The organism is Xanthomonas arboricola pv. juglandis (assembly GCF_001013475.1).
Lineage (GTDB): Bacteria > Pseudomonadota > Gammaproteobacteria > Xanthomonadales > Xanthomonadaceae > Xanthomonas > Xanthomonas arboricola.
The window spans coordinates 57672-114705 of sequence record NZ_JZEF01000004.1 but is presented as its reverse complement, the minus strand read 5'-3'; the positions used below and the strand labels follow the sequence as shown (position 1 = coordinate 114705).

Annotated in this window: 49 protein-coding genes, 1 tRNA gene and 1 pseudogene (2 of these 51 only partly in view); 21 read left to right on the top strand and 30 right to left on the bottom strand. The window is 67.0% G+C overall.

All coding sequences use genetic code 11. The features are described from left to right. On the top strand, window positions 1-162 hold the end of the coding sequence (locus XARJCFBP2528_RS15440) for a sulfite exporter TauE/SafE family protein (protein ID WP_026064322.1). The gene continues 600 nt to the left of window position 1, outside the view; 162 of the gene's 762 nt are visible here — the last part of the coding sequence; its start codon lies beyond the left edge, outside the window; the stop codon is at window positions 160-162. A gap of 221 nt (window positions 163-383) precedes the next feature. Here the strand turns inward: XARJCFBP2528_RS15440 and XARJCFBP2528_RS15435 are convergent, their stop codons facing one another. From XARJCFBP2528_RS15435 to dtd, 5 genes are all read right to left on the bottom strand, one after another. Beyond that, a complete protein-coding gene (locus XARJCFBP2528_RS15435; protein WP_026064323.1) occupies window positions 384-1574 on the bottom strand; it encodes a tyrosine-type recombinase/integrase in 1191 nt (396 codons plus the stop codon). Between the two features lie 177 nt (window positions 1575-1751). After that, window positions 1752-1827 (bottom strand) — tRNA-Ile (locus tag XARJCFBP2528_RS15430). 240 nt (window positions 1828-2067) lie between these two features. Further along, window positions 2068-2343: a hypothetical protein gene (locus XARJCFBP2528_RS15425; protein ID WP_016902492.1), complete on the bottom strand. Its 276-nt coding sequence runs from the start codon at window positions 2341-2343 to the stop codon at window positions 2068-2070. 260 nt (window positions 2344-2603) lie between these two features. Next, entirely contained in the window at window positions 2604-4478 is a 1875-nt protein-coding gene (rpoD, locus tag XARJCFBP2528_RS15420) for an RNA polymerase sigma factor RpoD (protein WP_016902493.1), read from the bottom strand. Between the two features lie 108 nt (window positions 4479-4586). Further along, window positions 4587-5027, bottom strand: coding sequence for a D-aminoacyl-tRNA deacylase (gene dtd / locus XARJCFBP2528_RS15415; RefSeq protein WP_016902494.1), 441 nt, complete (start codon window positions 5025-5027; stop codon window positions 4587-4589). Between dtd and XARJCFBP2528_RS15410 the strand changes: the two genes are divergently transcribed. After that, window positions 5026-6042 (top strand): lauroyl acyltransferase, encoded by a 1017-nt coding sequence (locus XARJCFBP2528_RS15410; protein ID WP_024938516.1) that lies wholly within the window; start codon window positions 5026-5028, stop codon window positions 6040-6042. The two genes, dtd and XARJCFBP2528_RS15410, sit on opposite strands and share 2 nt — an antisense overlap. A gap of 54 nt (window positions 6043-6096) precedes the next feature. On the opposite strand, the gene XARJCFBP2528_RS15405 is transcribed toward XARJCFBP2528_RS15410, so the two are convergent. Then, window positions 6097-6618: a GNAT family N-acetyltransferase gene (locus tag XARJCFBP2528_RS15405; RefSeq protein ID WP_016902496.1), complete on the bottom strand. Its 522-nt coding sequence runs from the start codon at window positions 6616-6618 to the stop codon at window positions 6097-6099. 244 nt (window positions 6619-6862) lie between these two features. On the opposite strand from XARJCFBP2528_RS15405, the gene ribA reads away from it, so the two are divergent. The 3 genes from ribA to XARJCFBP2528_RS15390 all read left to right on the top strand — a co-directional run bounded on the left by ribA (window position 6863) and on the right by XARJCFBP2528_RS15390 (window position 10113). After that, window positions 6863-7996 (top strand): GTP cyclohydrolase II RibA, encoded by a 1134-nt coding sequence (ribA, locus tag XARJCFBP2528_RS15400; protein WP_039525017.1) that lies wholly within the window; start codon window positions 6863-6865, stop codon window positions 7994-7996. A 138-nt stretch (window positions 7997-8134) separates the two neighbouring features. After that, entirely contained in the window at window positions 8135-8611 is a 477-nt protein-coding gene (locus tag XARJCFBP2528_RS15395) for a PH domain-containing protein (RefSeq protein ID WP_039529659.1), read from the top strand. Then, a complete protein-coding gene (locus XARJCFBP2528_RS15390) occupies window positions 8608-10113 on the top strand; it encodes a PH domain-containing protein (protein ID WP_016902499.1) in 1506 nt (501 codons plus the stop codon). The genes XARJCFBP2528_RS15395 and XARJCFBP2528_RS15390 overlap by 4 nt, the downstream gene beginning before the upstream one ends. A gap of 68 nt (window positions 10114-10181) precedes the next feature. Here XARJCFBP2528_RS15390 and XARJCFBP2528_RS15385 read toward each other — a convergent pair whose 3' ends face one another. Beyond that, window positions 10182-11240 carry a CDP-glycerol glycerophosphotransferase family protein gene (locus XARJCFBP2528_RS15385; protein WP_016902500.1) on the bottom strand — a complete coding sequence of 353 codons (1059 nt, stop codon included), beginning with the start codon at window positions 11238-11240 and terminating at the stop codon, window positions 10182-10184. Between XARJCFBP2528_RS15385 and XARJCFBP2528_RS15380 the strand changes: the two genes are divergently transcribed. Then, window positions 11241-12065, top strand: coding sequence for a glycosyltransferase family 2 protein (locus XARJCFBP2528_RS15380; RefSeq protein WP_016902501.1), 825 nt, complete (start codon window positions 11241-11243; stop codon window positions 12063-12065). Window positions 12066-12135: 70 nt separating this feature from the next. On the opposite strand, the gene XARJCFBP2528_RS15375 is transcribed toward XARJCFBP2528_RS15380, so the two are convergent. The 5 genes from XARJCFBP2528_RS15375 to def form a co-directional block, all read right to left on the bottom strand. Beyond that, window positions 12136-13413 (bottom strand): O-antigen ligase family protein, encoded by a 1278-nt coding sequence (locus tag XARJCFBP2528_RS15375; RefSeq protein WP_026064325.1) that lies wholly within the window; start codon window positions 13411-13413, stop codon window positions 12136-12138. Between the two features lie 153 nt (window positions 13414-13566). Then, complete coding sequence (locus XARJCFBP2528_RS15370) at window positions 13567-15288, bottom strand: ArnT family glycosyltransferase (protein ID WP_047124867.1); 1722 nt, start codon at window positions 15286-15288, stop codon at window positions 13567-13569. A 48-nt stretch (window positions 15289-15336) separates the two neighbouring features. Continuing rightward, window positions 15337-16647 (bottom strand): 16S rRNA (cytosine(967)-C(5))-methyltransferase RsmB, encoded by a 1311-nt coding sequence (gene rsmB, locus XARJCFBP2528_RS15365; protein ID WP_047124866.1) that lies wholly within the window; start codon window positions 16645-16647, stop codon window positions 15337-15339. After that, window positions 16647-17570 carry a methionyl-tRNA formyltransferase gene (gene fmt, locus XARJCFBP2528_RS15360; protein ID WP_047124865.1) on the bottom strand — a complete coding sequence of 308 codons (924 nt, stop codon included), beginning with the start codon at window positions 17568-17570 and terminating at the stop codon, window positions 16647-16649. The genes rsmB and fmt overlap by 1 nt, the downstream gene beginning before the upstream one ends. A 305-nt stretch (window positions 17571-17875) precedes the next feature. Continuing rightward, complete coding sequence (def, locus tag XARJCFBP2528_RS15355) at window positions 17876-18388, bottom strand: peptide deformylase (RefSeq protein WP_024938525.1); 513 nt, start codon at window positions 18386-18388, stop codon at window positions 17876-17878. Window positions 18389-18519: 131 nt separating this feature from the next. Between def and XARJCFBP2528_RS15350 the strand changes: the two genes are divergently transcribed. From XARJCFBP2528_RS15350 to XARJCFBP2528_RS15310, 9 genes are all read left to right on the top strand, one after another. Then, window positions 18520-19656 carry a LysM peptidoglycan-binding domain-containing protein gene (locus tag XARJCFBP2528_RS15350; protein WP_026064326.1) on the top strand — a complete coding sequence of 379 codons (1137 nt, stop codon included), beginning with the start codon at window positions 18520-18522 and terminating at the stop codon, window positions 19654-19656. 71 nt (window positions 19657-19727) lie between these two features. Next, window positions 19728-20864: a DNA-processing protein DprA gene (gene dprA, locus XARJCFBP2528_RS15345; protein WP_047124864.1), complete on the top strand. Its 1137-nt coding sequence runs from the start codon at window positions 19728-19730 to the stop codon at window positions 20862-20864. Window positions 20865-20907: 43 nt separating this feature from the next. Continuing rightward, window positions 20908-21381: a DUF494 family protein gene (locus XARJCFBP2528_RS15340; protein ID WP_003484452.1), complete on the top strand. Its 474-nt coding sequence runs from the start codon at window positions 20908-20910 to the stop codon at window positions 21379-21381. Window positions 21382-21418: 37 nt separating this feature from the next. Next, window positions 21419-22153 carry a pilin gene (locus XARJCFBP2528_RS15335; protein ID WP_047124863.1) on the top strand — a complete coding sequence of 245 codons (735 nt, stop codon included), beginning with the start codon at window positions 21419-21421 and terminating at the stop codon, window positions 22151-22153. Window positions 22154-22180: 27 nt separating this feature from the next. Next, complete coding sequence (locus XARJCFBP2528_RS15330) at window positions 22181-23413, top strand: RDD family protein (protein ID WP_047124862.1); 1233 nt, start codon at window positions 22181-22183, stop codon at window positions 23411-23413. A gap of 182 nt (window positions 23414-23595) precedes the next feature. Further along, complete coding sequence (locus XARJCFBP2528_RS15325) at window positions 23596-26079, top strand: DNA topoisomerase I (RefSeq protein WP_016902511.1); 2484 nt, start codon at window positions 23596-23598, stop codon at window positions 26077-26079. A gap of 9 nt (window positions 26080-26088) precedes the next feature. Beyond that, a complete protein-coding gene (gene tsaC, locus XARJCFBP2528_RS15320) occupies window positions 26089-26652 on the top strand; it encodes an L-threonylcarbamoyladenylate synthase type 1 TsaC (protein ID WP_016902512.1) in 564 nt (187 codons plus the stop codon). An 89-nt stretch (window positions 26653-26741) separates the two neighbouring features. Further along, window positions 26742-27533, top strand: coding sequence for a hypothetical protein (locus XARJCFBP2528_RS15315; protein ID WP_047124861.1), 792 nt, complete (start codon window positions 26742-26744; stop codon window positions 27531-27533). Next, a complete protein-coding gene (locus XARJCFBP2528_RS15310) occupies window positions 27530-28222 on the top strand; it encodes a hypothetical protein (RefSeq protein ID WP_047124860.1) in 693 nt (230 codons plus the stop codon). Before XARJCFBP2528_RS15315 ends, XARJCFBP2528_RS15310 begins: the two co-directional genes overlap by 4 nt. A 277-nt stretch (window positions 28223-28499) precedes the next feature. Here XARJCFBP2528_RS15310 and XARJCFBP2528_RS15305 read toward each other — a convergent pair whose 3' ends face one another. Further along, window positions 28500-29276 (bottom strand): SDR family oxidoreductase, encoded by a 777-nt coding sequence (locus XARJCFBP2528_RS15305; protein WP_016903673.1) that lies wholly within the window; start codon window positions 29274-29276, stop codon window positions 28500-28502. 106 nt (window positions 29277-29382) lie between these two features. On the opposite strand from XARJCFBP2528_RS15305, the gene XARJCFBP2528_RS15300 reads away from it, so the two are divergent. Further along, entirely contained in the window at window positions 29383-29598 is a 216-nt protein-coding gene (locus XARJCFBP2528_RS15300; RefSeq protein ID WP_039518557.1) for a hypothetical protein, read from the top strand. 277 nt (window positions 29599-29875) lie between these two features. Here XARJCFBP2528_RS15300 and sppA read toward each other — a convergent pair whose 3' ends face one another. From sppA to XARJCFBP2528_RS15280, 4 genes are all read right to left on the bottom strand, one after another. After that, entirely contained in the window at window positions 29876-31777 is a 1902-nt protein-coding gene (sppA, locus tag XARJCFBP2528_RS15295) for a signal peptide peptidase SppA (RefSeq protein WP_039518555.1), read from the bottom strand. Window positions 31778-31861: 84 nt separating this feature from the next. Further along, window positions 31862-33238, bottom strand: a complete 1377-nt coding sequence (locus XARJCFBP2528_RS15290; protein WP_047124859.1) for an MATE family efflux transporter — start codon at window positions 33236-33238, stop codon at window positions 31862-31864. Window positions 33239-33602: 364 nt separating this feature from the next. After that, window positions 33603-34205, bottom strand: a complete 603-nt coding sequence (locus XARJCFBP2528_RS15285) for a DUF3106 domain-containing protein (protein WP_016903677.1) — start codon at window positions 34203-34205, stop codon at window positions 33603-33605. Continuing rightward, window positions 34192-35226 carry a hypothetical protein gene (locus XARJCFBP2528_RS15280; protein ID WP_047124858.1) on the bottom strand — a complete coding sequence of 345 codons (1035 nt, stop codon included), beginning with the start codon at window positions 35224-35226 and terminating at the stop codon, window positions 34192-34194. Before XARJCFBP2528_RS15280 ends, XARJCFBP2528_RS15285 begins: the two co-directional genes overlap by 14 nt. 470 nt (window positions 35227-35696) lie before the next feature. On the opposite strand from XARJCFBP2528_RS15280, the gene XARJCFBP2528_RS15275 reads away from it, so the two are divergent. Then, window positions 35697-37919 carry a primosomal protein N' gene (locus tag XARJCFBP2528_RS15275; RefSeq protein WP_047124857.1) on the top strand — a complete coding sequence of 741 codons (2223 nt, stop codon included), beginning with the start codon at window positions 35697-35699 and terminating at the stop codon, window positions 37917-37919. Window positions 37920-38308: 389 nt separating this feature from the next. Here the strand turns inward: XARJCFBP2528_RS15275 and XARJCFBP2528_RS15270 are convergent. The 3 genes and pseudogenes from XARJCFBP2528_RS15270 to XARJCFBP2528_RS15260 all read right to left on the bottom strand — a co-directional run. Continuing rightward, window positions 38309-38947: pseudogene (locus XARJCFBP2528_RS15270) on the bottom strand (glutathione S-transferase family protein); the annotation flags it as partial. Window positions 38948-38964: 17 nt separating this feature from the next. Further along, a complete protein-coding gene (locus tag XARJCFBP2528_RS15265) occupies window positions 38965-39795 on the bottom strand; it encodes an NYN domain-containing protein (protein ID WP_016903680.1) in 831 nt (276 codons plus the stop codon). Further along, on the bottom strand, window positions 39792-40319 hold the full coding sequence (locus XARJCFBP2528_RS15260) for a hypothetical protein (protein WP_026064620.1): 528 nt from the start codon (window positions 40317-40319) through the stop codon (window positions 39792-39794). The genes XARJCFBP2528_RS15265 and XARJCFBP2528_RS15260 overlap by 4 nt, the downstream gene beginning before the upstream one ends. A gap of 118 nt (window positions 40320-40437) precedes the next feature. Here XARJCFBP2528_RS15260 and XARJCFBP2528_RS15255 point away from each other — a divergent pair, with 118 nt between their 5' ends. Together XARJCFBP2528_RS15255 and XARJCFBP2528_RS15250 are read left to right on the top strand one after the other, a co-directional pair. Next, on the top strand, window positions 40438-41730 hold the full coding sequence (locus XARJCFBP2528_RS15255; protein ID WP_026064621.1) for an NAD(P)/FAD-dependent oxidoreductase: 1293 nt from the start codon (window positions 40438-40440) through the stop codon (window positions 41728-41730). Between the two features lie 52 nt (window positions 41731-41782). Beyond that, the gene (locus tag XARJCFBP2528_RS15250) at window positions 41783-42397 is read left to right on the top strand and encodes a trimeric intracellular cation channel family protein (protein WP_016903683.1); all 615 of its coding nucleotides are present in this window, start codon (window positions 41783-41785) and stop codon (window positions 42395-42397) included. A 148-nt stretch (window positions 42398-42545) separates the two neighbouring features. Here XARJCFBP2528_RS15250 and rpoH read toward each other — a convergent pair whose 3' ends face one another. The 6 genes from rpoH to rhlB form a co-directional block, all read right to left on the bottom strand. Next, window positions 42546-43421 carry an RNA polymerase sigma factor RpoH gene (gene rpoH, locus XARJCFBP2528_RS15245; RefSeq protein ID WP_016903684.1) on the bottom strand — a complete coding sequence of 292 codons (876 nt, stop codon included), beginning with the start codon at window positions 43419-43421 and terminating at the stop codon, window positions 42546-42548. 200 nt (window positions 43422-43621) lie between these two features. Then, window positions 43622-44347, bottom strand: a complete 726-nt coding sequence (gene ung / locus XARJCFBP2528_RS15240) for a uracil-DNA glycosylase (RefSeq protein ID WP_026064622.1) — start codon at window positions 44345-44347, stop codon at window positions 43622-43624. Window positions 44348-44352: 5 nt separating this feature from the next. Next, window positions 44353-45195, bottom strand: a complete 843-nt coding sequence (locus tag XARJCFBP2528_RS15235) for a response regulator (protein WP_016903686.1) — start codon at window positions 45193-45195, stop codon at window positions 44353-44355. Between the two features lie 8 nt (window positions 45196-45203). Next, on the bottom strand, window positions 45204-46154 hold the full coding sequence (gene ftsX, locus XARJCFBP2528_RS15230; protein ID WP_016903687.1) for a permease-like cell division protein FtsX: 951 nt from the start codon (window positions 46152-46154) through the stop codon (window positions 45204-45206). Next, complete coding sequence (gene ftsE / locus XARJCFBP2528_RS15225; RefSeq protein WP_016903688.1) at window positions 46151-46837, bottom strand: cell division ATP-binding protein FtsE; 687 nt, start codon at window positions 46835-46837, stop codon at window positions 46151-46153. The genes ftsX and ftsE overlap by 4 nt, the downstream gene beginning before the upstream one ends. Window positions 46838-46912: 75 nt before the next feature. Next, complete coding sequence (gene rhlB / locus XARJCFBP2528_RS15220; protein WP_043087986.1) at window positions 46913-48631, bottom strand: ATP-dependent RNA helicase RhlB; 1719 nt, start codon at window positions 48629-48631, stop codon at window positions 46913-46915. 198 nt (window positions 48632-48829) lie between these two features. Between rhlB and trxA the strand changes: the two genes are divergently transcribed. After that, the gene (trxA, locus tag XARJCFBP2528_RS15215) at window positions 48830-49171 is read left to right on the top strand and encodes a thioredoxin TrxA (protein WP_016904960.1); all 342 of its coding nucleotides are present in this window, start codon (window positions 48830-48832) and stop codon (window positions 49169-49171) included. A 217-nt stretch (window positions 49172-49388) separates the two neighbouring features. Next, complete coding sequence (rho, locus tag XARJCFBP2528_RS15210; RefSeq protein ID WP_080959846.1) at window positions 49389-51302, top strand: transcription termination factor Rho; 1914 nt, start codon at window positions 49389-49391, stop codon at window positions 51300-51302. Window positions 51303-51352: 50 nt separating this feature from the next. Here the strand turns inward: rho and XARJCFBP2528_RS15205 are convergent, their stop codons facing one another. From XARJCFBP2528_RS15205 to XARJCFBP2528_RS15190, 4 genes are all read right to left on the bottom strand, one after another. Beyond that, entirely contained in the window at window positions 51353-52684 is a 1332-nt protein-coding gene (locus XARJCFBP2528_RS15205; protein ID WP_016905121.1) for an IS4 family transposase, read from the bottom strand. 257 nt (window positions 52685-52941) lie between these two features. Beyond that, on the bottom strand, window positions 52942-53814 hold the full coding sequence (locus XARJCFBP2528_RS15200) for an energy transducer TonB (RefSeq protein WP_039512557.1): 873 nt from the start codon (window positions 53812-53814) through the stop codon (window positions 52942-52944). A 60-nt stretch (window positions 53815-53874) separates the two neighbouring features. Beyond that, complete coding sequence (aceK, locus tag XARJCFBP2528_RS15195; protein WP_039512559.1) at window positions 53875-55614, bottom strand: bifunctional isocitrate dehydrogenase kinase/phosphatase; 1740 nt, start codon at window positions 55612-55614, stop codon at window positions 53875-53877. A 267-nt stretch (window positions 55615-55881) separates the two neighbouring features. Continuing rightward, window positions 55882-57034: the 3' portion of an NADP-dependent isocitrate dehydrogenase gene (locus XARJCFBP2528_RS15190; protein ID WP_016903146.1), read on the bottom strand. 1079 nt of this gene lie beyond the right edge of the window; the window shows 1153 of its 2232 coding nt (coding positions 1080-2232); the start codon falls outside the window, past its right edge; the stop codon is at window positions 55882-55884.

Genomic DNA, 57034 nt, shown 5'->3' with positions numbered 1-57034 from the left:
AACTGGTCACTCGCTGCAGCATTGATCGTCGCCGGCAGCGTAGGAGGCGTTGCGGGAGCGCGTGCAGCGACTGCGTTAGCCGCACATCGGGGATTACTCAACAAGGCGTTTGCACTACTCATCTTTATCACTGCGGGCTATGTGCTCTGGCGGGTGCTCTAAGACTTGCAGCGGCCCTTACCACGACAGGTCCACGCAGTAGCACAACCAACAGCCGGCAGCAGGCCTGTCCTCATCCGATGAAGCTTATTGACCGCGCAGATTACCCGTATGCCGTCGTGAAGCGCGAGCAGCCTATCGGCTGGCTCGGTGACTCCGATGAAATCGCGCAGGCAGTAATCTGGCTCTGTAACCCCGGCGCGAAGTGCCCTTGCAGAATACTCTCAGCCTACCTGCCGATGTGCCCGCAAACCTTCTAAATAATCAGCCCACGCCTGCATCATCTTCTTGCGCTCTGGCAGGTGCGCCGTGCGGTTGTAGGCTCGCCCCAATGGATCACGCACGGCATGCGCAAGCTGGTGCTCGATGTAGTCGGGGCGAAACCCCAAAACTTCATCCAGCACGGTGCGCGCCATTGCACGAAAGCCGTGACCTACAATGGTTTCGCCGTCGAAACCCAAATTGCGGAGCGCGGCATTGACCGTGTTCTCGCTCATGGGGCGATCGGCGCTACGCACCCCGGGAAACACGTAGTCGCTGCGCTTGGTCAGTGGCCACAGTTCCTCAAGCACTGCCACTGCTTGTGCGGACAAAGGAACGATATGCGCGGTCTTGGTCTTGCTGGTGACGTAGCGCCACTCGCCGGCTTCCAAGTCGATATCCGTCCACTTGGCCTGCCGCAGTTCGCCAGGGCGTACAAAAAGCATGGGAGCCAGCTTGAGGGCCGCGCAGGTCACAGGCGAGCCCCGGTAAGCCCACAGCGCGCGTAGAAGCTCGCCAATTCGCCCAGGCTCGGTCAGGCTTGCGAAGTGCTTGGTTTGCGGCTGCTCCAATGCACCCACAAGGTCTTCAGCAGGATTTCGCTGAGCCCTGCCCGTCACAATCGCGTACCGGAAAACTCGTCCTGCATGAGACCTCGCGCGGTGGGCAGTCTCCACCACGCCCCTCTGCTCCAGCTTCCTCAGAGCAGCCAGAAGAATGGGAGCACTGACATCAGTGATCGGCATGTCAGCAATAAAAGCCAAATCCTTCTCGATAAGACGGCGCTCTCGCTTTACCGAACCTGGACCTAGCCCCTCCTTAGCTCGCTTAGCCAGCAGCTCAAGCGCAATGGTTCCGAATGTAGTGTTCGCGCGCTCGGCTTGGACCGCTCGCTCATTCCGAGCGACATGGGCCGGGTTAGCTCCACCCTTCAGCAGCATGCGTAGCTTGTCGCGCTCTGCACGAGCCTGCATCAGTGAAAGCGCCGGGTACTCGTCGATGGTCACAATGCTTGGCTTGCCTGCATACCGGTAGCGATACCGCCAAACCTTTGCACCAGTGGCACGCACCTCAATGCACAAACCGTTTGAGTCAGCTACCCGAAAGGCAGCATCCCTAGGTTTAAGGGCACGAAGCTTGGCGTCTGTAAGCATGTGAGTCAGGAACCTGTGAGTCAGGCCAGTGAGATGCGACGAGGTGACTCACAGCCTGACTCACTTCATACCTGGATGCAACTGGATACAGCTGGATCTCACAAGACCTGGTAATGGCGCTTTTTAGCGGATTTCCTGCAGTTCCCGGACTACATCAGACGTTCTTGAACTGAAATTTGGTGGGCCCACCAGGATTCGAACCTGGAACCAAAGGATTATGAGTCCTCTGCTCTAACCGTTGAGCTATAGGCCCGGCAGGGTGGGTGGCGAGATGCGGGGCATGTCGGACCGTCCAGCTGAGGCGAAAGTTTACCTGCCCGCGCGCGTCGCTGTCTGCTGACATCAGGCATCGATGAGAAGAAGCGCCCGCACCCACCCGTGCCCGCACATGCCCACACAAAAAAGCCCGGCGCGAGCCGGGGCCTCTAAATTTGTATGCGATCAGTGTGCTTTGCGCACCATTCTCGGTAGACAACCCGGATCGACAAGCACCTCAGCAATCCCGAATCTCCACTCCCCAATCCCGGCTACTAAGCACCTCAAGCTGCGCATCGACCAACTGCCGGCCTGCACGGAATCCCTGCGCGATGGCTTCCTGGTAGGTCTCCCATCCCTGTTCCCGGCCACCGATGCGTGGCTGGCGTTTGCCGCCCAGTGCATACACGTCGACCCACAGCGTCCACCTGGCGCCCGGGGACGCCTGCTCGGTGCGTACGCGAATCTCGTGCTCGCGGTATGTGGTGGTTTCAAAGCGGCTTTGCCTGCTCATACGACGGCCTCGTTCCATTCGTCCATCAACTTAGAAGCCACGGCTAGAACGTCACGTGAGTCAGGCAGAAACATCGGCTTCATGTTGCGCCGCTGTCTGGCTTCGTCGCCGGGGCGTGAATGTCGCCTGCGCCATCCCCGGCGCGTTGGTGCTTCGGCGACGTCCACCCGGCCAAGCATAGCTCGCGGTATGCCCCACAACGCAACAGCCCCGCATGTGCGGGGCTGTTGTGTGATCACTGCACCGATACGGCTACCGGATCAGTCGATGTCCAGGAACGAGCGCAGCTGTTCCGAACGGCTCGGGTGACGCAGCTTGCGCAACGCCTTGGCCTCTATCTGACGAATCCGCTCGCGGGTGACGTCGAACTGCTTGCCCACTTCTTCCAGCGTGTGATCGGTATTCATGTCGATACCGAAGCGCATCCGCAGCACCTTGGCCTCGCGCGGGGTCAGCCCTGCCAACACGTCCCGCACCGTCTCGGAGAGATTAATGTTGGTGGTGTTGTCGATCGGGGACTCCACGTTGGTGTCCTCGATGAAGTCGCCCAGATGCGAATCCTCGTCGTCGCCGATCGGGGTTTCCATCGAGATCGGCTCCTTGGCGATCTTCATCACCTTGCGGATCTTGTCCTCGGGCATGTCCATTTCCTTGGCCAGCTCCTCCGGCGTGGCCTCGCGGCCGAACTGCTGGAGCATCTGGCGGGAAATGCGGTTCAACTTGTTGATCGTTTCGATCATGTGCACCGGAATACGGATGGTGCGCGCCTGATCGGCGATCGAACGGGTGATGGCCTGACGGATCCACCACGTCGCATACGTCGAGAACTTGTAACCGCGGCGGTATTCGAACTTGTCCACGGCCTTCATCAGGCCGATGTTGCCTTCCTGGATCAGGTCGAGGAACTGCAGGCCGCGGTTGGTGTACTTCTTGGCGATGGAGATGACCAGGCGCAGGTTGGCCTCGACCATTTCCTTCTTGGCCTTGCGTGCCTTGGCTTCGCCATAGGCCATCGCGCGGCTGATCTCCTTGATCTCGCCCAGGGTCAGGTAGTTGGCCTTCTCCATCTCGATCGAGCCCTGCTGCTCGGAGACGATCTGGTCCTTGACGTCGCGCAGCGCCGACGACCACTTCTGCTTGCGCTTGAGTGCGTCTTCCACCCATTCCAGGTTGGTCTGGTTGCCTTCCCAGGAGCGGATGAAATCCTTGCGCGGCATGCGTGCCACGGTGGTGGCCAGGTGCAGCACCTTGCGCTCGTGATCCTTGATGCCGTTGACCACGCCACGCAGCTGGGTGACCAGCGCATCGGTCAGCGGCAGCGGCAGCTTGAGCGTGGTGAAGATGGCGGCCATGTCCTCGCGCGCCTTGACCACCAGCTTGTGCTCGGCGCCGTTCTTGGCATAGATCTTCTTGAACTTGGCGTATTCGTTGGCCAGGTTCTCCATGCGCGTGGCCACTTCCACCGGGTCCGGACCGGTCGGGCCGGCCTCTTCCTCGGCAGCGTCGTCATCGCCGTCTTCGTCGTCGTCTTCATCGACCGCGTCTTCGTCGACGGCGACCGGGCCGGCGGCGGCCAGCGCAGCGGCGGCGGCGTCGGCTTCTTCGATCAGGTCGTTGAAGCCGACCACGATCTCGGCCAGACGCTTCTTGCCTTCCTTGTGCGCTTCGTAATCGGCCAGCAGCATTTCGGTCGACAGCGGGAACACACCCAGCGCTGCCTGGACCTGGCTAAGGCCTTCTTCGATACGCTTGGCGATGGCGATTTCGCCTTCGCGGGTCAGCAGCTCGACCGTACCCATTTCGCGCATGTACATGCGCACCGGGTCGGTGGTGCGGCCACCTTCGGTGTCGAGCGCGGTCAACGCGGCGGCAGCTTCTTCGGCTGCGGTGTCGTCAACCTCGCGGTTGCCGGTGTTGCCATCGTTGAGCAACAGGGTTTCAGCATCGGGCGCAACTTCATGGACATCGATGCCCATGCCGTTGATCATGCTGATGATGTCTTCGATCTGCTCCGGGTCGACCAGGTCGTCGGGCAGGTGGTCATTGACTTCGGCGTAGGTCAGATAGCCCTGTTCCAGGCCCTTGCTGATCAGTAGCTTGATGTCGGATTGCTGGGCAGGACGTTCGTTGGCCATGAGTGCTCGCGCCACCGGCTTTGAGATTGGAAAGAGAACCTAGCATTATACCAGCGTGAAGCCCGGTCTGCCGGATTCAAGACAGGACCGCTGGTGGACGTGGGGTTTCTAGGGTCTGAGAAGGAAGGTCACCGGGCCATCGTTGACCAGGTCGACAACCATATGGGCACCAAAGCGCCCGGTTTCCACCCCGCCGCGATGTTTTTGCCGGCAGATCGCCACCAATCGATTGAACGCCCGTTCAGCCTCCAACGGCGGCGCCGCCGTGCTGAAGCCGGGGCGATTGCCGGAACTGGTGTCTGCGGCCAGGGTGAACTGGCTGACCAGCAGCAGGTCGCCGCCGGTGTCGGTGAGTGAGCGGTTCATCTTGCCGGCGTCGTCGGCGAACACGCGGTAGCTGAGCAGGCGCTCGGCCAGGCGCCGGATCTGCGCGTCGCTGTCGCCGGGCTCGACCCCGACCAGGGCCAGCAGCCCGGGACCGATCTGCCCGACGGTCTGCGCATCGACCGTGACTGCGGCGCGGGTGACACGTTGAATCAGCGCAAGCATGGGCACTCTCCGGCAGCAAACTGTGCCGCGCAGCATGCCCAGCACGGTTGGCACTGTCACGCGCGGGTCATCGCCGGCCGCGCTGTTTAGAATTGCGCGAATGAAACCCGATGTTCGCGCTCGCCTGCTTTACGCCACCGCCGCCACCGTGGGCCGCCTGCCGTGGCCGCTGCTCAAACGTGTGGCCGACGCGCTGGCCTGGAGCTGGCGCAAGCTCAATGCGCGCGAGGCGCGCGTGGCACGCCGCAACCTGGAACTGGCGTACCCGGAACTGGATGCCGGCCAGCGCGCGCAGCTGCATGCGCAGGTGCTGCGGTCGACCGCGCGGCAGACGCTGGAAGTGCTGCGCACCTGGACCCGCCCGCCGGCCGAGAACCTGGCGCGGCTGCAACGCAATGGCCAGGCGCTCTACGATGCCGCGCTGGCCTCCGGGCGTGGCGTCATCGTGGCCGCGCCGCACTTCGGCAACTGGGAACTGCTCAACCAGTGGCTGTCCGAACGCGGGCCGATCGCCATCGTGTATCGTCCGCCGGAATCGGACGCGGTGGACGGCTTCCTGCAACTGGCCCGTGGCGGCGACAACGTGCGCCAGGTGCGTGCCGAAGGCCCGGCGGTGCGGCAGTTGTTCAAGGTGCTCAAGGACGGTGGCGCGGTCGGCATCCTGCCCGATCAGCAGCCGAAAATGGGCGACGGCGTGTTTGCGCCGTTCTTCGGCATCCCCGCCCTGACCATGACCCTGGTCAACCGACTGGCCGAGCGCACCGGCGCGATCGTGCTGTATGGCTGGTGCGAACGCGCCGGTGGCGACCTGCAATTCGCATTGCATGTGCAGCCGGCCGACCCGGCAGTGGCCGACGCCGACCCGGTGCGCGCCGCCAGCGCGCTCAACGCGGGCATCGAACAGATTGCCCGGCGCGACCCGGCGCAATACCAGTGGACCTACAAGCGCTACACGCTGCGCCCGCCGGGCAGCGGCGAGCCCAATCCGTATGCGACCGAGCGGCATCCGCACTGACGCCGGCTGGCTGAAGACGGATCCGCCTGCGCATAGCGCGGCGTTGCCGGCGGCTCAATCGTCGTGCGGATCGGCCGGCGTGGCGAGGATGCGCTGATAGAACGCCAGGTCCAGCCAACGGCCGAACTTGAAACCGGCCTCGCGCACGGTGCCGGCATGGGTGAAGCCGAACTGTTCGTGCAGGGCGATGCTGGCCTGATTGCTGGCATCGATGCCGCCGACCAGCACATGCACGCCGCGTTGTTCCGCCGCCGCGATCACGCCCTGCAACAGCAGGCGTCCGAGCCCCTTGCCGCGATGGTCGCGGTGCACGTAGATCGAATGCTCCACGCTGTACTTGAACGCCGGCCAGGCGCGGAAGGTGCCGTAGCTGGCGAACCCCATCAGGCTGCCGTCGGCAGCTTCCACCCCGATCACCGGAAAGCCGCCCGCGCGCTTGGTCGCAAACCAGCCGACCATGCTCTCCGGTGGCCGCGGCTTGTAGTCGTACAACGCGGTCGAGTTGGCGATGGCGTCGTTGAAGATCTCCAGGATGGCGCTGGCGTGGCGGTCTTCGCTGCAGTCGATGAGAGACATGGGGTCCGGTGCGGGCAGAGGGTCTTGGGATTAAAAGGCATTGCCGGGCGATGAACAACGCAGCCGGCATGCAACCAATCCACGCCTGCCGCGCAACTCAAACGGCGGGCGCTGGATGCAGCGTTCCACCCGGCCGTGGCGACTGGCGCTTGCGAACCACGCGACAATGGCCGCACGCGGCAGGCAACGGCCGCGGCGGCGTCCGCCTTGAAGCGGCCGTGGCAATCCCCATCTGGAGTCGTGCATGAGCAGCCCCGTCCCCTCCCCCAGCGCGCAGGCCTTCGGTGATCCGGCCGCGATCCGTTGCGAGCGCGCCGCCTCCGAACTGCGCGCCGGCCGCCCGGTGCTGCTGACGGCGGCCAACGGGCAGGCGCGCGCGGTGCTGGCGCTGGACAGCAGCACCGCGCAGTCCTATGCGGCCTTCGCGCGTGCGGCGCAGGGGCGGCACTATCTGTTCGTCACCCCGACCCGCGCCCAGGTGCTGGGCCTGAGCGCGCCGCAGGGCGCACGCGTGGCGCTGGTCGACCACGACTACGACCAGCTCGCTGCCCTGGCCTACCTGCGCGATACCCCGGTACCGACGCAATGGACCCCGGGCGATGCGTTGGATGCCGGCGCGGTGGAAATCGCGCGGCTGGGACTGCTGCTGCCGGCGATGCTGGCCGTGGAACTGCACGACGCGGATGGCCACGCCGCCTTTGCCGGTTGCCAGTCGCTGGCACTGGACGATCTGGGCAGCGGTTGCGCCAAATCCGCCGCGGCCGGCTACGAGTTGGTCACCCGCACGCCGGTGCCGTTGCGCGGGCTGGGGATGAGCGAGTTCGTGGTGTTCCGTGGCGGAGTGGCGCAGCGCGACCAGGTAGCGATCGTGGTCGGCCAGCCCGACCTGTCGGCGGCAGTGCCGGTGCGCGTGCATTCCTCCTGCCTGACCGGCGATCTGTTCGGTTCGCTCAAATGCGATTGCGGCGACCAGCTGCGGCATGGCCTGGCCAAGCTGAAGGAACTCGGCGGCGGCGTGCTGCTGTATCTTGACCAGGAAGGCCGTGGCACCGGCATCGCCGCCAAGATGCGCGCGTACGGTTACCAGCATGCCGGCCTGGACACCATCGATGCCGACGCGCAGCTGGGCTTCGGCCCGGACGAGCGCCGCTACGGCAGTGCGGTGGCGATGCTGCGCGGCCTGGGCATCGGCCGGATCCGGCTGCTGACCAACAATCCCGCCAAGGCCGAGCGCCTGCGTGCGGCCGGCATCGCGGTCGAAGACCGCATCCCGGTGACCGGCGACATCACTCCGGAGAACGAGCAGTACCTGCGCACCAAGGCCGCGCGTGCCGGGCATGCGCTGGATGTGGATGCGCTGATTCTGGCCGCACAGTAAGCGCCGCTGCGCCGGATGCGCCCGCCCGCGGCGCCCGGCTATGCTTGCGCACCGCTCCTGCAGGCCAGCCTTGTGCACGACGCTCCACCGCCGCACCCCGAGGTCATCGTCGCTGCCGCGCCGGCACAAGTTCCGGCGGTGGACCACACCCAGTGGCAACCGCTACCGCAACGCGGGGCGTATGTAGCCGGCGTCAACGGCGCGCTGGGTGGCGGATGTGCCGGGCTGATCGCCGCCGGCGTGACCGTCACCGTGCTGCACGCCTGGCATGACTGGCCGGTGGTGCTGGGCGTGACCGTGGTCGCCGCGCTGCTGGGTGCGTGGTTCGCGGTCAAACGGCATCGGCTCACCCACTGGAAACTCGACCAGCACGGCCTGGCGCTGCAACGCGGCCATCTGTGGCAGAGCGACACGCGCATCCCGATTTCGCGCGTGCAGCACGTGGACCTGCGCCGCGGCCCGATCGAGCGCGCCACCCGGCTGACCACGCTGGTGGTGCATACCGCCGGCAGCCGGCTCAACGCGGTGGCCTTGTCCGGCCTGGACCAGGGCGATGCCGAACGCCTGCGCGACCGCCTCGCCCGCCAGCTCGATCACGACGACGACGCGCTGTGAGCGCCATCGAACACCCCGGCCAGGACGAGCAGCGCCTGCATCCGCTGTCGTGGGTGTTCGTGTTGTTGCAGCAGATCCGCCAGTTCCTGATTCCGCTGGCGGCCTTGGTGCTGTTCGGCAGCCGCGATGGCAGCCGCGACTCGGCCGACCACATCGCCACCGGCGTGGTGATGGCAGTGCTGGTGGCAATCTCGGTGCTGCGCTATTTCACCTACCGCTACCGCATCGGCACCGATGGGGTGGCGATCCGCAGCGGGCTGCTGGAACGCAGCCGTCGCGATATCCCGTTCGCGCGCATCCATAACGTGGTGGTGCATCAATCGCTGCTGCACCGGCTGGCCGGCGTGGCCGAGGTGCGCCTGGAATCGGCCGGCGGCCATAAGCCCGAAGCGGAAATGCGCGTGCTGCGGCTGGACCAGGCGCTGGCGCTGGAAGACCTGATCCGTCGCCGCACGCATGACGCCGATGCCAGCACGCCGCAGATCGAGGCCGACAGCAACACGCTACTGCGTCTGCCGCTGGGCGAAGTGATCCGGCTGGGGCTGATCTCCAATCGCGGCATGGTGGTGGTGGCTGCCAGCTTCGGCGTGATCTACCAGATGATTCCGCGCCGCACGGTGTCCAACTTCGTCGAACACAATGGCGAGCTGGCCTACCGCTACGTCAGCCAGATCCATCCGGGGGCGGCAGTGACCGCCGCGTTGGTGGTGCTGGGCGCCCTGGCCGTATTGGTCGCGATGCGCGCGCTGTCGGTGGCGCTGGCGGTGGCGCAGTACCACGGCTTTCATCTCAGCCAATCCGAGCGCCGCCTCACCGTGGAGCGCGGCCTGCTGACGCGCATCCGCAGCAGCGTGGCGCTGCGGCGCATCCAGTCGTGGACGCTGTACGAAAGCCGCCTGCATCGCCTGTTCGGCCGTCGCCAGTTGCGGGTGGAGACTGCAGTAGCCGGCACCGCCGACCGCGAAGGCAGCGCATTGAAGGAGCTGGCGCCGATTGCCGACCCGCAGCGCTGCGATGCCTTGTTGCAGCGCCTGCTGCCGGGGATTGCCTGGCCGCCGGCACAGTGGCAGGCGATCGCTACGCATTGCTGGTGGCGCTTGAGTCTGCCCACGCTGTTGTTGCTGCTGCCGCTGGTGATGGGCCTGGCCTGGCAATTCGGCAACCAGGCGGCGTGGTTGCTGCTGTGGTTGCCGTGGAGTGCGTTCAAGGCGCATCGCCAGGTGCACCGCATGGGCTACGCGGTGGATGCGCGGTTTGTCGCCGTGCGCGGTGGCTGGTGGAAACGCTGGTGGCGGCTGGCCGAGCTGGACAAGCTGCAGGCGCTGCAACTGCAACGCTCGCCGCTGGACCGTCTGTCCGGCACCGCAACGCTGTGGCTGGACACTGCCGGCGCCAGCGCGGCCGGCCCGGGGTTGCGGCTGCGCTTTGTGCCGTTGGCGCAGGCGCAGGCACTGCAGGCGCAGTTGGGTGCCGCGTTGGCGCGGCGCAAGCTGCGTTGGTGAGTCGGGATTCGGGATTGGGTGAAGTGCTGATTGGCAGCGGTATCTCGTCGATGCGCAACTCGCAGCGATCAGCGTTGTGCCGGGCCCCAGTATCCGAGTTCGCGGCGGATCTGCAGGCCTCGCCACACTGCGCCCAGCGGCTTGCGCCGCAGCGTGCCGAGCTTGCCGGCGATGAAGTCCTCGGTCGCTGCCATCACCCGCTCCGACGACTGCCCGTCGCGGTATGGGTGGATCGCATCGGCATAACGGGCGAGCGCATCGCGCAGCGACGCATCCGGCGCCAGCGCGCGCGCCAGCTGCTGCGGCAATTGCCCGGGCTGCTGGAAGTCCAGCATATGCGGCTGCGGCACGCGGTTGCGGAAGGTCACCACCGGTTTGTGCTGCACCACGAACTCGGACACGATCGACGAGGTATCCGACACCAGCACATCGGCCGCACGCTGCGCGGCCATCACTTCTTCGGGTTCGACAAAGCGGGCATGCGGCCCGGCCAGCGCGCGATAGCGATCGAACAGCTCCGGCGCGCACTTCGGATGCAGCGTCAGCAGCCAGTAATGCGCACCGCATGCGATATCGGCGGCGATCTCGTCGTAGAGCGCGGGCGCAGCGCTCAAGCGCTCGGTAAACGTGGAGCCGAACAGGATCACCGGCCGCCCGTTGGCCGGCGCGCGCAGTGCAGCGCTGCGGCCGCCATCGTCGCGGAACACCGGGTCGAGCTTGGGCCAACCGGTTTCGACCACGGCAAAATGCCCTTCGCGCTCGGCAAGTGCGCGAAACGGCGCCGTGGTGGCCGGGCCTTGCGTGCAATACAGATCGAACAATCCGCGCACGCGGAAGTGCCCGCGGTTGTCTTCGCGTTTCTGCACGTTGAACCCATGGAACAGCTGCACCTTGGCGCCCGCAATGAACGGCGGCACCCAGTTGGCCGCGCTGAACACCGCACGCGGGCGCAACGCCAGCGCCTCACGCAGACCGACCTCGCGCACCTCCGGCAACACCAGCCCGCGCGCACCGCCCTCGAACCACGCCGATACGGCGTGCCCGCGGGCCTGTAATGCCTGCGCCAATGGCGCCAGAATAGGCAACGCGTAACGTTCCGTTGCGAACAGCAGGTATTGAGCCATCACATGTCCTCTTCGACCGCACCCGACGAACGGCCGCGCATCAGCGCCTGCATTATCGCGTTCAACGAGGCCGATCGCCTACGCGACTGCCTGCGCTCGCTGGCGTTCTGCGACGAGATCGTGGTGGTGGACTCCGGCTCCACCGACGCCACCGTGACGCTGGCCGCCGCGCACGGCGCGCGCGTCCTGCAGCGCGCCTTCGATGGCTACCGCAGCCAGAAGGCGTTCTGCGTTGCGCAGGCCAGCCACGACTGGGTGCTGTGTCTGGATGCCGACGAACGCGTCAGCGATGCCTTGCGGGCGTCGATCGTTGCCGCGCGCGATGGTGGCTTTGCCGATGCGGCAGGTTATCGCTTCGCACGGCTGTCGGATTATTTCGGCCGGTTCCTGCGCCATGGCAATGCCTATCCGGATCGGGTGCTGCGCTTGTTCGATCGACGCCGCGGCGGCTGGCGCGGCAAGCGCGAGATCCACGAGGCGGCCAGTGTCGACGGTGCAGTGGTGACTCTGGCCGGCGATCTGATCCACTACCCGTACCGCTCGCTGGCGCAGCAACTGGCCAAGACCCAGCGCTACGCGCAGATGATGGCCGAGCACGAATATGCGCGCGGCAAACGCGCGACCTGGAGCAAGCTGGTGCTGGCGCCGGCCTGGCGCTTCTGGCGCGGCTACCTGCTACGCGGCGGGTTTCGCGATGGCTGGCACGGGTTGATCTATGCCTACGTGCGCGCCAACTACGTGCGCCAGAAGACCATCATGCTGTGGCTGCTGCAGCACAACCAGCCGGTGCAGGACCCGCCGCGTGCGGACGAGCGGCGCGGCGACTAAGAGTCTTCAGCAACAACGTCCATTCCGGTGATCGAATCGACGTAAGGTCTAGAAGCCAACCCAGGCCGCGCTAGGCCTTGTCGGCCGCTCGAGCCGGGAACTCCTGCGCCTGACGCGCTGCCAGGCCGACCAGCACGCCGACCATGGCCGTATAGAAGCTGGCCGACACCTGGTGCGCAAACATCGACTGGGTCAGTCCGCACAGCGCATAGCTCACCACGATCATCACCCCGGCCGCGGCCGGTCCGCGGAACTGGCGCTGGCCACTGCGGCGATGCAGCCGCACGAAGATCCACAACGGCATCCCGTAGACCGCAAACAGCAGCAACAGGCCCGGCACGCCCTGGGTGGCGCCCCACTCGGCCAGATCGTTGTGCGCATGGCCCAGATGACAGCGCAGCAGCCAGGTGTCGCCGGCGCATACCGGTAGCTCGCGCATCGCATCGTCGAAGCGCCCGACGCCGATACCGGTGAGCGGATGCGCGCGCAAGGTGTCCCAGGCCACATGCAGGCGCTCGATCCGGGCACCGGCGGACGAGTCGCTGTCGCCGACCTCATAGCGCTGCAGGTCGCTCTGCAACTCGCCCAGGCGCATCTGCTGGGTCAACGCCGGCACGCTGAGCACCACGCCCACCGCCAGCACCGCACTGCCGACGAAGGTCAGCAAGCGCATGCGTGCGCTCTGCCAGGGCGCGCCCCAGATCAGCACGCCCAAGGTCACCAGCAACGACAACCACACCCCGCGACTGCCGCTGAGCACAATCACCACCACCGTGGCGATGGCCGCGCCCACCAGCCAGCGCACCTTGCCAGGCGGACGACAGAACACCGCCACCACCAGCAACATCAGCGCGATGTCGGCAAATACAATCGCATTGGTCCAGCCTTCCGCGCGGTCGGCACCGTTCATCACCTGCAGCATGGCGATCAACATTGCCGCGAACACGCCGGCCAGCGCGCCACGCCATAGCCAGACCTGGCGCGGCTGCAATGCGTACGCCCACAGGGCCGCCCACGGCAGCACCAGGAAGCGCGAGCGGTTGTCGACATCGCGCAGCCCGTGTTCGAACAGCACGATCGACAACAGCGACATCGCGATCACCGCCGCGGCCAACCACCCCAGCGCGCGCAGCGACCAGGGGCGCATGGCAACGCCTGCGCGCAGGCTGCGCCACCCCACCAGCGAGCCAAGCAACAGGCACAGCCCGAACGGCAGCAACCCGCTCGGCATGCTGACCACCAGCGCGGTCAACGCGAACACGCCCAGTTCGGCAATGCCCACACCTGCCGGTGACGCGATGGGGGCCGACGAGGAAAGCGCAGCGGACTGGGTGGGCAAGGAATTCATTCAGACATCGGTGGCAAGTGGGGGTGACATTGGGCGACACGCGTCAGCGACGCCGGCCAAGCTAACGATGCCCCGCATGAATCCATGCTAGACAGCGTCCGGCGGCGGCATTGACGGGCCGCCGATCGCGGCAGACATCTGCGCTGCGCCGGCTCATTCGGTGTCCAGGTTGCCCTGCTCCTGCGCTTCCACTGCCCGCTGCTCGGAGCTCGCCACGCAGCTGCCGTGCACGGCATCGGCCGGCACCAGCCACCAGCGACGGCGGTTGGCCACCCCCACCATCTGGCTGCGGCTGCGGTCCACGCAGCCCAGCAGCGAGGTCTCCTGCGCCATCAGCCAACGTCGATCGGGACGCTCTGCCTGCCAGGCCACCGCGCGCTGCAGCTGTTGTTCCCATGGCACCTTGAAGCCGAAGGTCTGCGCGGGGCGGTCGGCCATCAGCAGGTTCTGCTCTTTCCAGGCCACCAGCCCGAGCTGCGCGTCCGGGCCAATCCGGCGCCCGGCCTCGCGCATCACCGCGCCCGCCGAACTGGAGTCGTTGAAGATCGGATAGCAGACCAGGCCGAACGCCACCCACCACGCGCCCAGCAGCGATGCAGCGGCAAGCGCGGAACGGCGCACCCGCAGCAGCAACAGGCTTGCCACGCCCCACAGACCGACCGCCAGCAGCAGCCAGCCGAGCGGGTCGGTGGCCTCGCTGCCGACCCCGCGGCTGTCCATGATCTTCTGCTCGAAGCCCGGGTGCCCGATCAGCATCGCCGCGCCGCCGGCAGCGAAGGCCAGCGTCAGCAGCAGCACGAATCCGAACAGCAGCCGCTGCACCCCGGCGCGGCGCAGCAGGCCTGCCGCCAGCGGCGCCAGCGCCAGGCAGAACATCGGCAGCGCCGGCAGGATGTACACATCGCGCTTGCCGCTGGGAATGGTGAAGAACACCAGCACCAGCAGCCACCAGGCCAGCGGCAACAGATAGCGCGCATCGCGTCGCTTGAGCCGGCGCCACCAGGCCGGGATCGCCCAGGGCAGCACCAGGATGGTCGGCAGCCACATCGTGGCCATGCCCTTGAAGTGGTACCAGACCGGCTGCGCGTGATCCCAGGAATTGGCGTAACGCTTGGCGGTCTGGCGCAGCAGGATGTCGTTGAGATAGACGCGGTACTCGGGCTGGCCGGCGGTCAGCGCGGTCACCATCATCGGCACGAACCACAGCAGGATCGCGACGAAGAAGAACAGCGGCCCCAGCCAGAAACGCCGATCGCGCACATGCACGCGCACGCCCAGCCAGCCGCGCGCCGCCGCAATGCCGGCCGGGATCAGCATCAGCAAGGCGATGACGCCGACCCCCTTGGTGATCACGCCCAGCCCGGCGGCAAACCAGCCCAGCGTCCACCAGCGCCAGGCCGGCCCCAGCAGCAGGTGGCGCAGCAATCCGTAATTGGCCAGGGTGATCCAGAACACCACCAGCGGGTCGATCTGCGCCTTCTTGGCCTGGAAGGTGAAGTGCAGCGTGAACAACAGCATCCACGCCGCATACGCGCCCACGCGCCGGGTCCACAGGCGCCGCCCCAGGTCGTACACGCAGGCCAGCGTGCCCAACGCCGCCAGCAGCGACGGCAGCAGGAACGCCACCCGCCAGTTGCCCAGCAGCGTGTAGAACAGCGCCTGCAGCCACATCAGCATCGGCGGCTTGTCCGAGTACAGCTCGTTGCCGCGATGCGGGAACAGCCAGTCGCCGCTCATCACCATCTGCTTGGCGACCAGTGCAAACCGCGGCTCGTCCGACGGCCAGGGGTCGCGCAGTCCCAGGCCGGCACCGATCACCAGAACGGCGGTGATGGCCAGCAGCCAGAAATCCTTGGAAGCACGAGTCTTGAGCATGACGGGCGGCAATGGATGCGAAGGTGGAGCGCCGGGGTCGGCGCGCGGTCAGGACGCTTTTAGCAAAAGCGCGTAGAAAAAACCGTCGCAGTGCTGCTCGCCGGGGAAACGCTGGCGTCCGGCACCGGCCGCATGACCGAATTGCGCGCCCAGCGGCTGCGCCTGTGCATCGGCAGTGCGTTGCAGGAATGCCTGCACCTGCGCCTGGTTCTCGCGCGCCAGCAGGGAACAGGTGGTGTAGAGCAGCTGCCCGCCCGGTCGCAGCGTGCGCCAGGTGGCATCGAGCAGACGCGCCTGCAACGCGCACAAGGCGTCGATATCGTCGGCACGGCGATGCAGCAGCACGTCGGGCTGACGGCGCACCACGCCGGTGGCCGAACACGGCGCATCCAGCAGCACCGCATCGAACGACTGGCCGTCCCACCATGCGGCGGTATCGGCGGCGTCAGCGGTGTGCAAGGTCACCTGCGCGGCCGGCACGGTGCGCTGCAAGGTCTGCTGCACCCGCTCCAGCCGGCGCGCATCCACATCCAGCGCGGTGAGCTGCAGGCCAGGATGACGTTCCAGCAGATGCGCGGCCTTGCCGCCGGGCGCCGCGCAGGCATCGAGCACACGTGCCGATGGCGCCAGCGCCAGCGCATCGGCAACCTGCTGAGCAGAGCCGTCCTGCACCGAGACATCGCCGTCAGCAAAGCCGGGCAACTGGCTCACCGGCACCGCCCCGTGCAGACGCACCGCATCCGGCAACAGCGCATCCGTGTCCGCGCCGATGCCCAGCGCGGCCAGCCGTTGGACATAGCCGGCCGGGTCGATCCGCGAGCGCTGCACGCGTAGCCACATCGGCGCCATCTGCGCGCTTGCCACGAAGATGCGTTCGGCCTGCTCGCCCCAATCGGCGCGCAGTTGCTTGCGCAGCCAGGACGGCCAGCCCGCATCGGCGGACACCGCCGGAAACCCCTCGCGCTGGGCGCGCCGCAGGATCGCGTTGACCATGCCGGCCTGCCGCGGCCGGCCCAGCGCGCGGCACGCGTCCACGGTGGCCGACAAGGCCGCGTGCGCGGGCAGCTGCAGCACGTCGAGCTGGGCGAAGCCGGCCATCAGCAGCGCCTTCAGTTCCGCATCGCGCGGCGGCAGCGGGCGTTCCAGCCACTGCCGCAATGCCACGTCATAGGCCGGGCGGCGGCGCAGCACCGCAAAGCAGATCGCCTCCACCAGCGCGCGGTCGCGTGGATCAGCAAGACCGGGCAAGGTCGCGGCCAGTTCGGCCTTGAGCGAGCGGCCCTGGTCGAACACCGCCGTCAGCACCCGTGCCGCGGCCAGACGCGAGCCGACGCCCGCAGTTGCAGTCTCTGCCGACATCAGCGCAGCGCCGGCAGGTCGCGGCGCGCGTTGAGGTAGTCGGCAGCGGTGATCGCCTTGCCGCCCTCGCGCTGCAGCACGCGCACCCGCAGCGCGCCCTGCCCGCAGGCGATGTCGATGCCCTGCTTGCTGGCGGCGAGCAGGGTGCCCGGCGCCTGCTGATGGGCCAGCTCCAGCGCCACCGCACCATGCAGGCGCACGCGCTCGCCGGCCAGGACCGCCTCGGCCACCGGCCATGGATTGAACGCGCGTACCCGCCGCGCCAGTTCCTGCGCCGGCTGGGTCCAGTCCAGCCGCGCCTGCGTCTTGTCCAGCTTGTGCGCATAGGTCACGCCTTCGGCCGGCTGCGGCTGCGCCACCGGGCGGATGCCGGCACGCAGCAGGCCCAGGCCATCGGCCAGCACCTGCGCGCCCAGCGCGGCCAGGCGATCGTGCAGCTGCCCGCCGGTTTCCTGCTCGCCGATGGCCAGCCGCTGCGACAGCAGCACCGGGCCGGTATCCAGTCCGGCTTCCATCTGCATCAGGCAGACGCCGGTTTCGGTATCGCCGGCCTCAATCGCGCGCTGGATCGGCGCGGCGCCACGCCAGCGCGGCAACAACGAGGCATGCACGTTCCAGCAGCCATGGGTCGGCGCGGCCAGCACCGCCTTGGGCAGGATCAGGCCGTAGGCCACCACCACCATCAGATCGGCATTGAGCGCGCGCAGCGCGGCCAGTGCTTCCGGCGAGCGCAGCGTCTGCGGCTGGAAGACCGGGATGCCGCGCGCAATCGCCTCCAGCTTGACCGGCGACGGCGTCAACCCGCGGCCACGGCCGGCCGGCCGATCCGGCTGGGTGTAGACCGCCACCACTTCATGCCGCTGCGCGGCTGCGCGCAACGAGGCGACGGCAAAATCCGGCGTACCGGCGAATACGATTCTCATAGGGCGGGGATTCGGGAGTGGGGTTTGGGGAGTGGCAGTAGCGGCGGCGGGGAATGGGGATTCGGGCATCGGGATTCGCAGCAGGGGGCTTGGGCAACAGCGCAATGGCTGGCCAATCCCATATCCCAGGTCCCGACGTGTCGCCCCATCCGTGTACGCGGAGCGCGTGCAGCGACGGTCTGCGCCATCGCCCAATCACACGCATAGCCCCGCGCCGAGCGATTGAGCGTGGGGACCAACGGACCGGCAAGCAGCCAGAAAACCCGCTTCACCAATCCCCAATCCCGACTCCCCAATCCCTGCCCTCAGGCCACGTGCTTACGCTGCTTGGCCAGTTTCTTGCGCACCATTTCGCGCTTGAGCGGCGACAGGTAATCGACGAACAACTTGCCGTCCAGATGGTCCATCTCGTGCTGGATGCACACCGCCAGCAGGCCGTCGGTGCTCAGTTCCTGCGCCTTGCCCTGGCGGTCGAGATAGCGCACGGTGATCGCATCGGCGCGGGCGACGTCGGCATAGATGCCCGGTACCGACAGGCAGCCTTCCTGGTAGACCTGCTCGCCCTGCCTGCTCACGATCTCCGGGTTGATGAACACCTGCGGGAGCGTCTTCTCCTCGCTGACGTCGATCACCATGAAACGCTTGTGCACGTCCACCTGACTGGCGGCCAGGCCGATGCCGGGCGCCTCGTACATGGTCTGGAACATGTCGTCGAGCAGGGTCTGGAATGCCGGGCTGGTGAGCTCGGCAGCGTCGACCGGCACGGCCTTGGTGCGCAGCCGCGGATCGGGGAATTCAAGAATAGGGAGCAAAGCCATGGGATTACCCGTCTGGGAACACCGGCGCTGCGCCGGCAAGACGCTATCATTCTAGCGCAATGCTTGCGTGACGCCCCGGTTTCTGGACTATAGTGCGCAGACCTGTTGGGGAATCAGGCAAGAAGGCACTCATGTTGAACCGACTTCGTACGGTCGTCGCTGCGGCGATGCTGACCGTCGCGACCTACGCTGCCGCGCAAGCGGTGGGCGAGCATCCAGAGACTTACGTGGTCCGCAAGGGCGATACCCTGTGGGACATCGCTGGACGTTTCCTGCAAAAACCCTGGTTGTGGCCGGAAATCTGGCAGGCCAACCCGCAGATCCAGAATCCGCACCTGATCTATCCCGGTGACGTGATCAGCCTGGCCTACCTGGATCGCGTCGCCAAGGGCACCGTCCAGCCCGGTCCGCGCCAGGAAGCGCCGATCAATGCGATTCCGCTGGCCGATGTCGAGCCGTTCCTGAAGAACCTGCGCGTCACCGACGACTTCGATCAGCTGCCGTATGTGGTGGGCCTGGAAGGCGGCCGCACGCGCGCCACCACCGGCCAGGTGGCCTATGTGGTCGGCCTGGACAATGCACAGCCGGGCCAGCGTTTTGCGGTGGTACGCCCGACGGTGAAGTTCAGCCTGCCCAAGCACAACGAAGACCTCGATGCGGCCGGCAACATCACCGCAGGCGCCGGCAACATCTGGAAGAACTACATCGCGCCGAGCACGCGCCGCGAGTTCCTCGGCTACGAACTTGCACAGGTCAACGTCGGCACCATCACGCGCAGCGCGGCGGGCGGCAACTCCAAGGCGGCCACCCTGCTGCTGCAGGACAGCGGCCGCGAGGTACGCGCCGGCGATCGGATCGTCGCCGTCGAGGCGCAGCCCTACGACCTGCAGTTCATTCCGCATCCGCCGTCGGAACAGGCCCTGCAGACCGAATTGCGGGTGCTGGCCATCTCCGATGCCTTCATCGTCGGCGGCACCCGCGACGTGATCGCCATCTCCGGCGGCGCCCGCGAAGGCATCAACAACGGCACGGTGTTCTCGATCTGGCGCAAGGGCCGCACGGTCAGCGACCGCGTCAAGCACTCGCGCTTCTCGCGGACCGACGACGACTTCAGCGGCCCGGCCGGCTCCACCGTCGGCCTGCCCGACGAATACGCCTCCCACGCGATGGTGTTCCGCACCTTCGACAAGGTCAGCTATGCGCTGGTGATGGAAAGCGTCAAGCCGACCGGCCTGGGCTACTTCGTCAAGCATCCCGACGCGCAGTAAGCGAAAATTCCGATGCGGTAATACGACGGCGCCTGAGGGCGCCGTCGGCGTTTGCGCTTCAGGCTGGACGCATGGCCCTCCCCACTTCCGACCTGCGCGCACTTCTGACCCTGCTCCTGGCGGGCGGCCGCAGCCCGCCGCGCCACGCGCTGCTGGACTGCTTCGCCAGCCCGGCCGAGCTAATAGCGGCCGGACCCGAGGCCTGGCTTGCCGCCGGCTGCGACGAGTTGCAGGTGGCCCGGCTGCAGACCCCCGATGCACGCGCCCTGGACGCCGCCCTGCAGTGGTGCGAGCAGCCCGGCCATCACCTGATCGGCCTGAACGATCCCGACTATCCCGCCCTGCTGCGCCACATCGTCAATCCGCCGCTGGCCCTGTTCGTGGACGGCGACCCGAACGCGCTCTGGCACCCGGGCGTGGCCGTGGTCGGCAGCCGCTCCGCCACCGCCGGCGGCCGCGACCACACCCGCGCATTCGCCTCCGGCCTGGCCGGCGCCGGGTTGGCCATCGTCAGCGGTATGGCCGCCGGCGTGGACGCGATCGCACACGAGGCCGCGCTTGCCCGTGCCGGGGCCATCACTGTGGCGGTGGTGGGCACCGGCGCGGATGTGGCCTACCCGGCAAATCACCACTCCCTGCGCGATCGCATCGCCGCGCGTGGCGCGGTGGTCAGCGAGTACCTGCCCGGCACCGGGCCGGTCGCGGGGCACTTCCCGGCCCGTAACCGGATCATCGCCGGGCTGGCCCTGGGCACCCTGGTGGTGGAAGCGGCCATGCGCTCGGGCGCGCTGATCACCGCGCGGCTGGCGGCGGAGGCCGGGCGCGAGGTGTTCGCCCTGCCCGGCTCGCTGCACAATCCGCTCGCGCGTGGCTGCCATCACCTGATCCGGCAGGGCGCCACCCTGGCCCAGGAGCCGGCCCAGGTCATCGACGGCCTGCGCCTGCTGTCGGGCGAACTGGCAAGCGCCTTGCGCCAGCGCCTGGCCGCCCCCACTGATCAGGCCAGGACACCGCCGCAGGCCGGCCCGCCGCGGCCGGATCCGGACTACCAGCGCTTGTGGCAGGCGCTGGGCCATGACCCAACCCCTATGGATTCCCTGGTCGAACGCACCGGATTGACGGCCGCCGCGCTGTCCTCCATGCTGCTCATCATGGAACTGGAGGGAGACGTGGTCACCGAGCACGGTCGCTATACCCGCAATCCCTAGTTTCTTCACCTCCACAGCGTCGCGCGACGCAGGCCGAGGGGCAATGAAAGAGAGCATTCTTGATGTACTGCTGTACCTGTTCGAACATTATTTCAGCGAAGATGCGGACCTGGTCCGCGACCGTGACTCGCTTCAGAATGGCCTGATCCAGGCCGGTTTCAGTCCCGCAGAAATCAGCAAAGCCTTCGATTGGCTGGACGCGCTCTCCGAGCAGCGGCCCAGCGTCGCGCGCCCGCATGTCGATGGACCGGTACGCATCTATCACGGCCCGGAGCTGGACAAGCTCGATGTGGACTGCCGTGGATTCCTGTTGTTCCTGGAACAACACCGCATCCTCGACGCCGACCAGCGCGAGCTGGTGCTGGATCGCGCCATGGCGCTGGACCAGGACGAACTGGACCTGGACGACCTCAAATGGGTGGTCTTGATGGTGTTGTTCAACCAGCCGGGTGCCGAAGCGGCCTACGCCTGGATGGAAACGCAGATGTTCCTGGACGAGCCTGAACCCGTACACTGAGGCGGAAGCCGCAACGGACGCGTGCGAGGGGACGGCAATGAGCAGTTGGTATTACGCCGAGGGCAACCGCCACCGGCGTGGCCCGGTGGCCGACGAGGCCTTGCTGGCGCTGTATCGCGATCACGCGATTGCACTGGACACCTTGGTCTGGCGCGAAGGATTTGCCCGATGGGTGCCGCTGTCTGCGTGCGCCGACGAACTCGGGCCACCGATTTCCACCGATCTGCGCGCCGCAGCGCTGCCGCCGCCCCTGCCGTCGGTTCCGCCAGCGGCTGTTCACAACGCAGCCGCCAGTGCACCCTCTTCGTCAGCGCATCGCCTGCCTGGCAACGGGCCGGGGTGGCCGCTGGCGTTGGTGCTGGGCGCGGTGGTGGGCATGTTCGTGCTGGTGGCGATGATCGGCATCCTGGCGGCGATCGCGCTGCCGGCGTACCAGGACTACACCACGCGTACCAAGGTCGCCCAGGCGATCGCGGCGCTGACGCCCCTGAAGCCGCAGATCGCCGAATTTCTCGCGCAGCAAGGCCGTTGCCCGGTCAACGGCGACGCCGGCTTTCTCGCGCCCGAGCAGTATGCAAACGATGTCCTGAGCAGCGTGCGGATCGGCCGTTTCGACACCACCAACTGCGGCGTCGAGGCGCTGCTGCATGCGCCGAAAATGGCCAGGATCGACGGCAAGGCGCTGTGGCTGGATTTCGACGCGGACGCCGGCAGCTGGCAGTGCAGCTCCGAGATCGACGACAACCAACTTCCGCCGGACTGCCGCGGCTAGTCAATCGCTTTACGCAAGGGGACTTCAATGACGCAGTGGTATTACGCCGACGCACAACGCGAGCGCCAGGGGCCGGTGGACACGGACACGCTTCGCGCGCGCCTGTCGGAAGGCTTGATCAATGCATCCAGCCTGGTCTGGCGCGAAGGCTTTCCGCAGTGGGTGGCACTTGGCGAGGTCGCGGCCGAGTTGCGGATCGACACCGCCGTGCCAGCGCCCGCCGCGCCGAGCGTCGGAGATGTGCCGGTGAACGTTGCGCACAATGAGTCGCAGGCGACGGTTCACCCGACCAGCGTCGCGGTGGATCACACGCCTGCTGCAGATGCGCCCTTTGCCAGCCCGGCGGCAGACGCTGCACTCGGGCAGACCGACTTTGGGCTTGCCGATCACCCTCCCGTAGCCGACCACCTGCAGCGTCCGCCGAGCGGGCAGGCTGCGCTGACAGATCCAGCGGCGTGGTCCACCACGTCGGCAGACCCTGCGGCAACTCCGGCCGCATCGAGCCCGCTCCTGGCCAACACCTCGCACGCGCCTGCAACACCCGCGCATGCCGCGTCGCAACCACCCGCCGGCGCGCCGCTTCCAAGCGCCTGGGATTCCGTCGCCGCGCCCACGGCAAGCGTCGCATTACGCGATGCCCCGGTTGTCTACGCCGGCCTGTGGCGGCGCGTGGCCGCCAGCATCCTGGACAGCCTGATCACCAGCTTTGCGGTGTACCTGATCGTGATCCCGTTGGTGTTCGTCGTGGCGTTGGCAACCAGCCGGGGCGATTCCGGCTCGGCGCTGGACGACGGCAGCGCGCTCAGCATCGCCATCCTGGTGATGTCCTACGGCATCGGCCTGGCGATCCCGACGCTGTATTTCGCCTGGATGCAGTCCAGCCGGCACCAGGCCAGCCTGGGCAAGCTCGCCTGCGGCATCAAGCTGGTGCGCGCCGACAGCAATGGCGGCCGGGTCGGTTTCTGGCGCAATGTGCTGCGTTACCTGGCCTACATGCTGATCAGCGTGCTCACCCTGGGCATCGGCGTGGTCGTGGCCGCGTTCATGGCCGGCATGACCGCGCGCAAGCAGGCTCCGCACGACAAGGTCTGCGACACCCTGGTGGTGGACCGCTGGGCGTTTACGGATCACCCGGAGCGGCAATCCAGGGGTCTGGACACGGTCACCATCGTGGTGCTGGCCATTTATGCGGTGCTGCTGGTGATCTCGGTGGTGGTGGTGGGCTTCATGCTGGCCGCCATCGGAATGAGCCAGAGCTAGCAGTTGGCGGCCCTGGCCGCTTGACACGGCGGCGTCCGCCGTGATCTTTCTAATAAGAGAACTGAACGCCCGGGCTCGTTTCCCGGGCGTTGACCTGTGGGAAACGGTCGATCTGCTTCCCTCCACCGGCCAATTAGGCCACGCTACCCGCCCCCCGGGCTCTGCCCAAAGAATTCGCCACCATGCCCAAGCACCTGCTCATCGTCGAATCGCCTGCCAAGGCCAAGACGATCAATAAATACCTCGGCAAGGACTTCACCGTCCTGGCCTCGTATGGGCACGTGCGCGATCTCGTTCCCAAGGAAGGCGCGGTCGATCCGGACAACGGCTTCGCAATGCGCTACGACCTGATCGAAAAGAACGAGAAGCATGTCGAAGCCATTGCGCGCGCGGCCAAGGGCGCCGACGACATCTATCTGGCCACCGACCCGGACCGCGAGGGCGAGGCGATCAGCTGGCACATCGCCGAGATCCTGAAAGAGCGCGGGCTGCTCAAGAACAAGACGATGCAGCGGGTGGTGTTCACCGAGATCACCCCGCGTGCGATCAAGGAAGCCATGCTCAAGCCGCGCGCGATCGCGGCCGATCTGGTCGATGCGCAGCAGGCCCGTCGCGCGCTCGACTATCTGGTCGGCTTCAACCTGTCGCCGGTGCTGTGGCGCAAGGTGCAGCGCGGCCTGTCGGCTGGCCGGGTGCAGTCGCCGGCGCTGCGCATGATCGTCGAGCGCGAAGAAGAGATCGAAGCCTTCATCGCGCGCGAGTACTGGTCCATCGATGCGCATTGCCGGCATCCGTCGCAGCCGTTCAATGCGCGCCTGATCAAGCTGGACGGGCAGAAGTTCGAGCAGTTCACCGTCACCGACGGCGACACCGCCGAAGCGGCGCGGCTACGCATCCAGCAGGCCGCGCAAGGCGTGCTGCATGTCACCGATGTGGCCAGCAAGGAGCGCAAGCGTCGCCCTGCCCCGCCGTTCACCACCTCCACGCTGCAGCAGGAAGCTTCGCGCAAGCTCGGCTTCACCACCCGCAAGACCATGCAGGTGGCGCAGAAGTTGTACGAAGGCGTGGCGCTGGGCGACGAAGGCTCGGTCGGTCTGATCAGCTATATGCGTACCGACTCGGTGAACCTGTCGCAGGACGCGCTGTCGGAAATCCGCGATGTGATCGCGCGCGATTTCGGCACCGCCTCGTTGCCGGACCAGCCCAACGCCTACACCACCAAATCCAAGAACGCGCAGGAAGCGCATGAGGCGGTACGTCCGACCTCGGCGCTGCGCACCCCGGCGCAGGTGGCGCGCTTTTTGTCCGACGACGAGCGCCGCCTGTACGAGTTGATCTGGCGCCGCGCCGTGGCCTGCCAGATGATCCCGGCCACGCTCAACACCGTCAGCGTCGATCTGTCGGCCGGCAGCGAGCACGTGTTCCGCGCCAGCGGCACCACCGTGGTGGTGCCCGGCTTCCTGGCGGTTTATGAGGAAGGCAAGGACACCAAGAGCAGCGAGGACGAGGACGAAGGCCGCAAGCTGCCGCTGATGAAGGCCGGCGACAACATCCCGCTGGACCGCATCGTCACCGACCAGCATTTCACCCAGCCGCCGCCGCGCTTCACCGAAGCGGCGCTGGTCAAGGCACTGGAGGAATACGGCATCGGCCGGCCGTCCACTTACGCCTCGATCATCCAGACCCTGCAGTTCCGCAAGTACGTGGAAATGGAAGGCCGCAGCTTCCGTCCCACCGACGTGGGCCGCGCCGTGTCCAAGTTCCTGTCCGGGCACTTCACCCGTTACGTGGATTACGACTTCACCGCCAAGCTCGAAGACGACCTGGATGCGGTCTCGCGTGGCGAGGAAGAGTGGATCCCGCTGATGGAGAAGTTCTGGGGCCCGTTCAAGGAACTGGTCGAGGACAAGAAGGATTCGCTGGACAAGACCGACGCCGGCAGCGTGCGCGTGCTGGGCACCGACCCGGTCAGCGGCAAGGAAGTCAGCGCGCGCATCGGCCGGTTCGGCCCGATGGTGCAGATCGGCACCGTCGAAGACGAGGAAAAGCCGACTTTCGCCTCGCTGCGGCCGGGCCAGAGCATCTATTCGATCTCCATCGAAGACGCATTGGAGCTGTTCAAGATGCCGCGCGCACTGGGCCAGGACAAGGACCAGGACGTCAGCGTCGGCATCGGCCGCTTCGGCCCGTTCGCACGCCGCGGCAGCGTCTATGCCTCGCTGAAGAAGGAAGACGACCCGTACACCATCGATCTGGCGCGCGCGGTGTTCCTGATCGAGGAGAAGGAAGAGATCGCGCGCAACCGCGTGATCAAGGACTTCGAAGGCAGCGACATCCAGGTGCTCAACGGCCGCTTCGGCCCGTACATCAGCGATGGCAAGCTCAATGGCAAGATTCCCAAGGATCGCGAGCCGGCGTCGCTGACGTTCGAGGAAGTGCAGCAGCTGCTGGCCGACACCGGCAAGCCGGTGCGCAAGGGCTTCGGCGCCAAGAAGGCCACGCTCAAGAAGAATGCGGTGAAGGATTCGGCCAAGGAGGCCAAGGACGCCGCGGTAAAGAAGACCGCCACCAAGACCGCGGCGAAGAAGGCGCCGGCCAAGAAGGCCGCTGCCAAGAAGGCCACCAAGCGCGTGGTCAAGAAGACCGCGCGCAAGGCCGCAAGCTAAGGCCGCCGCATGCAGCACACGCTCAGCCTGGACAGCGCCGTCGCCACCCTGACCCGGGGCGGCGTGATCGCCTATCCCACCGAAGCGGTGTGGGGGCTGGGCTGCGACCCGCGCCAGCAGGCCGCCGTGCTGCGGCTGCTGGAGATCAAACGCCGCCCGGTCGACAAGGGCGTGATCGTGGTCGCCGCCAGCGTGGATGTGCTGCACGACTGGGTGGATCTGGACGCGCTGGCGCCAGCCCGCAAGCAGGAGGTGCTGGCCAGCTGGCCAGGCCCGCATACCTGGATCCTGCCGATCACCGCCCAGGCGCCGCGCTGGGTCACCGGCGCGCATGACGGGCTGGCGGTGCGCATCAGCGCACACCCGCTGGTCGCCGCGCTCTGTGCGGCCTGGGGCGGCCCGTTGGTGTCCACCAGCGCCAACCTGGCCGGCGAACCGCCCGCGCGCAGCCGCCAGGCGCTGGACCCGTCCCTGCTGGCCAGCATCGACGGGGTGACGGATGGCGAAGTGGGCGCATTGGTGCAACCGACCCAGATCCGCGATGCCCGCAGCGGACAGATCCTGCGCGACTGAGCAGCCGCCACGCGCCGCCTGTCGGCGCGCTTGCCCTCGACACCGCTTGCCCCTTTGCCCACAGCCGGGTAGACGCGCACACTGCGGCCATGCGTACCGTCCTGACCCTTCTGTTGCTGGCCACCGCGCTGCCTGTCGCTGCGGCCGATACCGCCAGCAAACCGGATCCGAATGTGCGGATCTACCGCTGCGTCAGCAGCACCGGCACCGTCGCCTTGCAGGATGCGCCTTGCAGCAGCGGCCGCCAGCAGGTGCTGGACCTGCAGCGCCCGCAGGATCCGCCGCCGCAACCGCAGCGCGCCGTTGCCGCCCCGGCCGCCGTCGCGACGCAGCCACCGCGCGAGGTGCGCATCATCACCGTGCAGCCGCCGCAGCCGATGTACGAGTGCACCACCGAAGACGGCAACCGCTATACCAGCGACAGCCCGGAAGGCAATCCGCGCTGGGTGCCGACCTGGGGCCCGGCCTATGTGGGCAACGGCATTGCCCCGCCGGTCAGCGGCGGCGGCATCCAGCGTCCGCCGATTTCGGTCCGCCCACGCCCGGCGATGCCGGTGCAGGGAAGCGCCGGTCGCGGAGGAAGCCTGCGCGGCAGCGCAAGCTTTGGCGGCGGCGGTTATCAGGGCGGTTATCAGGGCGGTTATCAGGGCGGCTACAACGGCGGCGGCTACGGCGGCACGGTGATCGTGCCGTACGGCAACGTGCAGATCCGCGACGAATGCCATGCCCTGCCCGAACAGGAAGTCTGCGCGCGCCTGGCCGACCGTCGCTGGGAACTGATCCGCCGCTACAACAATGCCCTGCAGAGCGAGCGCCAGGATCTCAGCCGCGAACAGCGCGGTATCGACGCGCGCCTGCAGCGCGATTGCGGCGGCGCATGAGGCGCTGGCCGTGGGCGGTATTGCTGGCGTGTGCCTCGGTGGCCGGCGCGCAGGAAGTGGCGATCTACCGGTGCACCGACTCCAGCGGCGCGCTTACCGTGCAGAACATGCCCTGCCCGAAAGGCATGCAGCAGCAGAAGAAACTGATGACGGCACCGGCCGCGGTGCCGTTGACGGCGGGTGGATTAGGCGCAGCATCGCCTGCGCGTAATCCACCCGCTGCGCAGCCCCCCACCATGCCCAAGACCGATGTGCCCGCCGCCGCACCGGCTGCGGCGCCGGCACCGGTGGCACCGACACCACCCGCCACGACCTCGACCTCGACCTCGACCTCGACCTCGACATCAACGCTGCCACCGCCACCCTTGTTCGAATGCACCGCGCACGACAACGGGCGCTATTTCACCGAAGACCGCGAGCCGGCCACGCGCTGCCTGCCGATGCAGACCACCAACCTGGCGGGCGGGCCGGCAACCGGTGGCGGCAGCGCCTGCGAAGTGGTCACCGACCGCTGTGCACCGGTGCCGGACCAGAGCCTGTGCGAGGCCTGGCGCCAGCGTGCCGAGCAGGCCGAATCGACCTGGCGCTTCTCCGACGAGGCGCAAGCGGCCGAGCGCAAGCAGCGCTACGTGCAGATGCGTCGGGTGCTGGACGAAAGCCGCTGCGCGAATCCGTCCGCCACGCCGTGATGCTGCAACCGGCGTGGCAGCGCATGCCAGCCAGTGTGCCGGCGCTGTGTTTGCCGGGCTGATTCTTTCGAGCCACTGCAACCGTTAGCGATCACCGGATGACCTGCGCGGTGCAGCGAGCTGCATGCGAGCAAGCCCGCCGCACTGTCGCCTGCGTTGCGTGCAGACGCGGCGGACGGACACTGGAGGCGCAGGCGCAGCGACGGGTCGGCGCCTGCCTGCGCAACTTCCGATGCCATGCACAGGCACTGTCCGCGTGACCACGCACGCGGGCGTGTCAGAACCCGTAGCGCAGGAAGCCGCCATCCACTGCGATGCATTCGCCGGTGATGTAACTGGCTGCCGGCAGGCAGAGGAAACCGACGGCGGCGGCCACTTCTTCCGGTTCGCCGATGCGGCGCATCGGGGTGCGCTCGATGACCTGCTCGTAGTAATCCGGATCCGACAACGGCCCGGAGGTGCGACGGGTGCGGATGTACCACGGTGCCACCGCGTTGACGCGGATGCCGTCCTCGGCCCATTCCACCGCCAGGTTGCGCGTCATCTGCTGCAACGCGGCCTTGGTCATGCCGTATGGCGCGCCGCTGCGCACATGGGTGATGCCGGAGACGCTGCCGACGTTGACGATCGCCGAGGCCGCGTGGCGGGTCAGCAACGGGTGCGCATAACGCGACAGCTCGAAAGCGGCGAACACATTGGTTTCGAAGATGCCGCGCCACTGGTCTTCGGTGTAATCGATTGCCGCGCGGGTGATGTTGCCGCCGGCATTGTTGACCAGCAGGTGCAGGCCATCGGCATGGTCTTCCACCCAATCCAGAATCGCGCGCCGCTCTTCGTCGTCGGCCACATCGGCGGCCAGCCCATGCAGCTCGCGCTCGGGAAATTCCTCGGCCAACTCGTCGCGCGCCTGCGCCAGCGCATCGGCATCGCGCGCCACCATCAGCAGATCCGCGCCGAAGGCCAGCAATTCACGCGCGATGGCAAAGCCAATGCCGGCGCTGGCGCCGGTGATGAGCGCGGTCTGTCCATCCAGCCGCCAACGGTGAGTTGTCACGTGGTTGATCCTCTTTCAAAACGCAGGAAACGGCCGCGGCAGCGCGCTTGACGCATGCCTGCGGCCCGGGCGTTAGGATACCGCCACCCCGAGCGAGGTCACGACGATGAAACGGCATTGGATTCTTGCGATCAGCCTGACGTTGCTGCTGGGCGCCTGTCAGCGGCCGCAACCTGCGCCCACCGAGCAGAAGCCCGAGCCGCAGGCCACCGCCCTGCGCGACCACCTCCAGGAACCGTTGAACAAGGCGCACGCAGTGCAGGCGGCAAGCGACCAGGCCGCAGACGATCAACGCAAGGCGATCGATGCGGCCACGCAGTAACCGAAGCCTGCTGTCTGAAGCACGCGCGTTTTTTGTCGACGCAGCAACTGCGCGTGCGCGCACGTGCTTGAGCGCAAGGCGATCGCTGCATCTGCGCGCACGGCAAACACGCGTGAGGTCGCTCGACCGATGGCTGATTGCCTGTGATCGTGGCGCCGTGCGTTCTGCCATTTTTGCGCTGTTGGCGCACCCGCATTGCTGCATCGCCTGAGCGCAGATACAACAACGCCGGCACAAGGCCGGCGTTGTCGATCCATCACGTTGCGAACCTGCGGCGTCAGAAGCCGCAGAAGCAGTACGCCAGCGACTTGACCGGGGTACCGCCCGCCTTGCTGTCGTGCACGGCGTCTTCGACAAAGCGCAACTGCGTGTCCACTTCCGGCAGCGAGCGCGCCAGCAGTGCGCGCGCCATGCCCGAATCGCCTAGCATCCAGGCGCCCATGCGGCTGCCGGCAAATCCGCTCATGAACTGCGAGAACGGCGTCGCCGGCTTTTCCACATAGCGCACGCGGAACTTGCCGCGGCTCAACTTGGCGCGGTCGGCCGCATCGGCCACCGCTTCGGACATGCCGCCGAACGCGTCCACCAGGCCATGCTGCCTGGCCTGCGCACCGCTCCACACGCGGCCGCGTGCGACCTTGTCGATGGCGTCCACCGACTGATGCCGCGCCTGCGCCACCTTGCCGGTGAAGTCGGCATAGCCCTTGTTGATCACCGCCTGGATCACCTGGCCGGCGGCCGGGTCCAGCGGACGAGTGATATCGAAGGCGCCGGCAAAGCGCGTGGTACCCACGCCATCGGTGTGCACGCCGATCTTGTCCAGCGCGCGGGTCAGGTTGGGCACCATGCCGAAGATGCCGATCGAGCCACTGATGGTCGACGGGTCGGCATAGATGCGATCGGCGTTCATGCTGATCCAGTAACCGCCCGAGGCGGCCAGATCGCCCATCGACACCACCACCGGCTTGCCGGCCTGCTTGAGCGCGACCACCTCGCGACGGATCTGCTCGGAGGCGAACACTTCGCCGCCGGGCGAATCCACGCGCAGCACCACCGCCTTGACCTCGTCGTCGTCGCGCGCCTGGCGCAGCAACGCGGCGGTGGACTCGCCACCGATGCGGCCGGCCGGCTGCTCGCCACCACTGATCTCGCCAGCGGCCACCACCACGGCCACCTGCGGACGGCTGTCCATCGGCGAACGCTGCGCCTGCAGCTGGCTCAGATAATCGTTGAAGCCGATGTTGCGAAAGCCGCTGTCGGCATCGCTGTCGGCCACACCGCGCTTGGTCAGCAGCGCATCGACGTCCTCGCGGGTTTTGAGCCCGTCGACCAGCTTCTGCTGCAGCGCGAACTTGGCCAGATCGCCACCGGCGGCGGCCACGCCCTCGGGCAGCGTGTCGATGCCGGCGGTCAGCTGCGCCGGGCTCAGCTTGCGCGCCTTGCCGACATCGGCCAGGTAGCGCTGCCACACGTCGTTCATCCAGAACAGGTCCGCTTCCTTGGCGTCGGCCGAAGCGGCATCGAGGATGTACGGCTCGGCGGCGGACTTGTACTCGCCCACGCGGAACAGATGCACGTCCACGCCGAGCTTGTCCTGCAGGCCCTCGCGGAAATACTGGCGATAACGGCCAAGCCCTTCCAGCAGCACGCTGCCCATCGGGTCGAGATAGACCTCGTTGGCCTGTGCGGCCAGCAGGTACTGGCCCTGGCTCATGCTCTCGCTGAAGGCGACGATCTGCTTGCCGGAGGCGCGCAGCTTCTGCAACGCCGCGGCCACTTCGCGCTGCGAGGCGAAACCGGCGGGCTGAAACTTGTCCAGGTTCAACACCACCCGCTCGATCTTGCGGTCCTTGCCGGCCGCCTCGATCACCCGCACCAGGTCGCGCAGCTGCACTTCCTCGGCGCTCTTGTCGCCGACCGCCTTGGCCAGCGACCGGCTCACCGGGTCGGCGCTGAACTGCTCGACCAGCGTGCCTTCGGGGTTGATCACCAGGGTGGTGCGCTCGGCCAGCGGCTTGCTGCCGTCGCCACGCGCGATCGCCACCACAAACAGCAGCAGCACCAGGAACAGGAAGCCGAAGAACACCAGGTTGAAGATCAGGCGCCGGGTGAAATTCATCACATCCCACAGGCCGACGAAGAAACTGGCGATGGGACTGCGACGCACGGGGTGGTTCATGGAAAACTCCGTCAAAAGACGCTGCATACAATTCAATGGTGTCCAGCATACCGGCTGCGCGGCGCGCGCGGCATGCGCTGGAAGTCAGGGGGTCGCGCCGGCAGTCAGCCGCCGGCTGGTCTGCCGGAAGCGCAAGCCCATCAGGACCGACGCCACGGTGAGGCCCAGAATCAGGCCGATCCACATGCCTTGCGGCCCCCAGCCCAGCCCCAGGCCGAGCCCGGCGCCAATCGGCATGCCGACACCCCAGTAGGAGAACATCGCCAGGAACATCGGCACACGGGTGTCCTTGAGCCCACGCAGCGCGCCGCTGGAAAGCACCTGGATGCCGTCAGGGAACTGGAACGTGGCGGCAAACAGCAGCAGCACCGAGGCCAGCGCGGCCACCGCCGCATCGTCGGTATAGACGCTCACGATGGCATCGTGGCCCAGCAACAGCACGCTGGCCGACAGCGCCTGGGTGCCCAGCACGATGGCGTAACCGGCCCAGGCCGCGCGCCGCATGCCGAGCGGATCGCCGCGCCCGACCGCATGCCCGACCCGCACGGTGGTCGCCTCGGCCACACCCATCGGAATCATGAAACACAGCTGCGCGACGTTGATCGCGATCTGGTGCGCGGCCGCTTCGGTGGAGCCGAGCCGGCCGATCAGCAAGGCGGTGACGATGAACAGGCCGCCCTCCATCAGCACGGTGATGCCGATCGGCAGACCGGTGCGCAACAGATCACCGATCGCACGCCAGCGCGGGCCTTCGAAATGGGCGAACAACTGCAGGTGCGCGAAGCGGCGCGAGCGCCACAGATACAGCGCAAACACGCTGGCCTGCACCCACATGGTGACCGCCGAGGCCATGCCCAGGCCCTGCGCACCGTGCTCGGCAAAGCCGAACTTGCCATAGGTCAGCGCATAACCCAGCGGCGCCAGCACCAGCAGGCCGCCAAAGCCCAGCAGCATGGTCGGCAGGGTCCAGTGCATGCCCTCGCTGAGATAGCGCATGCAGAAGTAGAACGTCAGCGCCGGCCCGCCCCAGCGCACCGCGTGCAGGAAGTCGGTCGCGCCCGGCACGATGTCCGGCGCAATCCCGAAGGTGGGCAACAGCGGCGGCACCGCACTGAGGAACGCGAACATCACCGCGCCCAGTCCCAGCGACAACCACAGGGCCTGGCGGAACAGCGGGCCGATCTCGCGCTCGCGGCCGGCGCCGCGCAGCTGCGAGACCGAGGCGGTCAACGAGATCAGCGTGCCGATCGGCACCAGCATCGGCAGCCACAGCAGCGAGGTGCCGATGGTGACCGCCGCCAGCGTGGCGGTGCCGTGGTGACCGGCGATGACGTTATCGACAAATCCGATCAGGCCGGTGGAGACGTGACCGAGCACCAGCGGCAATGCGAGCAGGCCGGTGGTGCGCACTTCCGCGCCGAAACGCGGCGTCGCGGAGGTGGGTACAGGAGAGACAGACATGACAACCGATCGCTGCGCGGACTACGGCCGTGCCGGGAGGCGCTGGCACCGGGTCGCGTGGGGCCGCTATCTTACCCGCACTTGCGACACCGGCAGCGGTTGTCGGCGGCAAGGCGCAAGGCGGGAGATGCGCGGCGGCGAGCGGCCGGCGTGGCTGGTCAGCGGAACGGGATGCCTGGGCTTCAGCGCGGTCCGTGTCCTTCGTGACGAACGCCGCTTCGCGCGCATCGCAGGAGCCGGCAGACCTGCATGCTCTTGGCTCGGTGTCTGGCCCAGCTGCACGGTATCGGTGATGGGCAGCGAGCACGCGTGAAGACGACGCCGGCGCAGGGGTACTGCAGCGGCGCAGTCCCGCCGCTGCCGGTCAGCGCGCCAGCTGGCGTTTCAACCAGGCGCTGCGCGTTGCCGGCGCCTGCGCAAGCAGGGCATCGCGCAAGCCATCGCGCTCCTGCGGCGGGGTGCGTTGTGCCAGCATCGCCAGCTGCTCCAGTTGCCCGGCGTCCAGGCTGCGCAGCGCCGCCAGCAGCGTGTCGCGCTGCGCTGGCGGCACGTAGCCGATCAGGGGCTGCAACTGCGGATAGAACGCACCCAGCTGCGAGCCCAGGCGCCAGCCATCGCGATGCAGGCGATCCATCGCGGTGAACTGCGTGCGCAGCGCGCGCTGCTGGTCGTCGGGCAAGCCATGCAGACGCTCGCGTGCCTGCCGCAATACCACCCGGTCGGTGGCGGTGAGCCCTTTCCAGGCCGCATAACGGGCGCGCAGCTCGGCCCGCTGGGCCGGCGTCAATGCGTCCCAGCGCGCGCGCTGCTGCGCAGCGCTCGGGGTTGCGGCAGTGGCGGCTGCGGGCGTCGGCATGCCGGCAGGCGCAGTCGCGTTGCCTTCCTCCAACGGCGCCGGCAGGGTCTGCGCAGCGGACATGCCGACAACAGCCAGCGCCAGCAGGCCGCACCACTTAATTGTCGTCATCGACGGTCTCCAGGGTGGCGGCAGGCTGGTCGGCGGCGGTGGCATGCGCGCCGGATTCGTCGGCCGGCACCGGATGGCCGGCCGCATACCAGGCGTAGAAGTCGGCCGAACGCGCCAGTTCCAGGTCCGGGTCGGCCAGCATCGCCTGGTCGCGCGGATCCAGGCCGGGGTTTGCCACCGCCTCCGGCAAGTCGGCGGCGGGAAGGTCTTCCACCAGCACCGGCGCGGCATCGGTGACGTGCAGCACGCCGGCCGGGGCCTGCGAGACCGGCTCGGGCGGCAGGGCCGGGCGGCGATGCGTCCACCACCAGCCCAGCGCCGCGAGCAGCAGCGCCAACGCCAGCACGGCCAGCACGAGGCCGGCGTGGCGACGGTCGATCCGCGGCCACTGCCACTGGCGTGCAGGACGGTTGCGCGGCGCGGCCGGGCGGCGCGCTTCGGCGGCGGCCGCAGGCGCGGCCGCGACAGGCTGCAGCGGCATGCCGGCCAGGGCCGACTCGCGGAGCTGTGCCAGCCGGCTGACCTGCGCCGGGCTAAGCTCGCGCAACTCCTGCTGCGCCGCCTCGGCCAGGGCCCGCCAGGCCTGCGCATCCGGGTTGCCGGCCGCATCGCGCGGGCAGGCACGGGCCAGCGACTGCCGATAGGCCGCCACCTCGATGCCCTGCACCTCGCTGGCAGGCTCTTCTTCCAGCCCGGCCACGATACGCAGCAGCAGCGCCAGCCGGTCGCTGGTCTGCATCCGCCCCAGTGCGGTGAACGGCGGCAGCCAGGTCCCCGGCATGGGCTCGCGCCGCAGCGCCGGTGCCGTTGCCAGCAGGCTCCAGAAGCGCATCGGCCAGCCGGCCATCGGGCGACCCGCCGCCTGGCTGCTGAACGCACGCAACGCCGCCGCCAGGGCCCGCTCGGCCGCCGCGCCATCGCCACATTGCAGTTGTGCGAGCACCAGACCCCGGCGTTCGACACCGCGCAGGAAAGCAGACAGCGCGGCAGGGGTGACGGGGGCGTCGGGGACTACGGTCATGGGAACTCCAGCATCGGCCGGCATGATACCGACGCAATCGGCCCCCGCCGATGGCTTGACAGATCGACCCGGCTGCGCTGCGTCCCGGTGCCATCGACCGCCGTCACCCGCGCGGGTTGTGCACAGCGGCAGACATGCCGATACGCAGGCGTCTGTCAACTGTTGATTTTTCTTTGTTGCATTCGTGTTTCACGCCTAAGTGATTGATCCTTATCGCTTTAAGCCGATTGGCGAAAAAATGTCCAACAGGTTGCAGAGGCTAGTGAATCCGCCTTCACAGCGTGGAGCACGAGACTAATTCACAGGCTTATCCACAGGCAGTGTGGATAAACCCGTTTCCTTAGCCCTCACATAGGTTTACGTCGGATTTATCACGTCCGTCACACAAACGCGTCGTAAGCCGAAGCACCGATTCGGAGGCGGTCGATCGGCGTCTGCCGGGTACTGGACAGGGTCGGTAGACTGGCTGGATGTCTTCGACCGTCGCCACCCTGCGCGTCGCCCTGCCGGTGCCGCTGCCCCAATTGTTCGACTATCTGCCTCCGGCCGACGCGCCGCTGACCGACCCGGCGTGGGTCGGCTGCCGGGTGCGGGTGCCGTTCGGGCCGCGCGAGCTGGTCGGGGTGGTGGTGGAGATCGGCCAGTTGGCCTCCGCCGAAGGACTGCGCCCGGCGCTGGCCTGGTGCGACGACTCCCCGCTGCTGGTCGAGGAGCTGGCGCGTTCGCTGCAGTGGCTGGCGCGCTACACCCACGCCCCGCTGGGCGAGGCCCAGTCCAGCGCCCTGCCAGGCCCGTTGCGCCGCGGCGAGCCGCTGGCCGACACCCATGCCTGGGCCTGGCAGCTCACCGAGGCAGGACGCACCGGCACCGCCAGCCTGCGCGCCGGCAGCCGCCCCGCCTTGCTGGCCGCCCTGCTGCTGACCGGCGCGCTGGGCGAAGAACAGCTGGACCCCTTGCTGCCGCAGTGGCGCGAGGCCGCACGCAGCCTGGCCAAGCGCGGCCATGCCGAGCGCGTGGCGGTGCCGGCCGACAGCATCCCGCCCCGCCCCGGCAGCGGCCCGCAGCTCAACGACGAACAGCAGGCCGCCGCCGACGCCATCCGTGCGCAGCGTGGTTTTGCCACCTATCTGCTCGATGGCGTCACCGGCAGCGGCAAGACCGAGGTCTACCTGCAGGCGATCGCCGACTGCTTGGCGGCCGGCCGCCAGGCGCTGGTGCTGGTGCCGGAGATCGGCCTGACCCCGCAGACCCTGGGCCGCTTCCGCGCCCGCCTGGGCGTACCGGTGCACGCACTGCATTCGGGGCTGTCCGATGGCGAACGGGCGCGCGTCTGGGCGGCGGCCTGGCGCGGCGAAGCCAAGCTGGTCGTCGGCACGCGCTCGGCGGTGTTCACCCCGCTGCCCAATGCCGGGCTGATCGTGATCGACGAGGAACACGACGGCAGCTACAAGCAACAGGACGGCATCCGCTATCACGCCCGCGATTTCGCGCTGGTGCGCGGCAAGGCGCTGGATGTGCCGGTGATCCTGGGCAGCGCCACGCCGTCGCTGGAAAGCCTGCACAACGCCTATTCCGGTCGCTACCGGCATCTGCGTCTGTCGCGCCGGGCCGGCGAGGCGCGTCCGCCGCGCGTGCGTGTGCTCGACGTGCGCAAGCGCCCGCTCAAGGACGGCCTGTCGCCGGAAGTGCTGGCCGGTATCGGCGCCACCCTGGCGCGCGGCGAGCAGGTGCTGGTCTTCAAGAACCGCCGCGGCTATGCGCCGGTGCTGCTGTGCCACGACTGCGGCTGGACCGCCGCCTGCCAGCGCTGCAGCACGCCGCTGCACCAGACCCCGATGACCGTGCACGCTGGCGGGCGGCGCCTGCAATGCCATCACTGCGGTGCGCGCCAGCAGGCACCGCTGGCCTGCCCGGCCTGCGCCAGCCTGGCGCTGCAGCCGCAAGGCATCGGCACCGAGCGGCTGGAAGAACGCCTGACCGAAGCGTTCCCGGAGTTTCCGGTGGTGCGCATCGACCGCAGCACCACCCAGCGCCGCGACGCGCTGGAGACCCAGCTGGCGCGCCTGGGCAGCGATGCCGGCATCCTGGTCGGCACCCAGATCCTGGCCAAGGGCCACGATCTGCCACGGCTGACCATGGTGGTGGTGGTCGGCATCGACGAAGGCCTGTTCTCGGCCGACTTCCGTGCCGCCGAAAAACTCTCCCAGCAGCTGATCCAGGTGGCCGGACGCGCCGGGCGCGCCGACCGCCCCGGCGAGGTCTGGCTGCAGACCCATCACCCCGAACATCCCCTGCTGCAGACCCTGGTCAACGGCGGCTACCACGCCTTCGCCGATGCCGAACTGCAACAGCGCGAGGCCGCGGGATTTCCGCCGTTTGCGCATCTGGCGCTGTTCCGCGCCGAGGCCAAGGACGTGGCCGCGGCCAACCAGTTCCTGATGGCGGTGCGCGGCCTGACCACGGCAGACAGCACCGCACAATCGCCTGCGTTTGCCGAAGTGGAGTGCTACGGCCCGATGCCGGCACCGATGCCGCGCCGCGCCGGATTCCAGCGCACCCAGTTGCTGTTGTCCGCGCAACAGCGCTCGGCGTTGCATCGTCTGCTGGATGCGCAACTGCCTGCGATCTATGCGCTGCCGCAGGCGCGGCGCGTGCGCTGGTCGCTGGATGTGGATCCGATCGATCTGTATTAGGGCGGGCGTATCGCACGCGGGGGGCTGCAGCCAGACCCACGTCTTGCGCGCTGTGCCCAGGTCCTTGATCGCGCGTGGCGTGATCTTTCGTAGGAGCGCACCTGGGCGCGATGTGGCGTTACCGGGAATGCCCTCGCGCCCGGGTGCGCTCCTACGAACAGACGCGAGCGAACAGGCCGCAGGTGTCCTCACGCTTTTGTAGGAGCGCGCTTGCGCGCGATGGGGCGTTACCGGGAATGCCCTCGCGCACAAGTGCGCTCCTACAGAAAACGCGGGCTATTTGGCCGCGTGATGTACGAGGCGCATGTCCTTGCAGCAACGTGCCGTGTCGGCAGCGCGTGCGGCGCTTGCCATGGACCACGCCGGCCTGAGCGAAAACGCAAAACTCGGGTCAGCGCGGTCATCACCCCACGCTGGTACGCAGGCCGCGCGCGCAGGCGCTGGTACCACGCCTGCAGATGTGGCAGCTCGGGCCGCTCGATCGGCATTTCGAACCAGGCGTAGATGAAGCTGCCCAGTGGAATATCGCCCATCGCAAATTGCGCGCCGGACAGATACGGCTGCTGCGCCAGGGCCGCATCCGCGCGTGCGAGCAGGTCGCCCGAGTGCGCCAGCGCCGCGGCGATGCGCGCAGGATCGCGCTCGGCCTGCGGTGTGCGCAGCACGCCCCAGAACAGGTCGCGAAACACGCCGGCAAACGTCGAAGTGGTCCAGTCCCTCCAGCGATCGCCCAGCGCGCGTTCGGCCGGTGCCTGCGGATACAGGGCCGGCGCATATTGCGCGGCAAGGTAGCGCACGATCGCATTGGACTCCCACAGCACCAACTCACCATCCTGCATCGTCGGCACCAGACCGTTGGGATTCAACGCGCGATACTCGGGCGTGTCGTTACGACCAAACGCACCGCCGACTTCGATCGAGGTATAGGGCACCCCGGCTTCTTCGGCGCACCACAGCACCTTGCGCACATTGCTGGAATTGCGCCGCCCCCATAGCGTGATCGAGGCGTTTCCTGCCGCCGATTGCATTGCAGCGTCAGCCATCGTCATTTCCCCGCTGCCGGTTTGGGCCTCGCGCGCGCCGGACGCTTCGCGGTGGACGCCTGCGTGGCGACGGCGGCCGCTGGCTGCGCTGCTTTCGCCCGCCCGCCCTTGGGCGCATCGCGCACCCACAGGGCCTGCTCGTCCTGCTTGATCTCGAACAGGCCGATCGCACGCACCAGGTCGCTGAGTTTGCGATAACCGTAGTTGCGTGGGTCGAATGAGGCCTGGTTGGCCACCTGCTTGCCCACCGCCCCCAGATGCGCCCAGCCATCGTCTTCGCAGGCACTGTCGATCGCATTGCGCAGCATCTGCACCAGCCGGGTGTCGCCGCGCAGCGCGGTGGCATCCTTGCGGCCGGCGGCGGTGTCGCTGGCCGCTGCCGCCTGCTCGCCCAGCGCTTCGACATAGGTGAACTTGGAACAGGCATTGACGAACGGCGCCGGGGTTTTCTTCTCGCCGAAGCCGTACACCTTCATCCCATCGGTGAGCAGACGCATCACTAGCGGAGTGAAATCCGCATCGCTGGAGACGATCGCAAAGCCATCCAGATTGCGCGCGTACAGCAGGTCCATCGCATCGATCACCATCGCCATGTCCGATGCGTTCTTGCCCGAGCTGTAGGCAAATTGCTGGATCGGCCGGATCGCGTATTCGTGCAGCGCCGCTTCCCAGCTCTTCAGGTGCGGACTCTTCCAGTTGCCGTAGGCGCGGCGCACGTTGGCCACGCCATAGCGCGCCACTTCGGCCAGCACCACGTCGATCTTGCCGGCCGGCGCGTTGTCGGCATCGATCAGCAAGGCGATGCGTTTGTCGGGATTGTCGATCATGGTCATTCCTCGAAGTTGTCGGCAGAGTCGGTGTCGCTTGCGGTGTCGATTTCGCTGTCGGCGGCATCGGCCGACGGCAGCGTGTACTGGCTACCGTCGTGCATGGTCAACACGCCATCGCTCAGGATCTCGCGCTCGGACCCGCCGCTGACCCAGGTGGCATGCACGCGGCCGCGGCCGCGATCGCCTTCCACCGTGAACACGAAATCGTCGTCGCCAGGCGCCAGACCGGTACGCACCAGATCCACCCGCATCGTGTGGATCTGGCCGATCTGTTCCTGCACCACCGCATCGTCCTGCAGCGCGGCGCGTGCCTGGTCGGCAAACAACGACCAGCCGAACACGATCAGCCAGCCGAGCGCGCCCAGCACCAGCACGCCGAACAGCACCACGCAGGCCGCCAGCCCGATCAGGCCGAGCGTGACGCCGCTGAGTTTTTGTCCGGGCGCACGCGCGGCAGCCGGTGCCATCGCCGGCGAAGCGGATGGCGGTGGCGACAGCGGCGGCAGTGGTGGGGGTAGCGACGGCATGCGGTCATCAGGTGGATGAGATGCGACATGATGCCGCAGGCAGGTCGGATCCAGGCGGCATGTTCATTACCGATGCGGCATGCTGATGAGCCCGCGTCGCAATCCATCGGACCTTACGATGACTTCTTCCCCCTCCCAAGCTCCGCTGCACCTGGTTGTGGTTGGCGGCGGTTTCGCCGGCTTATGGGCCACCCGCGCACTCGACGATCCCGGCATCCGCATCACCCTGATCGACCGCCAGAACCATCACCTGTTCCAGCCGCTGCTGTACCAGGTCGCCACCGCCGGCCTGTCGGCACCGGATATCGCCGCGCCGCTGCGCCACATCCTGCGCGAGCAGCGCAATGTCGAAGTGCTGCTCGGCGACGTCGCCGAAATCGCACCGGCCCGCCGTGAGGTGGTGCTCGCCGACGGCAGCACGCTCGGCTACGACATGCTGCTGCTGGCCACCGGCGCCACCCATGCCTACTTCGGCAACGATCAATGGGCCGAGCATGCGCCCGGCCTGAAGACGCTGTACGACGCGCTGGTGCTGCGGCGCAAGTTGCTGCTCGCCTTCGAGCGCGCCGAAGCCGAGTCCGACCCGGCCGCACGCGCAGCCTGGCTGAGTTTTGCCGTGGTCGGCGGCGGCCCGACCGGCGTCGAGCTGGCCGGCACGCTGGCCGAGATCGCCCGCCACACGCTCAAGAACGAATTCCGCCATATCGACCCGCAACAGGCGCGCGTGCGCCTGGTCGAAGCCGGCCCGCGCGTGCTGCCCTCGTTCCCGGACGATCTCACCGCCAAGGCGCGCAAGCAGCTCGAACGCCTGGGCGTGGAGGTGCACACCGGCACGCCGGTCACCCACATCGATGCGCTGGGCTATCAGCTCGGCGATACCTTCGTGCCTGCACGCACCGTAGTGTGGGCCGCCGGCGTGGCGGCATCGCCGCTGGCGCGCACGCTGGGCGTGCCGCTGGATCGCGCCGGCCGCGTGCTGGTGGAGCCGGACCTGAGCGTACCCGGTCACCCGGAGATCTTCGTCGGCGGCGACCTGGCCTCGGTCCAGCAGGACGGCCGCCCGGTGCCGGGTGTGGCACCGGCGGCAAAGCAGATGGGCAAGCACATCGCCAAGGCGATCCGCGCCCGCCACCGCGGCCAGCCTGCACCAGCCTTCCGGTACCAGGACTACGGCAACCTGGCCACGATCGGCCGCATGGCCGCCATCGTGCATGTCGGCAAGCTCAAGCTCTCCGGCATCGTGGCCTGGTGGTTCTGGCTGGCCGCGCACGTGTACTTCCTGATCGGTTTCCGCAACCGGTTCGTGGTGCTGGTGAACTGGGCGATGGCGTACTGGAGCTACCAGCGCGCCGCGCGCATCATCTTCGGCGGCGCCACCGACGACCCGCCGCCCAGCAGCAAGGACGGATGACAGCGGCGCAGGCCGTGCGCGATGCTGTGCGGCCTGATGCGACGGTCTGATCGTGACCACTCTCCTGTTCCTGCTGGATCTGCTCGGCACCTTCGTGTTCGCCCTCAGCGGCGCGACCGTGGCGGTGCGCAATCGCCTGGATCTGTTCGGCGTGCTGGTGCTGTCGTGCGCGGCGGCGGTGTCCGGCGGCATCGTGCGCGATGTGCTGATCGGCGCCACCCCGCCGGCCGCGCTGGTGCATCCGCAGTACCTGCTGGTCGCCTGCCTGGCCGGCGTGGCCGGTTTCTACTGGCATGCGGCGGTGGAACGGCTGCGCAACCCGGTGCAGCTGTTCGACGCGGCCGGGTTGGCGCTGTTTGCGGTGTACGGCACCAGCAAGGCGCTCGATTACCAGCTCAGCCCGCTCAGCGCGACCTTGCTCGGCATGCTCAGCGGCATCGGCGGCGGCATCGCGCGCGATCTGCTGGTGGCGCGGACGCCGGTGGTGCTGCAGGCCGAGCTATATGCGGTCGCCGCGCTGGCCGGTGGCGGCCTGGTCGCGATCGGGCACATGCTCGCGGTACCGCAGGCCTGGTCGCTGGCGACCGGTGCGCTGGTCTGTTTCGGGCTGCGCTTCATGGCCATCCGCTACGGCTGGCATCTGCCGGTGGCGCGCCTGCCGGAATAGCGCGGGCGAGCGCAGCGCGGTCGATCATCGGCGAACGACCACGACGAACAACCACGCGTCCTCGGACTCGACGCAGCACCGGCACCCCACATGCAAACGGCCCGGAAAACCGGGCCGTTTGTGCAACACCTGGGGCACGATCGAAGGATCAGGCCACGAACAGTGCCTTCATCTTCTTCAGCGCATTCGCCTCGATCTGGCGGATACGTTCGGCCGATACGCCGTACTCGTCGGCCAGCTCCTGCAGCGTCACCTTGGAGTCGGAGTCCAGCCAGCGGCGCTTGACGATATCGCGCGAGCGCGTGTCCAGGCCGGCCATGCCTTCGCGCAACAACTGCAGCTGATTATCTTCGCTGTCGTGACGCTCGTAGGCCTGCGACGGATCTTCGTCGTTGGCCACCAGGTAGCTCACCGGCGACGGCGGGCCATGGTCGTCGTCTTCGTCGGACGAGGCATCGAAGCCGATATCGCGACCGGACAGACGCGACTCCATCTCCATCACTTCGCGCTCGGAGACGTTCAGGTCCTTGGCGACCGCAGTCACCTCGGACGCATTGAGCCAGCCCAGGCGGGTCTTGGACTTGCGCAGGTTGAAGAACAGCTTGCGCTGCGCCTTGGTCGTGGCGACCTTGACGATGCGCCAGTTCTTCAGGATGAACTCGTGCATTTCCGCACGGATCCAATGCACCGCGAAGCTGACCAGGCGCACGCCCATTTCCGGGTCGAAGCGCTTGACCGCCTTCATCAGGCCGATGTTGCCTTCCTGGATCAGGTCGCCCAGCGGCAGGCCGTAGCCGTTGTAGCCGCGAGCGACGTGCACCACGAAACGCAGGTGGGAATGGACCAGCTCGCGCGCGGCGTCCAGATCCAGCTCGTCACGGAAGCGACGGGCAAGATTCTGTTCCTCATCGACCGACAGCACCGGGATCTGGTACACGGCACCGATGTAGGCGTCCAGCGAACCGAGCGCACTGGGAATCGGGAGATTGTTTGCCACTAGGGCAGTCGAGGTGATCTGGTTCATAGGGCACCATCTTAGCAGTCGAACTATTGGACTGCCGGGTACAGAAAGAGTTCCCAGCGTTCCATTTATAGGACGTTCGGGCTTCCGGCGTTGCCGTCGTTCTACGGCGCAGCTCCCCGACTTCGAATACCTACGCTACCACCGCCGCCCTGCGCAGACCGTGACAGAGACGCCGCGAAACGGGCCGGCGCTGGTACCGTTCAGCCGCTGGCCGAAGTGGTGTCCAGCGCGTTGCGCGGCGGCAGTGACCAGTCGATCGGGCCCAGCCCGCGGCGCTGCAGATGCTCGTTGGTCTTGGAGAAGTGCTGGCAGCCCAGAAAGCCGCGGTGCGCCGATAACGGCGAGGGATGCGGGGCCTTGAACACGCGATGGCGCGCCTGGTCGATGACCTTGCCCTTGGACTGCGCGTAGCTGCCCCAGAGCAGGAACACCAGGCCTTCGCGCTCGCGGTTGAGGGTTTCCACGACATGGTCGGTGAAGCCTTCCCAGCCCTTGTTCTGGTGCGCGCCGGCACGGCCCTGCTCCACCGTCAGCACCGCATTGAGCAGCAGCACGCCCTGGCGCGCCCACGGCATCAGATAGCCATGGTCCGGCCGCGCGATGCCCAGGTCGTCCTGGATCTCCTTGTAGATGTTGAGCAGCGACGGCGGCACCGGCACGCCGGGCAACACCGAAAAGCACAGCCCATGCGCCTGGCCTTCACCGTGATACGGGTCCTGGCCCAGGATCACCACCTTGACCTGCTCGAACGGGGTGGCGTCGAAGGCCGCAAAGATCTGCGGGCCCGGCGGGAACACCCGCGCCCCGGCCGCCTTGCGCTGGCGCAGGAATGCGGACAGCTCCTGCATTTCCGGGCGCAGCAACCAATCGCCCACCCGCGCCTTCCACGACGGTTCCAGCTGGATACGCGCTTCCACTTCAGCCACTTCGGTCATAGCGTGACAGCCTGGTCCTCGAGCCGAGCCAGGCGCAGCTGGAACAGCACCTTGGTCACCAGCAGACGTTCTTCGATGGGTTTTTGCACCAGGTCGTTGGCGCCGGCGCGCAGCAGCTCGGACTGGTTGCGCGGATTGGTGTCGCCGGTCATCACCAGCACCGGCAGGCGACGCTTGCCGTAGGCGAAGTCGATGCGGATGCGCTCGACCACGTCGCGGCCGTTGAGCTCGCCCTTCAGGGTCACATCGGTCAGCACCACGTCGATGCGGCGCTCGGTGCGGCCCAGCGATTCGGCGGTGAGCAGCGCAAAGGCATCCTCGGCGGTGAGCACATGCACCACCTTCAGGCTCTGCCGCTCGAGCATGCGCTTGGTCGCCTCGGCCACCACGCGGCTGTCCTCGATGTACAGCACGGTCGCGCCGACCACCGGCTCGGGCTGCACATAGCCGCGGATGAAGGTCGCCAGGGCTTCATGGCCCAGCGCCTTGTCGAAATAATCGGTGACGTATTCGGTGAAGCGGCGCTCCACCAGATGCTGCTGCGCATCGCCGGAGACCACGATCACCGGCACATAGGCCTGGCCAGCCGCTTCGCGCACGCTGCGCGCCAGGGTCAGGCCATCGCCATCGGGCAGCGACAGCGAGGTGGTGACCAGATCCACCGCACCGGCTTCCAGCGCCTGGCGCGCCTCGGCGATGCTGGAGCAGCCGATCACCTGCACGTTGGGCAGATCACGCTGCAACACATCGGCGATCAGCTTGCGCACCAGCTTGGAGCCATCGACCACCATCACACGCGGCGCGTCGCTGATCAGGTGCTTGAGATCCGGTGGATGCATGGCAGGCCTCAGGTCTCGGTGGGACGGGTCTGGCGAAGGAAATGGCCGGTGACCAGCCAGGCGCCCAGCCAGCCCAGGACCAGGGTGCCGACCAGCACCAGCGCAGAATGCAGCAGATCCAGCCCGTGCAGGGTAAAGGAGCTGCCGTAACTGTCGGCCAGGGTCGCCAACGGCGCGCGCAGCGCCAGCCCGGAGGCGGCGATCAGCGCGAGCGCCACAGCGCCGGCACCGAGCCCATACCAGGCCCCCAGGTACAGGAACGGACGCCGGATAAAGCCATCGCTGGCACCCAACAACTGCAGCACGCCGATTTCCTCGCGCCGCGACTGGATGTCCAGCCGCACCGTATTACCGACCACCAGCACCGCGCCGACACCTAGCAGTGCCGACAACACCTGCACCAGTCGCTCGCCGAAGTGCAGCCAGCCATCCAGGCGCTTGCGCCACAGCGCGTCGTGCTGCACCTGGTCGGCCTGCGGCAAGGCCTGCAGCGCGCCGGCCAGCTGCGCATCGTCGGCCGTCTCGCTGGGCGTGACGACCAATAGCGTCGGCAGCGGATTGTCGCCCAGCGCATCGATCGCCTCGTCGAGCTTGGCGCTCTCGCGCAGCTCGGTCAGCCCCTGCGCCGGCGTGCGCAGCGCGACCTGGGCAACGTCCGGGCGGGCGCGCAGTTCGCCGGCCAGGGCCTGCGCGGCCTCGGCGCCGATCTCGACCTTCAGGAACAGGTTGATCTCGCGCGACTGCTGCACGCTGCCGGCCAGCAACTTGACGTTGTCCAGCGCGATCGACAGCCCCAGCGGCAAGGCCAGCGCCAGCGCCATCACCACGATGGTCAGCAAGGTGGCCCAGGGCTTGCGCATGGCACGGCCCAGGCTGAAGGCGATGCTGTGCAGATGGTGGTCGATCCACACGCCGACCCGCGAGGGGGCGACGGCTTCGGTATTGGCGGGCTTGCTCATTCGGCCAGATCCTGCGGCGAGATGTCGTCGACCAGGCGGCCGTGGTCCAGGATCAGCACGCGCTTGCGCATCTGCTTGAGCAGGGCCAGGTCATGGCTGACCACCAGCACGCTGGTGCCGCGCGCGGGCAGCTCGGCGAACAACTGCATGATTTCCGCGGCCAGCGCCGGATCCAGATTGCCGGTGGGCTCATCGGCCACCAGCAGGCGCGGTTCGCCGACGATGGCGCGGGCGATGCCCACGCGCTGCTGCTCGCCGGCCGACAACTGCGACGGCAAGGCCCGCTCGCGATGGGCCAGCCCGATCCGCTCCAATGCCGAGCGCACGCGCTTGCCGATCTCGGCACGCCGGGTGCCGCGCAGGATCAGCGGCAACGCCACGTTCTCGGCGATGCTGCGGTCGTTGAGCAGGCGATGGTCCTGATAGACCGCGCCCACCTGGCGACGGTGCAGCGGAATCTGCCGGCCGCGCACCTTGAGCAGGTTGCGTTCGCCCAGCAGCACCGCGCCCTGGCTGGGCCGCTCGCTGAGGTGGATCAATTTGAGCAGGGTGCTTTTGCCGGCGCCGGAGTGGCCGGTCACGAACAGCATCTCGCCATCGGCCACTTCGAAGCTGACATCGGTCAGCGCCTGGTGGCCACCGGCGTAGTGCTTGCTGACGTTGTCGAAACGCAGAACGGTCATTCAGCGATTATGCCGGAGCGCCAGCGCTTGCGTCGCATCGCCGAAGCCCGGCAATGCGACGCAGGCCGCAGGCGATCAGTTGCCGGACACCAGCGAGCGCAGGCGACGGCCGATGCGGCTCAGCAGCGACGGGCTGCCGGACGGCTTGGCGGCGCTGCGCACCGGCTTGGCGACCACCTGGGTGGGCTTGCGCGGTGCGGCAGGTGCGGCGACCGGAGTGGAGGCTACTGCCGGCTCGGCACCTTCGACCGGGCGGCCGTTGCGACGACGGCGCCGCTTGCGCGGTGCGCGCTCGGCATCGGCCACGATGGTGGAAGGCGCCTGGACCGACGCCGCAGCAACCACCGGCGTTTCGGTCGGCGCTGCCGCTGCCGGGGCTTCGCCCTCCACACGCGGCTTGCGACGCGGACGCGGCTTGCCATCGGCACTGCCGCCGTCGCGACGACCGCCGCCACTGCCGCTGCGCGCTGCGCCACCCGGCCCGCTGCGACCACCGCCGCGGCGCTGCTCTTCGGCAGCACGCTGTTCGCGCGCCTCGCGGAAGATGGTGCCCACGCTGTCGCCAGCATCCTCGTCGGCCTCTTCGCCTTCCACCGGTACACGCGCGGTGCGCGGCAGCGGCGTCAGCAGCTCGGAGGTCACCGGCTCGACCGGGATCTTCTGCTCGATATAGGCCTCGATGTCCGGCAGGCTCATCGCATAGCGCTCGCAGGCGAAGCTGATCGCATCGCCCTCTTCGCCCAGCCGCGCGGTACGGCCGATACGGTGCACGTAGTCTTCCGCATCGAACGGCAGGTCGTAGTTGTAGACGTACTTGACGCCGTCGATGTGCAGGCCGCGCGCGGCCACGTCGGTGGCGACCAGGATTTCGAGCTGGCCCTTCTGGAAACGGTTGAGCAGCGACTCGCGCTTCTTCTGCGGCACGTCGCCCGACAGCACGCCGACCCGGTAGCCGTGCCGCTCCAGCGTGCGCGCCACCCGCTCGACGAACGCCTTGGTATTGACGAACACCATGGTGCGCGCGCCTTCGCTGCGCGACAGCAGGCCCAGCAGCAGCGTCTGCTTTTCTTCGTCGGACGGGAAATAGATGCGCTGGCGCACCCGTGCGGCGGTGATGCTCTCGGTTTCGACGACCAGCTTCTCCGGCTCGTTCATGTGCTCGTAGGCGAGCTCGAGCACGCGGTGGCTGAGCGTGGCCGAGAACAGCAGGGTCTGGCGGGTGCCGCGCTCGGGCATGCGCCGCAACAGGAAGCGGATGTCCTTGATGAAGCCCAGGTCGAACATGCGGTCGGCTTCGTCCAGCACGCAGATCTCACATGCGTGCAGCGAGACCACCTTGTGCTGCTTGACGTAGTCGATCAGCCGGCCCGGGGTGGCGATGATCACGTCCACGCCCTGCTGCAACAGCTCGCGCTGCTTGTCGTAGTCCACCCCGCCGTAGACCAGCGCAAAGCGCAGGCCAAGGTCGGCGCCGAACTTGACCGCATCCTTGTGGATCTGGATCGCCAGCTCGCGGGTCGGCGCCAGGATCAGCGCGCGCGGGTCTTCCGGCTTGCGGTCGGCCAGCGCCGGGCGGATCAGCAGGCGGTTCATCACCGCCACCAGGAACGCCAGGGTCTTGCCGGTGCCGGTCTGGGCCTGGCCGGCGACGTCGCCGCCCGGCAGCGCGACCGGCAGGGTCAGCGCCTGGATCGGGGTACAGCGGGTAAACCCGGCGCTCTCCAGCCCGGCGATCAGCGCCGGATGCAGGTCGAACGTGGAAAAAGTCAAATCGGTCAGCGGTTTGTCGCTCATTATTCCGTCTTCGTGAGGCGCCCTGGGCAGCCCGGGCGCGGCTTGCATCGATGCCGACAGCGTCGCAAACTGCGGCTGTTGTGGCGGACAGCGCGGCTTCAGGACTGACACTTGATTCAGTCGCGCAATGCCCCAGTTTAACGCAATGTAGCGGCCTGCCCGTTCGGGCGGGCCGTTTTGGTTTCCAGGAGACCCAACGTGAGCGATAAGGTTCAACATGTCGGCGATGCCGACTTCGATACAGCTGTACTGCAATCCGGCGCACCGGTGCTGGTGGATTTCTGGGCCGAGTGGTGCGGACCCTGCAAGATGATCGCACCGGTACTGGACGATCTGGCCGATACATACCAGGGCAGACTGAAGGTTGCCAAGGTCAATGTGGACCAGAACCGCGCCCTGGCCATCAAGTACCACGTGCGTTCGATCCCGATGCTGTTGCTGTTCAAGGACGGCCAGGTGCAGGCCACCCAGATCGGTGCGGTTGGCAAGGGCCAGCTGACCCAGATGATCGACAAGACCCTGGGCGGCGCGGCCGCCTGAGCGAGCGGGCGTCCAATGATGGGCGCCCCGTGATGCGCCAGCAGTTAAATCCTGCTGCGGCAGGCGCTTGCGCGGTTGCGCGCAGCGGTGATAGTGTCAGTCGATCCGGAGCACGTTCGTGCGCCGACGTACCCCTCTAGAAACCTCTTCTAGACTCCCATCACCTAAAGTTCGCCCCCCAGCCGGGCGCTCGCACTCTTAGCGAGGAATCACGCACTTGTCCGATCATCCTTCCTCCGATACCGGGAGCAGCGTCGACGCTCCTGTCGAGAAGCGCGTGCGCAAGCCGCGCGTGAGCAAGACCGCCGCTGCCACCGACGACGGTGGCGCGCAGCAGCCCAACCTGCCCTTGCCCGCCAGCCCCGTACCCGACGCTCCACGTGCCCCGCAGGCCCCGTCGCACGCTGCCGATTCGGCACCGGCGCAGACGTCCGGCGATGGCGCGTCCTATGCCGGTAACGCCCCCAGCGCCAACCAGGGCAGCCAGGGCAACGACACCCATGGCGACTCCCGCGAGGGCGGCCAGACACAGCAGCAGCGCTTCAATCAGGCGCAGCAGCAGCAGAACCAGAATCAGGCGCAGCACCGGGGCCAGGGCCAGAACCAGGCTCAGAACCAGGCTCAGCCCCAGGCGCAAGGTCAGGGTCAGGGTCAGGGTCAGGACCAAGCCCAGAATGGCGGCCAGAATCAGCAAGGCCAGGGCCAGGGGCAGAACCAGCAGGGCAACCGCCGTGACCGCTTCCGCAACCGCCGCGACCGTGGACGCGACCGCTTCGGCAACGAAGGTGGTGGTGGCATGCCGTCGTCCGATGGCAGCAACGAGCCGTTCGTCGCGCGCCCGCACCCGGCCGTGCCGGAAGGCTTCCCGGTCTACTCGCTGAGCGATCTCAAGCGGATGCCGGCGCAGAAGCTGCTGGATATCGCCGACCAGCTCAACATCCAGGAAGGCGTGGCGCGCGCGCGCAAGCAGGACGTGATCTTCGCCCTGCTCAAGGTGCTGACCCGCCACGGCGAAGGCGTTGCCGCCGACGGTGTGCTGGAAATCCTGCCCGACGGCTTCGGCTTCCTGCGTGCCGCAGAAGCCAGCTACCTGGCCGGCCCGGACGACACCTATATCTCGCCCAGCCAGATCCGCCGCTTCAACCTGCGGACCGGCGATCACCTGTCCGGCCGTATCCGCTTCCCGAAGGACGGCGAACGCTATTTCGCGCTGTCGATCGTCGACACCATCAACGGCGAGCCGCTGGAAGCCAGCAAGAACAAGGTGCTGTTCGAGAACCTGACCCCGCTGTTCCCGCGCCGCCGCTTCCGTCTGGAGCGTGGCGATGGATCGACCGAGGACATCACCGGCCGCATCCTGGATCTGATGGCGCCGCAGGGTAAAGGTCAGCGCGCGCTGATCGTCTCCCCGCCCAAGGCCGGTAAGACCATGATGATGCAGCAGGTGGCCACGGCCATCACCAGCAATCATCCCGAAGTGCACATGATCGTGCTGCTGATCGACGAGCGTCCGGAAGAAGTGACCGAAATGCAGCGCACCGTGCGCGGCGAGGTCATCTCCTCCACCTTCGACGAACCGGCCGCGCGCCACGTGCAGGTCGCCGAGATGGTGATCGAGCGGGCCAAGCGCCTGGTCGAGCACAAGAAGGACGTGGTGATCCTGCTCGACTCGATCACCCGTCTGGCACGCGCCTACAACAACGTGGTGCCCAGCTCCGGCAAGGTGCTCACCGGCGGTGTGGACGCCAACGCGCTGCACCGTCCGAAGCGCTTCTTCGGTGCGGCCCGTAACGTGGAAGAAGGCGGCTCGCTGACCATCATCGCCACGGCGCTGGTGGAAACCGGCAGCAAGATGGACGAGGTGATCTACGAAGAGTTCAAGGGCACCGGCAACAGCGAAGTGCATCTGAACCGTCGCATCACCGAAAAGCGCGTCTATCCGGCGATCGACATCAACCGCTCGGGCACGCGTCGCGAAGACCTGCTGATCGAGCCGGAGCTGCTGCAGAAGATCTGGATCCTGCGCAAGCTGCTGCACCCGATGGACGAAATCGCGGCGATGGAATTCCTGCTGGACAAGATGAAGACCACCAAGTCCAACGACGAGTTCTTCAGTTCGATGAAGCGCTGAGTCGGTCGGCGTTATCGACAAGAAAAAGCCCCGCATTGCGGTAATGCTGTTCACTTAGGCGGAGCAGCCTTCCGATCTACCGGATAGCGGGTCTTCGAGATCTTCACCGTCCTTGGCCGGGTAGGCCTTGGACGGTGATCGAGGAACAGGCTCGCGATGCCTGAGCGAAGCTGGGATAAGCGTCTTCCTGTGGCGGAAGCTGGATTGGCTGCGGCCATCACGATGAGTTGCACTGCGATGTACTGGCAAACCGGTTTGAATCGGATGTCCGAAGGCGTTTTGCCAAACGCCTCCGCTGCCTGACCGGCTTCACGTCGAATGATGTTGTAAGCCAGCAGCAACCCCCAGACCTCCTGGTACACCAAGTCGATCTTCTTGCTACGTAAGGTCGTCGCGTTGTGCTGCATCGAGCTTTTGATGTCGCGCAAACTCAGTTCGATTTCCCATCGCTCCTGGTAAAGCAGTGCGACAGACTTGGTGCTGTAAGTGGTGACAGGCAACGAGGTCAGCACCGACTTTCTCTTCCCCTGATGCAGATAGCTCACTTCACGTACGTCCCAGTGCGTGGGAAGCGCTGGATTGCGTTTTCTGGCCTGCGGCGAGACACGCATGCGCAGTAACCGATCATCAGTGCCATAACGCGTGATTTCCTCAGCCACCAGGCCTTTGCGTGCTGGTGTCAGCCAGTGGCGTGCAGTGCCAGTGTTGGCTAGCGAAAGCAACAGATCAGCGCTCCAGAATCCTTTGTCGAACAAGGTGACCGAATGGTCGGGAATGGAGTGTAGAAACGGCTCGCTCAAGCGAATTTCGCTGCGCCGGTACGGACTGAGCTGGGCATTGAGCAAGACATGCGAGCGTACGTTCATCAGTGCAACCAATCGCAGCATGGGAAATGGTGTCTGACGGTCCGTGCTGGTATTACCGGAACCAAAATGTTCGCGCAGTTCTTCAGTGTCTGGCGTCCGCAGCAGCGCGCCATCCACGGCAAAGACCTGCAATCCCTGCCATTCATCGCCTTTGTAGCGTTCGCATCCCCACTGCGCCCCAGTCGTTGCAAACAGGTGGTGGACCGGGTCGGCGCCCAGTCGCGCGCGCGCCTGACTGACACCGCTGCGAGCCAACAGATCTTCTGAGGCCAGCCCTTGTGCGCAGATGTTCAAACGACGTGCGACCTCGTGCACCGGTTCGTCACGGAACAACGCCATGCCCAGGACAAGCCACAACACCTGATCACTGGGAAGACGCCGACGCCGGATGCTGGCCTTGGAAGACAGTTCCAGCGCGCTGGCCACCCACTCCACCGGAATATTCTGCGTAAACGTGCTCAGGTCGGAGAAGTTGAACAGATCGCCAAGGTCGAACAGCTGCTGTTGAAGGGACACAAAAAATCCGATACCAGAGGTCTGATACCAGATTTTCGGTAACTCAATTGCTTAAGTGAACAGCATTACCGCATTGCGGGGCTTTTTTGTGGTTGGGTGATGATGCAGAGTCTCCGGTATTCGATGCGAAGCGCTTGGCATGACACCTGCAGCAACGGCGACAGCCGCTGCCCAATGGCATAACCCAAAAAACCAGATGCCGGTTATCTGCCTCACAGAGCGCGTCGCGCCGGAGCAAGGCGCAAGCCCCTCTTCCCTTATCCCTCCTGCAGCGGCGTCGCCAAGCGAACGCCTTCTCCTCGCACCGAAAACAAGCCATAGCCAGACAGCGCATCAGGACTGTCGATCGATACGGCGTCACTCCTTTCATTACGCCACGGCGCAGCCTGACGCGGGCCCGGCAGGTAGGCCTGCCACTGCTTCTGCCTGGCGTTCAGGTCGCGCTCGGATGAGGCAATCTCGAACGTCACCGGCACGCGCATCACCCAGAAATGAGCATTGACGTCAGGGCCCTCGGTTGGCGGAAGAAACTCCCAATGACGCGCCTTGCTCATGGACGCATCGGCAAACTCCTGCCGCCAGCGTGCGCGCTTGGACTCGGGCACCAGCGCGGTGAGATTGACCTGCTCGGCGACCACATCTTCGACCTTTCCCGCACGACCGATCTTGAGCAGCAGATAGACCACACCCGTCGCCCCACCTCGGAAGGCATTCACCGGATAGGCAGGTGGTTGCATGTCCTTGGAGCGCACGCTCCCCACATCCTGCGCCTCGCCGCCGAAATGCGCGCTACGGATCGAAATCAGATACCGATTGTCATCGGTCGGCTTGGCGACCAACAGCAGATTCATCGGCAAGGTTGCCGGCAAAGCGCTGCCATCGTCTTTCACCGGATCGAAGCGCCACGCCGCGATCGAGTGCTTGACCCGCTCGCGAACGGCCACCGGTAACTGGGCCTCATCCTTGAGCGCCACTGCGGTGACGACACCCTCGGGGGTCAGTGTCAGGGTGCCCGAGACATTCATACTCGCCTCGGTCAGCTGGCGAGCGCTGCTGGAGCCCGCTTGTGCATTACCGAGCAGTGCCAGTCCCATAGCGAAGCCAAGCACGATTTTTTGCTTCCACTGCATTACGACTCTCCATTGATCCAAGCGCTCTTTGTACCAGTGTGCACATGCAAACGAAACATCTCAGGCCAGCCGACGCGAGTCTGCGTAGGGCGGGGTGTCGGGGTAGTCGTCCTCGCGCAGGCGGGTTTGCAGGTCGCGCCACCACTGCGGGTCGAACAGTTCCGGGTGCAGGTGCTTGACCGCTTCCAGCTGCGAGGGTGGCAAGCCCATGAATAGCGCGAAGCGCTCGGGAAACACATCGCGCGGGCCGACGTGGAACCAGGGCTCGGCAGCCATCTGTTCTTCATAGGTGGTGGGGGTCGGCCAGTCGCGGAAGGTGCATTCGGTGATCAGGCACAGCTCGTCGTAGTCGTAGAACACCGCGCGCTGATGGCGGGTGATACCGAAGTTCTTCAGCAGCATGTCGCCGGGAAAGATGTTGTTGCGCGCCATGTCCTTGATCGCCTGGCCGTAGTCCAGCGCGGCCGCATGCGCGGCTTCGGGCAGCTGTTCGCGCAGGTAGAGATTGAGCGGGCGCAGGCGGCGCTGCACGTAGCACAGCGCGATCAGCACGTCCTGGCCATCTTCGCTCAGGCTCGTCGCACAGCTGGTCTGCAGCTCTTCCAGCAACGCTGGCGAGAAACGCGATTTGGGAAACCGCAGGAAGCGATACGGCTGCGCGTCCAGCAAGCGGCCGATGCGATCGAGCTGGAACACCAGCTCGTATTTGCCTTCGACCTGCGCGCGACTCATGGTCTTGGGATAGGCAAAGCGGTCGCGAATCAGTTTGAACACCAGCGGATAACTGGGCAGGGTAAATACCACCATGACCATGCCGGGCGTGCCATCGGCATGCACCAGCTGCTCGGAGGGATGCGCCTGAAAATGGCTGAAAAACGTGCGATAGCGTTCGGTCTTGCCCTGCTTGGCGCGCCCGAGCATCGTGTACAGCTCGTCGACCGGCTTGTGGGTGAGCAGGCTGCGTAAAAACACCACTGCGTCGCCGACGGTGGCCAGATCGGCCTGGAAGTAACTGCGCGAGTTGCTGAACAATTGCGCGACGTCGCTGCGTCGGGTCAGCACCGCTTCTGCGCGCAGGCCGGCGTCGTCGTTGACCAGGGCGATGACGCATGGCGAGAAGCGATGTTCGCCGAACACGCGGCCGACCAGGTAGGCGCGCCGCTCGCGATAGAACACGGTCTCCAGCAGCTCCACACTGCGCACCGGGTGCTCGCCCCAATGCGCGAGATCGTCGAGCAGGCGCACCGCGATCGCCGCTGCACAGCGGGTGCGATGCGCATACGGAACGTCGAAGGAATAATCGCCGAGCACGCGCACCAGCATGTCGGTCAGCCGGCCGGGCGAGACCGCATAGGTATGCCGTGCGACCGGCACCGTGATCGCATCGGTCGGCTCGATATCCAGCGCGATGAACTCGATCTCCGCATCCACGCCGTGGGTGCCGAAGTAACGCCGGGTCAGGGTATTGTAGAAGGTCTTGTACAACTCCTGGTCGATCAGCCCGCTCAGCAGCGCGGCGTAATGCACGCGTGCGCGCATCCACAGCGCGCGATCGTGCGCCTGCCCCAGCAGCACCGCACGCAAGCGCAGCATGCATTCGCTGATGTACTGGTCATACAGCGCGATCCGCGCCACCGCGTCATCGCGCGCGCCGCTCCAGTCGCGCGTTTCGAAGCGCTGTTTGGCGCGTGCGGTGATCTCGGCAAACCGGGCGTGGTAATCCTCGAAGGCGTCGTACACGGCATGGGCGATCGCCAGCGCACGGCGCTCGGACTGCGGCGGTAACGGGAGCTGGCTCATGCCGGCAGTGTACCCAGCGCATGTTGCGGCGTGCAGCGGAGACAAACGATCAATCGAATAGGCGCACAGTCGGCCAAATGCCGAGACTGCTCGCACCGAGGCGCAGGATCTCTCGCAGGCAAGGCATTGCCAGGTCGTGAGGCCTGGCACGCAACGACCGTGTTCACGCTGTTGCGCGCAAACGCCGGAAACGACAAGGCCCGCCCCTCATCGAGGCGGGCCCTGCCTGTTGCACCTGCTGGACGCACCGCCAGGCGGTGCGCTGGATCAGGCCTTCAGCGTGGCCAACACGTCGTTGAAGGTCTTGCTCGGGCGCATCGCCTCGCTGACCTTGGCCAGATCGGGGTGGTAGTAGCCGCCGATCTCGACCGGCTTGCCCTGGGCGCCGTTGAGCTCGGCCACGATGCTGGCTTCGTTCTCGGTCAGGGCCTTGGCCAGCGGTGCGAACTTGGCCTGCAGGGCGGTGTCCTCGGTCTGCGCAGCCAGGGCCTGCGCCCAGTACATCGCCAGATAGAAGTGGCTGCCGCGGTTGTCCAGTTCACCGACCTTGCGCGCCGGCGACTTGTTGTTGTCCAGGAACTGGCCGTTGGCCACATCCAGCGCCTTGGCCAGCACCGTGGCCGACGGGTTGTCGTAGCGGTTGCCCAGATGCTCCAGCGAGGCGGCCAGGGCCAGGAACTCGCCCAGCGAATCCCAGCGCAGGCTGTTCTGTTCGACGAACTGCTGCACGTGCTTGGGCGCCGAGCCACCGGCACCGGTCTCGAACAGGCCGCCACCGGCCATCAGCGGCACGATCGACAGCATCTTGGCGCTGGTGCCCAGCTCCAGGATCGGGAACAGGTCGGTGAGGTAATCACGCAGCACGTTGCCGGTGACCGAGATGGTGTCCTGGCCCTTGCGGATGCGTTCCAGCGAGAAGGTGGTCGCTTCCACCGGCGGCAGGATACGGATATCCAGGCCGTTGGTGTCGTGATCCTTCAGATAGGTTTCAACCTTGGCGATGACCTGCGCATCGTGCGCGCGGGCCTTGTCCAGCCAGAACACCGCAGGCGTCTCGCTCAGGCGCGCGCGCTCCACAGCCAGCTTGACCCAGTCCTGGATCGGCGCGTCCTTGACCTGGCACATGCGCCACAGGTCGCCGGCTTCCACCGCATGTTCGAACACGGTGGCGCCGGTGTCGTCGGTGACCTTGACGGTCCCGGCGGCGGCAATCTGGAAGGTCTTGTCGTGCGAGCCGTATTCCTCGGCCTTCTGCGCCATCAGGCCGACGTTGGGCACCGAGCCCATGGTGGACGGATCGAATGCGCCATGCGCCTTGCAGTCGTCGATCACCGCCTGATAGACATCGGCGTAGCAACGATCCGGGATCACCGCCTTGGTGTCCTGCAGCTTGCCTTCGGCATTCCACATCTGACCGGAG

Bases quoted from the DNA above. Each gene is read 5' to 3' on its own strand.
- XARJCFBP2528_RS15435 (WP_026064323.1), bottom strand. From the start codon at position 1,574: ATGCTTACAGACGCCAAGCTTCGTGCCCTTAAACCTAGGGATGCTGCC.
- XARJCFBP2528_RS15425 (WP_016902492.1), bottom strand. From the start codon at position 2,343: ATGAGCAGGCAAAGCCGCTTTGAAACCACCACATACCGCGAGCACGAG.
- rpoD (WP_016902493.1), bottom strand. From the start codon at position 4,478: ATGGCCAACGAACGTCCTGCCCAGCAATCCGACATCAAGCTACTGATC.
- XARJCFBP2528_RS15410 (WP_024938516.1), top strand. From the start codon at position 5,026: ATGGGCACTCTCCGGCAGCAAACTGTGCCGCGCAGCATGCCCAGCACG.
- dtd (WP_016902494.1), bottom strand. From the start codon at position 5,027: ATGCTTGCGCTGATTCAACGTGTCACCCGCGCCGCAGTCACGGTCGAT.
- XARJCFBP2528_RS15405 (WP_016902496.1), bottom strand. From the start codon at position 6,618: ATGTCTCTCATCGACTGCAGCGAAGACCGCCACGCCAGCGCCATCCTG.
- ribA (WP_039525017.1), top strand. From the start codon at position 6,863: ATGAGCAGCCCCGTCCCCTCCCCCAGCGCGCAGGCCTTCGGTGATCCG.
- XARJCFBP2528_RS15380 (WP_016902501.1), top strand. From the start codon at position 11,241: ATGTCCTCTTCGACCGCACCCGACGAACGGCCGCGCATCAGCGCCTGC.
- XARJCFBP2528_RS15375 (WP_026064325.1), bottom strand. From the start codon at position 13,413: ATGAATTCCTTGCCCACCCAGTCCGCTGCGCTTTCCTCGTCGGCCCCC.
- XARJCFBP2528_RS15370 (WP_047124867.1), bottom strand. From the start codon at position 15,288: ATGCTCAAGACTCGTGCTTCCAAGGATTTCTGGCTGCTGGCCATCACC.
- rsmB (WP_047124866.1), bottom strand. From the start codon at position 16,647: ATGTCGGCAGAGACTGCAACTGCGGGCGTCGGCTCGCGTCTGGCCGCG.
- fmt (WP_047124865.1), bottom strand. From the start codon at position 17,570: ATGAGAATCGTATTCGCCGGTACGCCGGATTTTGCCGTCGCCTCGTTG.
- def (WP_024938525.1), bottom strand. From the start codon at position 18,388: ATGGCTTTGCTCCCTATTCTTGAATTCCCCGATCCGCGGCTGCGCACC.
- XARJCFBP2528_RS15350 (WP_026064326.1), top strand. From the start codon at position 18,520: ATGTTGAACCGACTTCGTACGGTCGTCGCTGCGGCGATGCTGACCGTC.
- dprA (WP_047124864.1), top strand. From the start codon at position 19,728: ATGGCCCTCCCCACTTCCGACCTGCGCGCACTTCTGACCCTGCTCCTG.
- XARJCFBP2528_RS15340 (WP_003484452.1), top strand. From the start codon at position 20,908: ATGAAAGAGAGCATTCTTGATGTACTGCTGTACCTGTTCGAACATTAT.
- XARJCFBP2528_RS15335 (WP_047124863.1), top strand. From the start codon at position 21,419: ATGAGCAGTTGGTATTACGCCGAGGGCAACCGCCACCGGCGTGGCCCG.
- XARJCFBP2528_RS15330 (WP_047124862.1), top strand. From the start codon at position 22,181: ATGACGCAGTGGTATTACGCCGACGCACAACGCGAGCGCCAGGGGCCG.
- XARJCFBP2528_RS15325 (WP_016902511.1), top strand. From the start codon at position 23,596: ATGCCCAAGCACCTGCTCATCGTCGAATCGCCTGCCAAGGCCAAGACG.
- tsaC (WP_016902512.1), top strand. From the start codon at position 26,089: ATGCAGCACACGCTCAGCCTGGACAGCGCCGTCGCCACCCTGACCCGG.
- XARJCFBP2528_RS15315 (WP_047124861.1), top strand. From the start codon at position 26,742: ATGCGTACCGTCCTGACCCTTCTGTTGCTGGCCACCGCGCTGCCTGTC.
- XARJCFBP2528_RS15310 (WP_047124860.1), top strand. From the start codon at position 27,530: ATGAGGCGCTGGCCGTGGGCGGTATTGCTGGCGTGTGCCTCGGTGGCC.
- XARJCFBP2528_RS15300 (WP_039518557.1), top strand. From the start codon at position 29,383: ATGAAACGGCATTGGATTCTTGCGATCAGCCTGACGTTGCTGCTGGGC.
- sppA (WP_039518555.1), bottom strand. From the start codon at position 31,777: ATGAACCACCCCGTGCGTCGCAGTCCCATCGCCAGTTTCTTCGTCGGC.
- XARJCFBP2528_RS15290 (WP_047124859.1), bottom strand. From the start codon at position 33,238: ATGTCTGTCTCTCCTGTACCCACCTCCGCGACGCCGCGTTTCGGCGCG.
- XARJCFBP2528_RS15285 (WP_016903677.1), bottom strand. From the start codon at position 34,205: ATGACGACAATTAAGTGGTGCGGCCTGCTGGCGCTGGCTGTTGTCGGC.
- XARJCFBP2528_RS15280 (WP_047124858.1), bottom strand. From the start codon at position 35,226: ATGACCGTAGTCCCCGACGCCCCCGTCACCCCTGCCGCGCTGTCTGCT.
- XARJCFBP2528_RS15275 (WP_047124857.1), top strand. From the start codon at position 35,697: ATGTCTTCGACCGTCGCCACCCTGCGCGTCGCCCTGCCGGTGCCGCTG.
- XARJCFBP2528_RS15265 (WP_016903680.1), bottom strand. From the start codon at position 39,795: ATGACCATGATCGACAATCCCGACAAACGCATCGCCTTGCTGATCGAT.
- XARJCFBP2528_RS15260 (WP_026064620.1), bottom strand. From the start codon at position 40,319: ATGCCGTCGCTACCCCCACCACTGCCGCCGCTGTCGCCACCGCCATCC.
- XARJCFBP2528_RS15255 (WP_026064621.1), top strand. From the start codon at position 40,438: ATGACTTCTTCCCCCTCCCAAGCTCCGCTGCACCTGGTTGTGGTTGGC.
- rpoH (WP_016903684.1), bottom strand. From the start codon at position 43,421: ATGAACCAGATCACCTCGACTGCCCTAGTGGCAAACAATCTCCCGATT.
- XARJCFBP2528_RS15235 (WP_016903686.1), bottom strand. From the start codon at position 45,195: ATGCATCCACCGGATCTCAAGCACCTGATCAGCGACGCGCCGCGTGTG.
- ftsX (WP_016903687.1), bottom strand. From the start codon at position 46,154: ATGAGCAAGCCCGCCAATACCGAAGCCGTCGCCCCCTCGCGGGTCGGC.
- ftsE (WP_016903688.1), bottom strand. From the start codon at position 46,837: ATGACCGTTCTGCGTTTCGACAACGTCAGCAAGCACTACGCCGGTGGC.
- rhlB (WP_043087986.1), bottom strand. From the start codon at position 48,631: ATGAGCGACAAACCGCTGACCGATTTGACTTTTTCCACGTTCGACCTG.
- XARJCFBP2528_RS15200 (WP_039512557.1), bottom strand. From the start codon at position 53,814: ATGCAGTGGAAGCAAAAAATCGTGCTTGGCTTCGCTATGGGACTGGCA.
- aceK (WP_039512559.1), bottom strand. From the start codon at position 55,614: ATGAGCCAGCTCCCGTTACCGCCGCAGTCCGAGCGCCGTGCGCTGGCG.